48 protein-coding genes and 1 pseudogene are annotated in these 57,671 nt (G+C 46.4%); 19 read left to right on the top strand and 30 right to left on the bottom strand.

Annotation, left to right across the window (positions count from 1 at the left end):
- From ABDW16_RS18385 to ABDW16_RS18485, 21 genes and pseudogenes are all read right to left on the bottom strand, one after another.
- A pseudogene (locus tag ABDW16_RS18385) lies at positions 1 to 493 on the bottom strand (hypothetical protein); the annotation flags it as partial.
- A gap of 3 nt (positions 494 to 496) precedes the next feature.
- The gene (locus tag ABDW16_RS18390; RefSeq protein WP_343671745.1) at positions 497 to 772 is read right to left on the bottom strand and encodes a hypothetical protein; all 276 of its coding nucleotides are present in this window, start codon (positions 770 to 772) and stop codon (positions 497 to 499) included.
- Between the two features lie 16 nt (positions 773 to 788).
- Positions 789 to 1,559, bottom strand: coding sequence for a ParA family protein (locus ABDW16_RS18395; RefSeq protein ID WP_343671747.1), 771 nt, complete (start codon positions 1,557 to 1,559; stop codon positions 789 to 791).
- Entirely contained in the window at positions 1,559 to 1,993 is a 435-nt protein-coding gene (locus ABDW16_RS18400) for an SMI1/KNR4 family protein (protein WP_343671748.1), read from the bottom strand. The genes ABDW16_RS18395 and ABDW16_RS18400 overlap by 1 nt, the downstream gene beginning before the upstream one ends.
- A gap of 10 nt (positions 1,994 to 2,003) precedes the next feature.
- A complete protein-coding gene (locus tag ABDW16_RS18405) occupies positions 2,004 to 6,047 on the bottom strand; it encodes a DUF4157 domain-containing protein (RefSeq protein ID WP_343671749.1) in 4,044 nt (1,347 codons plus the stop codon).
- Positions 6,047 to 7,228: a hypothetical protein gene (locus tag ABDW16_RS18410; protein WP_343671750.1), complete on the bottom strand. Its 1,182-nt coding sequence runs from the start codon at positions 7,226 to 7,228 to the stop codon at positions 6,047 to 6,049. The genes ABDW16_RS18405 and ABDW16_RS18410 overlap by 1 nt, the downstream gene beginning before the upstream one ends.
- Complete coding sequence (locus tag ABDW16_RS18415; protein WP_343671751.1) at positions 7,225 to 8,679, bottom strand: contractile injection system tape measure protein; 1,455 nt, start codon at positions 8,677 to 8,679, stop codon at positions 7,225 to 7,227. Before ABDW16_RS18415 ends, ABDW16_RS18410 begins: the two co-directional genes overlap by 4 nt.
- A gap of 3 nt (positions 8,680 to 8,682) precedes the next feature.
- Complete coding sequence (locus tag ABDW16_RS18420; protein ID WP_343671753.1) at positions 8,683 to 14,508, bottom strand: hypothetical protein; 5,826 nt, start codon at positions 14,506 to 14,508, stop codon at positions 8,683 to 8,685.
- Positions 14,509 to 14,518: 10 nt separating this feature from the next.
- Positions 14,519 to 18,838, bottom strand: coding sequence for a hypothetical protein (locus tag ABDW16_RS18425; protein WP_343671755.1), 4,320 nt, complete (start codon positions 18,836 to 18,838; stop codon positions 14,519 to 14,521).
- Positions 18,839 to 18,851: 13 nt separating this feature from the next.
- Positions 18,852 to 19,277 carry a GPW/gp25 family protein gene (locus ABDW16_RS18430; protein WP_343671757.1) on the bottom strand — a complete coding sequence of 142 codons (426 nt, stop codon included), beginning with the start codon at positions 19,275 to 19,277 and terminating at the stop codon, positions 18,852 to 18,854.
- A gap of 16 nt (positions 19,278 to 19,293) precedes the next feature.
- Positions 19,294 to 19,587, bottom strand: a complete 294-nt coding sequence (locus tag ABDW16_RS18435) for a PAAR domain-containing protein (protein ID WP_343671758.1) — start codon at positions 19,585 to 19,587, stop codon at positions 19,294 to 19,296.
- Between the two features lies 1 nt (position 19,588).
- On the bottom strand, positions 19,589 to 21,358 hold the full coding sequence (gene vgrG, locus ABDW16_RS18440; RefSeq protein ID WP_343671759.1) for a type VI secretion system tip protein VgrG: 1,770 nt from the start codon (positions 21,356 to 21,358) through the stop codon (positions 19,589 to 19,591).
- On the bottom strand, positions 21,358 to 22,053 hold the full coding sequence (locus ABDW16_RS18445) for a hypothetical protein (RefSeq protein ID WP_343671761.1): 696 nt from the start codon (positions 22,051 to 22,053) through the stop codon (positions 21,358 to 21,360). The genes vgrG and ABDW16_RS18445 overlap by 1 nt, the downstream gene beginning before the upstream one ends.
- Entirely contained in the window at positions 22,043 to 22,225 is a 183-nt protein-coding gene (locus ABDW16_RS18450; protein ID WP_343671763.1) for a DUF5908 family protein, read from the bottom strand. The genes ABDW16_RS18445 and ABDW16_RS18450 overlap by 11 nt, the downstream gene beginning before the upstream one ends.
- A gap of 1 nt (position 22,226) precedes the next feature.
- Positions 22,227 to 22,691 carry a phage tail protein gene (locus ABDW16_RS18455; RefSeq protein WP_343671764.1) on the bottom strand — a complete coding sequence of 155 codons (465 nt, stop codon included), beginning with the start codon at positions 22,689 to 22,691 and terminating at the stop codon, positions 22,227 to 22,229.
- Positions 22,692 to 22,693: 2 nt separating this feature from the next.
- Positions 22,694 to 23,164, bottom strand: a complete 471-nt coding sequence (locus ABDW16_RS18460; RefSeq protein WP_343671765.1) for a phage tail protein — start codon at positions 23,162 to 23,164, stop codon at positions 22,694 to 22,696.
- Positions 23,165 to 23,198: 34 nt separating this feature from the next.
- A complete protein-coding gene (locus ABDW16_RS18465; RefSeq protein WP_343671767.1) occupies positions 23,199 to 24,242 on the bottom strand; it encodes a hypothetical protein in 1,044 nt (347 codons plus the stop codon).
- A gap of 17 nt (positions 24,243 to 24,259) precedes the next feature.
- Positions 24,260 to 25,258, bottom strand: a complete 999-nt coding sequence (locus ABDW16_RS18470) for a hypothetical protein (RefSeq protein ID WP_343671769.1) — start codon at positions 25,256 to 25,258, stop codon at positions 24,260 to 24,262.
- A gap of 25 nt (positions 25,259 to 25,283) precedes the next feature.
- Positions 25,284 to 26,690 (bottom strand): phage tail sheath C-terminal domain-containing protein, encoded by a 1,407-nt coding sequence (locus ABDW16_RS18475; RefSeq protein WP_343671771.1) that lies wholly within the window; start codon positions 26,688 to 26,690, stop codon positions 25,284 to 25,286.
- 35 nt (positions 26,691 to 26,725) lie between these two features.
- A complete protein-coding gene (locus ABDW16_RS18480) occupies positions 26,726 to 28,003 on the bottom strand; it encodes a hypothetical protein (protein WP_343671773.1) in 1,278 nt (425 codons plus the stop codon).
- A gap of 7 nt (positions 28,004 to 28,010) precedes the next feature.
- Complete coding sequence (locus ABDW16_RS18485; protein ID WP_343671774.1) at positions 28,011 to 28,601, bottom strand: DUF4255 domain-containing protein; 591 nt, start codon at positions 28,599 to 28,601, stop codon at positions 28,011 to 28,013.
- 633 nt (positions 28,602 to 29,234) lie between these two features.
- Between ABDW16_RS18485 and ABDW16_RS18490 the strand changes: the two genes are divergently transcribed.
- From ABDW16_RS18490 to ABDW16_RS18525, 8 genes are all read left to right on the top strand, one after another.
- Positions 29,235 to 30,227, top strand: coding sequence for a sensor histidine kinase (locus ABDW16_RS18490; protein ID WP_343671776.1), 993 nt, complete (start codon positions 29,235 to 29,237; stop codon positions 30,225 to 30,227).
- Positions 30,224 to 30,604, top strand: coding sequence for a response regulator (locus ABDW16_RS18495; RefSeq protein ID WP_343671777.1), 381 nt, complete (start codon positions 30,224 to 30,226; stop codon positions 30,602 to 30,604). The genes ABDW16_RS18490 and ABDW16_RS18495 overlap by 4 nt, the downstream gene beginning before the upstream one ends.
- A 7-nt stretch (positions 30,605 to 30,611) precedes the next feature.
- The gene (locus tag ABDW16_RS18500) at positions 30,612 to 30,920 is read left to right on the top strand and encodes a hypothetical protein (protein ID WP_343671778.1); all 309 of its coding nucleotides are present in this window, start codon (positions 30,612 to 30,614) and stop codon (positions 30,918 to 30,920) included.
- Between the two features lie 56 nt (positions 30,921 to 30,976).
- Positions 30,977 to 33,124, top strand: coding sequence for a multicopper oxidase domain-containing protein (locus ABDW16_RS18505; RefSeq protein WP_343671779.1), 2,148 nt, complete (start codon positions 30,977 to 30,979; stop codon positions 33,122 to 33,124).
- A 221-nt stretch (positions 33,125 to 33,345) separates the two neighbouring features.
- A complete protein-coding gene (galA, locus tag ABDW16_RS18510; protein WP_343671780.1) occupies positions 33,346 to 35,757 on the top strand; it encodes a beta-galactosidase GalA in 2,412 nt (803 codons plus the stop codon).
- A 33-nt stretch (positions 35,758 to 35,790) separates the two neighbouring features.
- Positions 35,791 to 36,417 (top strand): hypothetical protein, encoded by a 627-nt coding sequence (locus tag ABDW16_RS18515; RefSeq protein WP_343671782.1) that lies wholly within the window; start codon positions 35,791 to 35,793, stop codon positions 36,415 to 36,417.
- A gap of 257 nt (positions 36,418 to 36,674) precedes the next feature.
- Complete coding sequence (locus ABDW16_RS18520; protein ID WP_343671784.1) at positions 36,675 to 37,208, top strand: YceI family protein; 534 nt, start codon at positions 36,675 to 36,677, stop codon at positions 37,206 to 37,208.
- A gap of 37 nt (positions 37,209 to 37,245) precedes the next feature.
- A complete protein-coding gene (locus ABDW16_RS18525; protein WP_343671785.1) occupies positions 37,246 to 37,824 on the top strand; it encodes a hypothetical protein in 579 nt (192 codons plus the stop codon).
- A 65-nt stretch (positions 37,825 to 37,889) separates the two neighbouring features.
- Here ABDW16_RS18525 and ABDW16_RS18530 read toward each other — a convergent pair whose 3' ends face one another.
- The 3 genes from ABDW16_RS18530 to ABDW16_RS18540 all read right to left on the bottom strand — a co-directional run bounded on the left by ABDW16_RS18530 (position 37,890) and on the right by ABDW16_RS18540 (position 39,954).
- On the bottom strand, positions 37,890 to 38,822 hold the full coding sequence (locus tag ABDW16_RS18530; RefSeq protein ID WP_343671786.1) for a helix-turn-helix domain-containing protein: 933 nt from the start codon (positions 38,820 to 38,822) through the stop codon (positions 37,890 to 37,892).
- Between the two features lie 88 nt (positions 38,823 to 38,910).
- Positions 38,911 to 39,126 (bottom strand): hypothetical protein, encoded by a 216-nt coding sequence (locus tag ABDW16_RS18535; protein WP_343671787.1) that lies wholly within the window; start codon positions 39,124 to 39,126, stop codon positions 38,911 to 38,913.
- A gap of 18 nt (positions 39,127 to 39,144) precedes the next feature.
- Positions 39,145 to 39,954, bottom strand: a complete 810-nt coding sequence (locus ABDW16_RS18540; RefSeq protein ID WP_343671789.1) for a hypothetical protein — start codon at positions 39,952 to 39,954, stop codon at positions 39,145 to 39,147.
- Between the two features lie 194 nt (positions 39,955 to 40,148).
- Between ABDW16_RS18540 and ABDW16_RS18545 the strand changes: the two genes are divergently transcribed.
- The 7 genes from ABDW16_RS18545 (at position 40,149) to ABDW16_RS18575 (ending at position 45,653) form a co-directional block, all read left to right on the top strand.
- Entirely contained in the window at positions 40,149 to 40,691 is a 543-nt protein-coding gene (locus ABDW16_RS18545) for a sigma-70 family RNA polymerase sigma factor (protein ID WP_343671791.1), read from the top strand.
- Positions 40,679 to 41,917, top strand: a complete 1,239-nt coding sequence (locus ABDW16_RS18550; protein WP_343671792.1) for a hypothetical protein — start codon at positions 40,679 to 40,681, stop codon at positions 41,915 to 41,917. The genes ABDW16_RS18545 and ABDW16_RS18550 overlap by 13 nt, the downstream gene beginning before the upstream one ends.
- A gap of 34 nt (positions 41,918 to 41,951) precedes the next feature.
- Positions 41,952 to 42,371 carry a hypothetical protein gene (locus ABDW16_RS18555; protein WP_343671793.1) on the top strand — a complete coding sequence of 140 codons (420 nt, stop codon included), beginning with the start codon at positions 41,952 to 41,954 and terminating at the stop codon, positions 42,369 to 42,371.
- A gap of 11 nt (positions 42,372 to 42,382) precedes the next feature.
- On the top strand, positions 42,383 to 42,790 hold the full coding sequence (locus ABDW16_RS18560; RefSeq protein WP_343671794.1) for a cytochrome c: 408 nt from the start codon (positions 42,383 to 42,385) through the stop codon (positions 42,788 to 42,790).
- Between the two features lie 11 nt (positions 42,791 to 42,801).
- Positions 42,802 to 43,344 carry a YceI family protein gene (locus tag ABDW16_RS18565; RefSeq protein ID WP_343671795.1) on the top strand — a complete coding sequence of 181 codons (543 nt, stop codon included), beginning with the start codon at positions 42,802 to 42,804 and terminating at the stop codon, positions 43,342 to 43,344.
- A 5-nt stretch (positions 43,345 to 43,349) separates the two neighbouring features.
- The gene (locus tag ABDW16_RS18570; protein ID WP_343671796.1) at positions 43,350 to 44,231 is read left to right on the top strand and encodes a DUF5777 family beta-barrel protein; all 882 of its coding nucleotides are present in this window, start codon (positions 43,350 to 43,352) and stop codon (positions 44,229 to 44,231) included.
- 126 nt (positions 44,232 to 44,357) lie between these two features.
- On the top strand, positions 44,358 to 45,653 hold the full coding sequence (locus ABDW16_RS18575) for an HTTM domain-containing protein (protein WP_343671797.1): 1,296 nt from the start codon (positions 44,358 to 44,360) through the stop codon (positions 45,651 to 45,653).
- Between the two features lies 1 nt (position 45,654).
- Here ABDW16_RS18575 and ABDW16_RS18580 read toward each other — a convergent pair whose 3' ends face one another.
- The 5 genes from ABDW16_RS18580 to ABDW16_RS18600 form a co-directional block, all read right to left on the bottom strand.
- The gene (locus ABDW16_RS18580) at positions 45,655 to 46,089 is read right to left on the bottom strand and encodes a DUF2147 domain-containing protein (protein ID WP_343671798.1); all 435 of its coding nucleotides are present in this window, start codon (positions 46,087 to 46,089) and stop codon (positions 45,655 to 45,657) included.
- A gap of 12 nt (positions 46,090 to 46,101) precedes the next feature.
- Positions 46,102 to 47,424, bottom strand: coding sequence for a TolC family protein (locus tag ABDW16_RS18585; protein WP_343671800.1), 1,323 nt, complete (start codon positions 47,422 to 47,424; stop codon positions 46,102 to 46,104).
- The gene (locus ABDW16_RS18590; protein WP_343671801.1) at positions 47,414 to 50,473 is read right to left on the bottom strand and encodes an efflux RND transporter permease subunit; all 3,060 of its coding nucleotides are present in this window, start codon (positions 50,471 to 50,473) and stop codon (positions 47,414 to 47,416) included. Before ABDW16_RS18590 ends, ABDW16_RS18585 begins: the two co-directional genes overlap by 11 nt.
- Positions 50,474 to 50,481: 8 nt before the next feature.
- Positions 50,482 to 51,516, bottom strand: coding sequence for an efflux RND transporter periplasmic adaptor subunit (locus ABDW16_RS18595; protein ID WP_343671802.1), 1,035 nt, complete (start codon positions 51,514 to 51,516; stop codon positions 50,482 to 50,484).
- 95 nt (positions 51,517 to 51,611) lie between these two features.
- Positions 51,612 to 52,172: a Crp/Fnr family transcriptional regulator gene (locus tag ABDW16_RS18600; RefSeq protein WP_343671803.1), complete on the bottom strand. Its 561-nt coding sequence runs from the start codon at positions 52,170 to 52,172 to the stop codon at positions 51,612 to 51,614.
- 228 nt (positions 52,173 to 52,400) lie between these two features.
- On the opposite strand from ABDW16_RS18600, the gene ABDW16_RS18605 reads away from it, so the two are divergent.
- The 3 genes from ABDW16_RS18605 to ABDW16_RS18615 all read left to right on the top strand — a co-directional run bounded on the left by ABDW16_RS18605 (position 52,401) and on the right by ABDW16_RS18615 (position 56,501).
- Complete coding sequence (locus ABDW16_RS18605) at positions 52,401 to 54,992, top strand: gliding motility-associated C-terminal domain-containing protein (protein WP_343671805.1); 2,592 nt, start codon at positions 52,401 to 52,403, stop codon at positions 54,990 to 54,992.
- Between the two features lie 4 nt (positions 54,993 to 54,996).
- A complete protein-coding gene (locus tag ABDW16_RS18610) occupies positions 54,997 to 55,998 on the top strand; it encodes a type IX secretion system membrane protein PorP/SprF (protein ID WP_343671806.1) in 1,002 nt (333 codons plus the stop codon).
- Positions 55,999 to 56,189: 191 nt separating this feature from the next.
- Positions 56,190 to 56,501, top strand: coding sequence for a hypothetical protein (locus ABDW16_RS18615; protein ID WP_343671807.1), 312 nt, complete (start codon positions 56,190 to 56,192; stop codon positions 56,499 to 56,501).
- 125 nt (positions 56,502 to 56,626) lie between these two features.
- Here the strand turns inward: ABDW16_RS18615 and ABDW16_RS18620 are convergent, their stop codons facing one another.
- The gene (locus ABDW16_RS18620) at positions 56,627 to 57,112 is read right to left on the bottom strand and encodes a hypothetical protein (protein ID WP_343671808.1); all 486 of its coding nucleotides are present in this window, start codon (positions 57,110 to 57,112) and stop codon (positions 56,627 to 56,629) included.
- Between the two features lie 234 nt (positions 57,113 to 57,346).
- Here ABDW16_RS18620 and ABDW16_RS18625 point away from each other — a divergent pair, with 234 nt between their 5' ends.
- Positions 57,347 to 57,589 carry a hypothetical protein gene (locus ABDW16_RS18625; protein WP_343671809.1) on the top strand — a complete coding sequence of 81 codons (243 nt, stop codon included), beginning with the start codon at positions 57,347 to 57,349 and terminating at the stop codon, positions 57,587 to 57,589.
- The last annotated feature ends 82 nt before the right edge of the window (positions 57,590 to 57,671 follow it).

The following is a 57,671-nucleotide window of genomic DNA, read 5'->3' on the forward strand; positions in this document are numbered from 1 at the left end:
GTGTAAAGATGTTGATGTGATCCTGTGAGAGCAGCAACCGCCCGCTCATCATAGGTTCACCGGCGGCCATCTCTTCCAGCCACAATACTTTTGTGCGGCAGAAAAAATGATCCGGCCAGAAGATCTGCTGTATTGCCATACGTGCGGCCCAGTCATTGCCGCCCAGTAGAAACAGGGCCGTTTCACCTGTGGGCAGAAAACCCCTGCTTTGTTTACTGCGGGTACCACCTATTTGCGGAAAGTCACCTTTGCCGGGAAGGTATTTTTGTATTTCAGTATCGAAATAGTCTGGTTGTAAATGTGGAATGAGCGCCATGAAGAGTAATAGCTGTTCATGGGTGGTCAGCGAATGTTCTTCAACAAAGTGTAGGAATGGATCATCCTGGTCCATATCCGTAGGAACGTTTATCACATAGTCGGTCTCAGTCGGGTGCTGCATGCGATGACTGATCAATCCGGACAAAACTTTGGCGTAAGCCTGTAATACCTGCATGTTTTATGGGGTGTTTGGTGTCGAAGCCTCTTTTTCATCTTCACAGGGGCAACGTTGAATTTGTTTATCCAGTTCCATACGTGCATCATTGGTAGCCGGCTCCCGTTTATCTTCAGGAGTAGCGAGCCGCTGGATGGTATGATCCGCTACAGTATCTGCTTCTTTTTCCTGTTTATCATCTGGCTCATTGACTTTAAAAAAAGCCGGCTCCTGCTTTTTCTGAAAGAAACCAGATTGCGTTGCCTGTTCCTGGGGGCGTAGGCGAATGAAACTGGGCATATGGAGTTAATTTTTATTAATACAATTTACTAAGCAATTCCGTGGCCAGCCTGGTGTAATCTTTTGCACCATTGGCCTGCGGATCATAACTGAATATATCTTTACCCGCTTCCTGTGCTTTGGCCAGTTGCATATTGGTACGGATCACTGTACCGAATACACTGCCTTTGTATTGCTCTGTCAGTTCCTGTCTGACCTTTTGATTCATTGTTTTTCTCTCGTCAAATCGGGTGAGCACCATACCCAGCAGGTTTAGTTTGGGGTTCAGCTTTTTCCGGATCGTCTGAAAGTGCTGCATAAAGCTGTATACACCCTTCAATGGCAAAAACTCTGCCGGTAGCGGAATGAATACATAGTCGCTACATACCAGTGCATTCACGGTGAGCATGCCCACAGCATGCGGGCAATCAATCAAAATAAAATCATAATCAGTACTTACCGGTTGTAAGAGCCAGGAAAATACCTGTTCCCTGCCATATACGCTGACCAGTTCCAGTTCAGCACCCGCCAGCTCAATAGAAGATGGAACGATGTCTAATCCTTCTTTGACATTGATGATGGCTTCCCTGATCTGGCTCCCTTCTCCTGACATCTCTTTTTTCAATTCAGTATACAGGTTCTGTGCAGGCTCTGGCGGTACACCCAATGACTGTGAGAGATTGGCCTGTGGGTCGGCATCCACCAGCAGTACTTTCTTCCCGGTATTAGCCAGTGCCGTACCGAGATTAATGCAGGTCGTAGTCTTGCCCGCGCCTCCCTTTTGGATGGCTATGGAAATGATAGGCATTAGTTAAGCTTTTCATTGTTGACAATGCGCTGAATAGTGTCAGTAAGCGTGCTACCATTAAACACCACGTAATTGTAGGCATTGGGCGCATAGCCGGCATCTTCTTCCCTGATGAAAAATACGGCCTGTCCCTTGCCTGCGCGCAGGTCGAAACAATAAATAGTGCCACCGCCATCACCACCAAATACGAGCGATTGTGGAATGAATTTGTACAGGTCTTTCTCCCTGAATAATGCCAGTACTTCGGTAACAGAATAGATAATGAACGGGGTCTTTTTGCCATACAGACTACCACCGTTGGAATACAACAGCAAGGCTTTGTAGTCTTCCGGTATTGGTCCGAAAGCAGCTTCCAGTGATTGTATATCCTGCGCTGTAGCAGGATATTGTTTATCCCAGTCGGGCGTATTGATCAGGTCAATAATAATACTCATAAGGTCTTTTTTATGGGGTCCAGGTGCCAAAGATGGCAGTCAGCTGATCATTGGTTAAAGTAGCACGGAGTGTAGTGTAGAGTCTTCCGAAATAGGCATCCACTTCTGCGAGGTAAGGTCCCTGCACACCAGCCGGAACGCCTATTGTATTCATATCGCTCACCAGGAAGGCTCTTTCTTCTGCAAAGGTGCGGGTAGCGACCGTTGCTCGTCTGGCACCCTGCAGGTCATTGATCAATCCATGTGGGGTACCACGACTACCTCCTGCGAAGTTACGTGTTCTCAGTAACAAAGCAGGGGCATCGTCTCTGCCATATACGCCCAGCCCTGCAAACCGTTCCCTGGCCCAGGCATCCTGTATACCGTGGTGCGACTGGAAGAAGCTGTTCGTACCCCTGTTTTCAGTGAGGAAACCGTGGGTGTTGAATTCAAATTCACGGATCACGATGCCATCGCTCCTGGTATATTCCCACAATCCACCGGCACCCCTGCGCAAGGTAACGCCTGCTCTTGCCTGTATGGCCGAAATGAGGCGGTTATCCATGAACTGTTGCAGCTCTGCACCGTTGGTAACACCATTGAGTGCGTCGATTGCATTGGAAAGGTCTGCCTGGTTATCTCTGAACATGTGCAGGTATTCCCTCAGGGTACGGTCATCAGCGGGTAGTCTGAGCCTGTTGATGAGGTCATGTACCTTGGTCAGGTTCTCTGGCGAGATATTGACAGGAATACAGGGCGAATTACAGAACGTGAGTGCACGACGTACATCGGGGTCCATGTTGTGCCACATCCTGCGGAGTTCAGGATCGGCATCGAGCATGGCACGGGTTTCAGGGCTCAGGGTCTGTTCCCAGGCAAGTGCTTCAGGATTGGGTGCCTCAGGGGTGAGTGGCCTGTTAGGTTCATTGGTAGGTTGCCCTGTTCTTACTTCTGTTTCGGTCGCATTGGCAGCAGTCCTGGCTGCATTGGCCTCAGTTTCCGCTTCTGCTATCTGTGCTTCGGCAGCCTGCCTGTTGGTATCAGCAGTGGCAATGGCATCATCCGTAGCATTTTCAACACCTCCCAGGCGGGTTTCCTGGGCATCAGCGGCGCCCCGCCAGATCTCACGGCGTCTGCGCCAAAAATCCCTTTCTGCGGCAAGTCTTTCCCTGGCTAGTTCTGTACCTGCTGCACGCAGGTTCGTAAAGAAGTTTTCATCAGCCACTGCAAGTCTGATAAAGCCTATCGTAGTCCGCACAGCCGAAATGATTTCATCAATATTACGGATGATGGTCACGATCCTTGCCGCACCCGAAGCCAGGCTGGCAGGCAACTGGCGCATACTGCGCAGTAAGCGGATAGGTACCTGCCCTACTTTGGTCAGGAACTCGCCGAATGTGCTGATGGTCTTGATGGTTTCAATCGCTTCAATCGCAGCTTTGACCGCACCATAACCAGCTACAAAGAGTAAGATAATGTTCACCACAAAATTTGTTACCCTTCTCATCCAGAAGATGGCCAGCTGACATTCTTCAAAAGGCCCTTCGATAAGGGAGGCTTCCAGTGTGGTTTCTGCCCACATATGAGAAATCATTTCTCCCGGTGCACCAAAGGCCTGACCAATAGAAGTCACAAAGTCATGCACCTTATCTGCAGATTCCCTGCATATAGCCCCGCCACTGGCTTTATAGAGTAACCAGCCACAAAAGTGCATGATACCTGCTGCGAGGTCAACTATGCCGCTTACAATGCTTGCAATGGCATCAAAGATCCCTGCTACGATGCCCACTAACCCACAAACTGCATATTCTACGAACCCGATCAGGTAATCACCCACGTCGGTAATAAAATCCCAGGCCTGGCGAAGGAAGTTTCTTTCAATATTATATACGGGTAACTCTGGCAACAGCTCACTGCGCAGGGTATTGTAGTCGCCCTGTTGCATATCGTCCATGAGGGAGAAGGAAGCCGTTTCATTCCATTCGGCCTGTGTCAGTTCCCCGAGTTTGGTGTATACTGCCAGGCATGCCATATGATTGGGCAGCCGGCGGAAGTTGAGTAAAATAGAATTACTGTCGCGGATGCTGGTAAAGCCGGAAATAAGGTTCTTGATCTTATAAGCATACCAGTAAGTGGCGTATTGCAATGCTTTTACACTGCCACTACCAAAAAAGCCGAGTGATAGATTGTGCGCATCCAGGTCCTGCAGGTCGCCAAAGAGGAAACCCGCCATATCATCAGGCAGGGAGTCTCCCTGTGTTTCCATCTCTGAGAGAATATTGTCCAGCGCACCACCGGTAGGACCGGTGAGCAGTTCCCTGATTTCTTTGCTGTCATTGTCTGAAGTATAACCATTCAGCCGATCCAGCACCTCTTTGGCAATGAGCTCACTGATCTGGGTACTTTGTACCTGTATGAAGATGCGGAGCAATGCTTTCCAGTCAGAAGTCACGCAGTCAGAACTGAGCCAGTCGTAAACATACATCACGTTTTCTTCCGCTTTGGCAGCGACCCCATTCAGGATAGCATCTACATCATTCTGGCTCAGCCCCTGGAATTTAGACAGGATGATGGCGCTGTCATTGCTGGACGTCCAGCCGTCCAGGGCATCGTACACATCATTAATATGAGAAGTTTGTTCTTCGGCCGTAAGCAGGTTGATAGCTTTGCCTGCGGCCCCCTGTTGAATAGTATGTGTGAGCTCATGTGCCAGCAGGTGCTGACCACTGCTGTGAGCAGGGTTGTATTTGCCACTGTTGAAGTAAATGTGATTACCGTGGGTAAAGGCCTGTGCATGCAGGTCTTTGTTCATCTGAACGGCCCTGCTATCCGTATGAATCCTGATGCCACTAAAGTCTGCACCCATGGCCTTGCCCATACTTGATTGTATATGAGACGGGAGCGGACTGCCGCTGCCCTTGCTGCTTTGCAGGGACGTTTCTACAGAAGGTGGTGCTGCGGAAGGCCCTCCTTTCTTTTGCAGCAACTTTTCTTTTTGTTCGCAGGCGGCACATTTTCTTTGCAGGTATTCAGGGTTGTTGCTTTCAAAGATGGGCTTGCGCTGAATCTTTACCGGGGCAATGGAGCGCTGTATGACAGGGGTGGCCATACGCTGGATCACCTGGGTAGCCACACTGTCTGCTTCTTTTTCGTAAACATCGTCGGGTTGGCCTACAGTGAGTTTGGTCTGAACGGTGCTGCTGGTGCTTGCAGCAAAAGCAGTAAAGAAACCGGTATAGTTAGATAACGGTTTAGCATTTTCTTTTACTTCACTGAAAAGGCCACTGTTGCCATCAATGCTGTAGACGGTATCACCTTCTATTTTTACGACAATGCAATGGTGCTGGTAGGGTTGGTCGATGTAACCGATATCACCGGGTTGCGGAGCGGTTGTCTGGGTGAGGGTATGGAAGGCCGAAACGCCTTTGCCCATTTGCCAGTTGCCAATGTTTTTACCTGCTTTTTTATGTGCCCATACGGCGAAGATGCCACACCAGGAGGGGAGCTGACCGCTGATGTTTTCGATGGTAGCATCATCCCATACACCCGGTGCGGCAAGGTGAAATATTTCCAGCAGGTATTGGGCGCCGACTCTTTTGCCGCTGCCGTCGTTGTTTTTAGCCTGTATTTTATCCAGCATGGTTCTGGCGGCGGCAATGATGGATTCACGGCTGCCGTCAGGTTTTACATCATCGAGTAGTTGAAGATTGGCGGTAGGCTGGCGATATACTACCCCGGCTTCTTCACATTCCCGGCAGCTGCGTTGTATATCGTCAGTGCCTTCAGTTTCGAAGATGGGTTTCTTTTGAATTTCTTCCTCTGGTTCCGGTTCTTCCTCCTCTTCTTCTGATTCTTTTACAGTCTCCGCAGGTGCTGCAGGTGGGGGGGGCTCGGGGGCTGGCTTTTGTTCTTCTGTTTTTGTATGAATCTCTTCCTCCTGTTCTTCGCATGCACACCGCTGCACATCGGCAAAAAAATCAGAACCCGAAAAAAAATCCGCCCCGCTTTCTTTTGCAAAAAAGGGGGTATTTTTCTTCGCAGGAGTAGCGACGGATGTAGGGGCTGCTTTTTCCATTATTTAGTTTCCTTAGGAGGCGCCAGGAATATATCATGCAGCACACTTGCCAATGATTCCAGTTCAGCCTTCCTGGTTTTGTCGCCTTTGCTGGTGGCGTTACCATAGGTCTCAATCAGTATCATATTCATAGCCGGGCGGGTAGGGGTGGCATGCGAGCCCCAGTTGCCAAAGGTGATGCCTTCGGTAGAGCGCTTGGCTGTCTTGTTGGGGTAGCGTACATGTTGATCCTTCTTACCCAGTTTATTAGCGGGTACTCTCACTTTCAGTTCATCGGCTTTCTTAGCCATTTCAAGTGCCAGCGCTTCGTCTGCTGCTTCATTGCCAGGTCTTGGATCGGTGGTGATACTCGGCCCGCCCAGTTCATTCATGGTCGATTCTACTGTGTTGCTATGACCATGTACACTGGCTAAGCGCTCTGGTTTAAAGCGGTCTACCAGGTCCATTAATACGAGGTTGTTGTCTTCAATACATCTTTTACCTGTACTGTCTACCGTACAGTTTTTATCTGCGTTGAATTCGGCATTACTACCCACTTTTGGAAATTGCCTGTTAGGGTCAACAGCGCCTTTCACCGGTGTCTCCCTGGCACCAATAGCCACATTGTCAGGGAAGAGACTCGGCACGATGATGACAGAATAATAAGGCATTTGTGCCATAGGCCCCCGCATTATTTCCAGCAGGTGATTCACCACTTCCACACCGCCACGTTCACTGCCGTGTACACCACCTATGATCATTGCCCTGCGATCGCTGGTGCCGGGAAAGTAATAAGCTTTGATCTTTCCTTCCTTGCCCATGCTGGCTTCAATATTGCCGGCTTCAGGCCCCCATTTGTTCTCTCTTGATCGTCTGTTGCGTTCTACCAGTAGTTCATACGGCCACAGGGGTTCAGGTCCATATTGCATGATGGTGGTAGCCAGCCACCAGTCGTCGCTGATGATGGGGAAGATGCTACCGATGTATTGATCCAGGTCAGGGTCCTTACAGGGGCATTTTGTTCTGAGTATGTTGAAGATGTTTCCTTTATTACCATCCAATCCCCAGCTGTTTTTAACACTTTCACTGAGCGGGCTGCGCTGAATAGCAGGCGTGAAGAAACTGCTTCCGGATGGTGATCCGAAAAAAGGAGTTTCCTCTGTAACAGGGGATGGTTTCTTATTGTGGTTAAATTTTTTCATCGCCATTCAACTCTTAAAATAGTTTTCATCCATGGCAGCCGGATGTGACTGATATTCCATGGTAAATAATCTAATAGTATATCGAGGGGCTGTTGTTCAACCTGTATATACGTTTGCTCATTGAGCGTAAAAACTTTTCCGTTGCGCTGCAGAAAACTGCCTCTCAAAGCATCGATGGATGTATGTTGTAGCTTTTCCCAGTGTTCAATCATTACTTCAAGCAGCGCATCTGCTTCTTCACATTCCTCTGATGTGAGTATGATTTCCTGGGCAAGGTTCTTACCTAATGGCCATGCGCAGAGTAATTTGGGTACTACTAATGCATGTTCAGGTGTTTCGGTTTCACCAGTAGCAAGATAGTGCAGCAGGTATAATGCCTTTTCGTGTGACCCGATATCTTTGAAGGCGTTGTTTTTTAACAGGCCGAGTTTTTTGAAGAAGGTGGCAAGGAAAGGATTGAGAAGAACAAGCCCGGCATTGATGAGGAAGATACCATCGGCGGGGATGGTGTCGTCTTCATGTTCAATCGTAATTGCGTTATTACTAAAATCAGGCTCAATAGGATTAGCTACAGGCTGTGGTTTTATTTCCTTTATTAACGGAAAACAAACAGGCAGTGCTTTTATGATCTCTTCGTTGAATGCCATAATAGAAAAATCCGTTGCAACTTGCTCCTGCTGTATGTAAGCCACTGCAATCCGGGAGGCGGACAGGTTTTTTCCTTCCTTTCCGGCTGCCATCTTAAATGCCAGTTTCCATAACCGATGACTAATGGCAAGGGGAATGGAATAAGATGACGATGGGACAAAAACGGATGGGTCTTCACTTTTTGAAAAAGCGGTGAGGATCGCCAGTTCATGAAATAGAGGTAATAAATCTGCCTGATTGCAGGCAGTTAATATTTCCATTATTTGAATCAGGAAACTGGCCGGATGATCGGTAATTATTCTTTGCAATACAACCTGGTCATGCAGCAATTGTTCTCTAAGCAAAGTGACCATATGAAAGTCAGTAGCAAATGCTTCAAGAACCTGGTTGTACCATACCTGGTCTGCTTTCAGTGTGTTCCATGGCAGATGACCTTTCTGCATGTAAAAAAGCCACTGCCGGGCTACAGACAGGCGAATTGTATTGCCAGCTGAGTTTGATATACGCAGTGCGGCGGGAATATGCTGACGCAGTTGTTCCAGCAGGAGTGCATAAATCAATTCCTCACCTTTACCGGCCTTCATGTCTTTGATACGAAGTATACCCAGATCAATAGTGACACTATCCAGTTGTATCACTTCGCCTTCCCCACAGAGTTCATTGCATGCTTTTTCTAACAGCGGTACGAGGTAATGATGGTAATACCTGCTCATTTCGTGCTGCCATTCGAAGGCCGGTGCTGACTTTGGGAATTTCAAAGCCAGCACCTGTCTGCGGATCATATGGTGTTGTTCCGCTGCCATGTATTATTTAAAGAGATTTTCAATCTGGGTCATATCCAACGATGGTTCATATTTTTTTACTGTGGCAGCATTCCATTCTTTATAGATGTCTGCCAGTGGCATTTTGGTTTTGATCTGGTCCAGCACCGGTTTCGTAGCGGTGATCTCACCGATGTCTTTCCCACCAAAACTGTTTTTATCCAGGTAGTTGCCGGTGACCAGGCTGATGAGAGCAGTGGCCTGTTTTTTATTCAAAATCTTTTTTCCGCCACCGGGCCAGTTGGTTAATATTTTTTCAACTACCTGCTGGTATTGAGTGAAAGAAGGGGCCGCCGCATCGGAGAAGGTATTGATCATATCAGCCAGCTGTTTGTCTTTAATATCAGCGGCCAGCTCCTTGATGGCCTTCTTACGTGCATTAAGACGGCCATTTATAATTCTGGCTTTACTGCCTGCATCGATATTGGTTTCAGTTACAGTCATAGTCTTAACCTCAGTCTTAGCCTTAGGCGCCACTGTAATCACCGGACCCTGATCCTCGCAGGAAGTTTTCCAGTCAAATAGTTCATTCACCTGCTCCTGAAAATCCTGCGTCTCCACATTCTCCGTCAGCAACTGTAAAAACGCATCAAAGTCAAACGGCCCATTACATACAGTCTTCTTCGCCATCCACCTGGTCCACTGCTTATAATAGCTTTCAAACCGGCAGAATTCTTTCGGCATCAGCCATATAATCCGTAGCAATACATGGGCGGGAGCTTCCCTTTGCAACATATTCTCAATTACCTGCCTGTTGCCATCCTTTCGGAACCTTTCCGGCCATGCCGGCAATACAACCGTAGCAATAAATGAATAAGGATCATACCCTGCTACCAGGTCAGGGAAATCACACTGACTGAACAGCGCTGCCTGATGCGGCAACAAATAGCACCCACAGTTATATTCACAATGAGGGCGTAGCAGAATATGTTCTACCACATGCAACCCCTCGCTATTGATAAGTCTTTGCGCTCTCTTTACCGCCTCGCAGGCCATTTCGGGAGTGGTATACTTTTGTGGATTCCAGGCAAGCATTTCCCCGGCTGATGGCAGACCGGCAGCCGGTTGATTAGGCTGTCCATCCGGTGTACTACAACCGCAGCTATAACGAGGTGCATAGAACATCACACCGTAAGGCCCACAGCTACAATCAAAACTGCCGCGATAGTTTTCATAATCACCCAGCATCGCCAGCAGGTTCAGTAACTGCTGTACCGCATCTCTGTAGGTGGCAAAACCATTATTGATTATCCAGCGATCACAGGCGGTACTGCTCAGCGAATTGACAGCATTATTATTATCCTGTAAGAAAGGAATGTTGATATAGTATTGTTTATCCTCACCTAACCTGATCAGGCTATTATAATATTGGAATACAGACAGCAATTGCTGTTTCCATGTATCAAACGGAATAGCCTTAACAGCAGCGTAAGCCGTAACGAGTCTTTGCTGGTTCGCATTGGTGACGTAATAGTCATTTTGTTTAGTTCCGGCAATAATATTCTTTTCATTCTGCAGGGCAACAATCACATCTACCCAGTTGCAGACACGTACCTGTGGAACAGTGGCAAAAGGAACCCCACTATTATCTTTAAGAATACTGCTGCCATTTTCATCGCTGGTGGTAAACGGTCTCTTTGCCGCCAGTGCCTTGTATTGATTATATAAAGCAATCCTGGCCGCATCTCTTTTGGCAACGTCATCATATTCGCATGGGTGTATGATCAGCTGGTCCTTACTTCCCATAAAGAAGCTGTAAGCACACGAATGACTATACCGCCGGAATTCTCCTGTATTAATAAACAATTGTACCCCCTGTGGGCCCCATGCGTCATCAGGAGTCAGGAACCGGGTATTACTTTCTGCCAGTACCTCTCTCAAGTAAGTACGTGTTACCCCATTACAATCGCAGGTATTGGTATAATTACCTGCGTACTGCAACAGGATCAGGAAGAAACGGAATGCCTGCATAGCAGCTGCCGGATCATTGTAGTACTCAACACTTTGCCATTCACCTAATGAAAAATAGTATACTGCCTCATCCGGATCAGTAAAACAACATTGGGATTTAATATCGGCACATGGACTGGGTTCGCAAGGGTAGAAGCGTCGGTAGAACTCATCACAATCTGCCCTTTTGAATAATTGTTTGATAGGGTAGGTGGCTGCTAATTTAGCAGCTGCTTCCGCATCCATAAGGGGCAAAGCAGCAAGACGGCCTTGTAAAATCTGAAGATAATCAGAATTAAATGCCTTCAAAGCTTCCTCCTGGCTACTGTAACCAGTCACACTTCTATACAATACTACCTCTTTGTCAGGTGCATTGCGGTTCACAGACTTTAACTGATAATAGTACAATTTCCCGTCCTGCACCACAATATCTCCACCCAGGTATATTTCAAGGTAATCCGGAATCACCTGTTTCCGGGCATCAATAATCCCATTATACACAGCTACAGGATGATCTTTATCCACCAGTCTGTACACATATTGTCCACACTGACTGATTTCGTCTACCTGTACATACGCATCGTAGGCTTTGGTATCCGTAGCACTGCGCAGGCGCTCAATGTTCTTCCGGATATTCAACAGGGTATTGATACTGGCATCGGCTGGTTCCGCTGTAGACAGCCGGCTGCTGATTTTATTGGCGGTTAAGTCTGCCCCATTGAGTTTAAATTGAGGCAATGCAGCACTAAACTTTTGCGCAGCTTCCAATGCTGCAGGCTGTGAATTATAAGCCTGCTGACTGGTAAAAGTATATCGCTGCGCAGGCAGGTATCCGATGGAATAATTGAATTTCCAGGTATCAGGTGCCTGATTGATACTCATATCATACCTGAACTCATTCACAATTCGCCACACCTTGTCCTGCAATGCCTGTGCTGCCGCTGCTGAGGTTGTTTCCATTGCACATACTGCCATGGGTGTTTCGCCGTCCTTTACAGACAGCAGGTATTTATCCCCATCAGTTTCTTTTGCAATAGAATAGTTAGCAGTATCCAGCATCAGTACCAGCAATCTGAAAGCATGCGCAGTGACCTGCTCTTTGTTGTCAAACTCTGCAAGTGGTGTGAATTTGAAGCGATTCCCTTTCTTCTCCACCAGCGTATAAGACATTTTATCCGGCTTATCAATGATGTCATTATCCCCAATCTTAAATGCATCTGTATCAATAAAAGTCATCGCCTGCTTTTCATCGAATGCCAGTATGCCGATAGGTGTGGGCGCGGCTGCCGTATCCTCCCATACCTTGTTGTCATTGATTTTAGTGATCGCCTGCACCGCTGCGGTATGTGCCTGGTCTTCTGCAGGAGAAGGAGATATGAACATCCTGACCTTGTTACCTGCATTATCTTTTAATACCGCGTTGTAGCGATATGTATGGATATACACATCGTCGGGAGCGATGTCTGTAGTATATAATCTTTGCAGCCCGTCAATAACTGAATTAGCAGTATCTGCCGAAGGCTGTTTTACAGAAAAAGTAGCATTGTTCGTTCTGATCACATATGCCTGTTCGTGGGCCAGGTATTCGGTAACATAATTTTTCTGATCTCCCAGTTGTGCCAATAAAGCTTTTGCGGCTTCCTGCGCTTCTGCTCTTGTATCATATTTCAGTGTGCTACGGAAATAGTCATTTTCCCCCACGGGCAGTGTGAACAGGTATTGTTCTGCATATTGTACCACCTCGAAATTACACAGGCTATGCTGTGTAGTATCAGTTATACCTGCTAAAGCAAGGAAGCGTTTTTCAAAACCAGAGATGTCATTGATCTTACTATAGTCATAACCAGTTCCTCTATCGGCACTAAGTTCGCTATAGTTACCTAAGAAGTTTTCCTTTGCTTTGATCTGGTTTTGCCCGTAAGATAAAACTGCATAGTCCGTAAACTGTTCAGCAAATCTTGACAATAAATGATCCAGGAAACCCTGCCTGCGTGCTGCATACAGATTTTCATCTTCAGCTATCTGTTGCAGGTACGCTGAGTAATTACTCAGGTTAAAACTGATTTCAAACGAATACCGGGTATTGGCCGCATACAGGAATGCATTGTAGTTACTATCAAAGGTGCCCATGTACAACAAGGCAGTCGCCGCATTATTAGCAGTTGTTATATCCGGATAATAACGCTTACTGATCAATACAAAATCTGGTGCGGTACTGGTGATGTAATAAAAACAGCACCCATCCTTTTGTGTAATGACATTAATAGTAGCATTGTTATTCCGTAAATCATCTTCCAGTTGCGCAATGGCAATGGCATTATCAGCCGTTGTTTCAAAAGTAGCCGGTGTGAGCTGACTGATATCGATCGTCAGCAGATCGACAGTATCTATAATAGATCTGTCGATTGGATAGCATAAGGTATCACCCGTGTTCCCCAGCGAACCATCACTGAATCGCTGTAATTTATCGAGGTCAGGTACACTATCCAGCCCGTTAATAAAATAACTATGTTGCTCTCCTGTTGCAGACATTGAAAAGAGTGACCGTATATGTTGCAGCTGCGTCAGGTAGTTTGCCAGCAACTGATCAAAGAATAACAGGTACCCTTTCAGTTGCAATGCCTGTGCTTTACGCATGGCCGGTGCACTGGTAGAGAGCCCTCCTTTTGCAATGCCATATACACGGGGAAAATCATTTTGAATAGAATAATAGTCTGCCAGGTCTTTTCTGTAAACCCCTGTAGGCACTGCCGAATCCAAATTCGGGAATTGCTCGTTGTAAGTGATTTTCCCGGTATATCTGAAATTGACCGATAATAAATCATTGTACTTCGAAAAGTCAAATGGTACCGGTATTCCATTCCTTGTAAACCTGAAATCACAGCAGGCAGGATTTAATAAGGGTATATGATTTTCAGGCAGGGATATCTTCCAGCGTTCATCTGCATCGCGGTCACAGAATTTTATTCTCAGGGATTGTAACCTGCTGACACCATTTGTTGACAACAGCACATTGTATACATCCGAAGTATGAATCTCTTTTCTCAGTATGATTTGTTCAAATTCTGCCGTATCCACAAAACCATGACTGCTGGTTACATTATAAGGTCTGCCTGCAAAGGCTTCATCCATAGACACCCCTTTGTCCAGCAACTGGGGTAAAGTATAAAACTGCGGGGCCGGAGAAAAGAAATGCTGCAATCGTTGCATCAGGTCCAGGTACGTTTTTTCAGGATCCGCACCATTTCCAAGTTCTATATCCGCAGTCACACCAAGTGGTTGCCGACATAGAATATAAATATTCAGGAAGTCTTCGCAAAAGTTACGGTGCGCCAGCAGGCTCTTTTTTACCTGAAAAAGCACGTCAGCTTCCACAGCCTCATCTTCCAGTTCTATCAGTACATTGTAGAGGCCATTAAGCGATACCCTGGAATTGCGCTCATCGTTGTAATTACCACAAAACTGCTGTACATTGAAGTCGTCCACTACTTCCAGCCACGCATTTCTCACGCCATCAATATCTATCAGCATTTTTCTATAATCCAGTATCGTTACAGGATTACAACCTAAAATCTGTGCAGGGGTAAAGAAGTTATTGTCCGTAACCGCACTCCCTGGCGCAGGTGTAAACAGATCCACAGCAGGCAGATTGGTACGATAACCCAGGTCCAGCAGTGCATAGCAAAGGGTTTCCAGTATAGTAATACCGGGGTCATGTACGTTGTGATCCGTCCAGATCTTACCGGATAATTGTGCGAGGTAACCGATCCCTTCAGATCTTAACCTTGTAAAATCCAGGTAGTCCGGGAAGCCGGCATTTTGCTTACTGATGACTGTCGTTTCGTTTAAGATATCTGCCATGGTGGCTTACTTATTTGGGGGTTACGGAATCTTCACAATATTGCATAACAGGCGTAGGCTGATTACCACAGGTAAATTCGCGGTCCCAGTTCTCATCTTCATCATCCGGGATGTTCACTTCCACATCACCGGCTATGAGGATACTACGGGGAGTAATGGGGCATACATTCGTCACATCAATGCCATTGGGATCGCCTGCATGCCATAGCCGCAGGTCCTGTACATAGTCTACATAATCTCTCGTCTCCAGGAAATAGACAATGTCTGATCTGTATATACACTGTCCAAAACTGAGTTTATCATACACACCTACTGCCCATGGCGCGAGGTATTCCCGCAGGTCAGCAGCCAGTTTATCTTTGTAATAGCCTTTGTCTTTACCCGGATAGAGCTTCACCTGTATGCAGCAGTTCACCTTTTCATATCTTGGGTTCATCACCCGTAGTTTTACGAAAGGAGAAGACACTTTTTGCAGGCTTTCCTGTATTTTCTCCAGCAGGCTCAATGGCGCTTTAGGTTCAAAAGCCTGGGATGCTTTCAGCTTGTTCAGATCAGGAATCACTGCTATCAGCACATGACCGGGCGCCATGGGGAAGTCGTTTGTAAATGCTGCAGCATCCAGTGCATGACTATGGTTGATGCATTTCACTTTGAAAACCTGTGGGAAGGCATCAAGCACAATCCGTTCGTAATCGAATTTCTGAATCGCTCTTCCTTTGTGGCGCAGCAACTCACTCACTCTTACATAATACTGGCCCTGTTCTTCAGGTACATTACCTCCAAAAGAAGGATAAGGCTGCGAGATCTTCTTCACCTTCGCATCCGCTTCCTTCAGTTTGGAGATCTGGTTGGCATCCAGTGGTGTGGCTAGTCGCATCTTGTCATTGGTGGCGTCGTTTGTAAACGTCACGCTGACTGCCTGCGTATGAATACCAATTGTTTCTGCTACTGACCTGCTGTTAAATGGAATAGCAGCTTTGATCCAGTGCAGTCCTTTAGGCAGAATGGTGTTTTCGTTCGTCATATTAGCCGGCAGGGAGAACTGGATGATGCCGGATGTGGTCAGTCCGTCAGTTGCATCATCCAGCACTTCAAACCCGGTACGCAAAGGTTTCCACTGGTTATTGTCCAGGTAATACCATAGTACGGTCTGCCGTTCGGCTTCAGAATCGGCGGTAGCTTCTGCCAGCTGGAATAATACACTCAGGTTATTGCCCGGCCGCAGATCTTTCAGGCCGATGAACAAATTTCCTTCATCAGTGAATAACGGGAACAGTGTAGGACTGGATGTGTTACTCACCGGCTGATACGTGCCTGTATAAGGATGCAGGTGTATCAGGTCAATATCTTTGATGCCTGCAGTAGCAGTATAATCCAGCGAAATGCCTTTGATCTGTGGTGTATACGGCTCGTTCGGAATCACCACCCGTATGTTCTGAAGCTTTACAATCTTATCATAAGTAGGCTTTAATACCTGGTCCTCTTCATAATCGATCATGCGCTTTAGGTTGTACCCATCCCACAAAGGTGCATTGTCAGGCACACCGTTCGGATACAAGGGGAACGAAGCCGGTGGAAAAGGTTGCTTTCCTGCCGGTGGTGGATCGCCCAGTACCAGTTTATATTCCCCGTCAGAGAAGTCAACAGGTGTATTCGGACTAGCCGGGTATTTTGTCCAGAGTTTATCAATCAGTTGATCAGCCCTGTTACGGATATTCGTTGTCAGCTCATAAGAGTGCTTTACAGCGTCAAAAATCTCATCAAAGGTCAGTACCTGTGCTGTAGAGGTGCCACTGGGCGAAATGCCGTCATAAACAGGGCCTACATATATTTCAGGGTATTTACCTAATGCCAGCATCTGCCTGGTCAATACATAAGAATACCGGGAATGCTGGAAATCCAGGTTTTTTGCCGATGCTAATGTCAGACGCAGAAACCCATCCTGTGCTGCATTGGTATAAACTGCATCGGTATAGCTAAGGTTATCAATCCTTTTGTAGGCATTAATGCCAGTAAAGTTGCTCCTTTTGAAATTGAAGAAGTAAACCGGTCCATCATTGCCACAGAACTTATCGCCCGGCGTATCGCTGGTAAAAAGTTTTTTGGAAGCATTATACGCCCGCCAGCTACCATGATCCAGGAAGTCTGCAGAAAATAGAAAGTTGTCTTCCTTAAAATCTGTCGTGGTAATAACTGGTGTAGTCGTCAGATCTTCATACCCATGATAATAGGTTTCCAGGCTGGGTGGTTTATCTTTCCAGTTCAGTCTTAAGTTAATAGCCGTCCAGTTCTTATTGAAAATCTCCCTGGAGCTGAGTATAAAATGCGAACCCAACCGGGGGCGTGAACTAAATGGATAGATAATGCCATTGATGTCCATCGGACTGTCATCATTCTGTACAATGAAATTTTTAAGTCCGCATACGGTAACGTCAATGTTGTTATCTTTTAAAATTACATGCTTGAAGAAATAATAGAGTGATACCTCTACATCATCCGTAGTAGGTGGTACTGACAGACAGCAGTTATTTTCAGACTGTTTATTCCCCGGCAGCCGCATGGCAATCAGGTCATTCAGCAAAACCTTGACTACTGGCTGTGTGGTATTGAAGTCTTCTTTTAATTTGTCTTTGTCGTAAAATGCAATGGCCGGACTGGCAGGTTGCAGTATCGCATTGATGGTAATAGAAAACTGGTTGCCATTCAATGCCGGATCGAGTGTTATACTCAGATCATCTGCATCCAGCCATTTGTCTTTCCCGCTGAAAGAAACATTCAGCGCCTTCTGCGGTGGGAAAATATCTTTCAGTGTGTCGCCGGTATTCAGGCTGTTGAATTCAGCTTCGGTGATCAGGGCATCGTAATTGTATTTCAGCTGTGGGTTATAACACAGCGTTTGGGTGGGTTTTTCCAGCAGGAAGGTATAAAGGCTCGCTTCCAGCGCGGAACTGATGCCTTTCTTAACCGCCTGCGCAATAAGTGGCTTGCTGATATAATAGTAGGTCTGTTGAATCAACCCTGCTACAGTGCTATATAAATCTGTAGCATCTGTTAATGAACAAACTAATTTTATCGTAATTGTGCGTTTCCCTTCATTCAACAGCAATACAGGAGAAGCTAATATAAACCCTAACCTTGCATGTGGATAAGGGTAAGTAAATTTCTGTTCGGGATCAATGTATTTACTATAATGACTACCCATGGTCGGCCAGCTATCTGGCGTGCCCTGCGATACACCATCTGCGAAAAGTGCATTCGGCGCCATATACACCCCGTTGCTCACAAAAAGGGTACGTACATCTGCTACCTGCGTTTTATTGGCTACAAGCTCGTTGTCCAGCGAAAAGAGTACTTCCGCTTTGTTGTTGTCTTTCCCGTCTTTTACCAGCAATCCGGCTTTCAGTCTATACTGTTCCAGCTGTTGCTGGATGTCTACAATGATATGTGCCTGGTCAGGTTGTGCTGGTCGTGGTTTCAGTTGCAATACCTGCTGGTAAAAGAAGTCCAGGTGCTTTTTTGCAAATCCATTCAGGTCGTCCTGTAAATAGCGGAACAACTTTAAGAAAGCAAACAGCAACCCAAGATGTGGTGTATGCTGTTGCTGCAACTCAGCCTTCAGTGGTAATAAACTATTTTCAATGTCAGCAGCAGCTGCTGTACTGATGCTATCTATCACCTGCTGACTGCTATTGAATACATTTATAACAGCCGCCGCAATATCAGTGATATTGGTCAATGATGATACTGCATACAGATCTTCTATTTCCAGGTCCCAATAGTCACGTTCATAATAAGGACGAAAATCAACTCTTTTAATGGCAAACAGGGAAGCAGCCGCATTATCCAGTGCAATGAATTCTACCAGGCTATTGTGCAGTTTATCTTTGATCACATGCAGCAACAGGGGCTCCAATGCAAGCCCGCTATCTTTTACCTGCTGGTACCAGGCATCTACACGACTGATGGTATAATACCAGGTGTATTGCAGCAGTAGTTGTAGCCCCCTGGCAGAAGGCTTCTTACCAAAAAGATAATAATACCCGTCCAGCTTTTCTTTTTTAGCGGGCAGGTTGTATTTATTGATCGCACTCAGCGTAAAGGGCGTACTATTCCGGAAAAAAGCCTGCCAGTCGCCGGCATTGATCAGTACATCGCCGCTGGCATCGTAATAGTTCACATGCCTGGACAACTGTACGAAATAATCCAGCAGATCGGACAACTGCCTGCCATCAATCTGTGTAGTGCTGGAGAGCAGGTCGTCCAGTACACGCTGACGTTGGCTGGTGCCGGGATCATGTTGAAATGGATGTAGCAGATTAGTGCATTCCATAGTTATTGATTCTTTATACTGGCTTTAATGCCTCGTTCTTATAGTAATCGTACACATAGTTGAAACGGGAGTTGGTTCCAGGTACGGTGTATTCAATCGAAATAGTGAACCGGCCTTCTATCAGGTCAAAAGAGCTGTCTGCCGTCACGTCTATTTTCCCGGCAATGATGCGGGGTTCGTAGAGCAGGATGGCTGTCTGTACCCTGTCTTTGATATAGCCGATCATCGAGCTGCTCAGTGGTTCAAACAAATAGTCGTTGAGGTTACAGCCATACTTGGGTTGCATCACTCTTTCTCCCAGGCTGGTACTCAGCAGGATGTTGAGGCTTTCCTGAATATCCTCATAGTCGCTTACCAGTTCCACCGCACCTGTTTGCTGGTTGAAGGTGGGCGGGAACGACCATCCACGGCCAAGAAATGAGTTTACTATTGTGCTCATGTTTTCTTTTTTATAATTATCCTCCTATCATCACAGTAGGCAGACCCGCTACTATCACGCCCCCATGGGCTGTATTATCGCCCATACGGGCAGCAGGGCGGCCACCTATAAATACGGTAACCGAGCCTTTTACAATGGTATCAGGTGGCCCTGTACATACCAGTATATCGCCTACTACCGCAGCTGGCATACCCCCTATCAATACAGTAGGTACTCCCGGCCCTGTCACCGGACCACCTACATGTGGCACCGGACCCGGGTTTACCATCGGGCATGTATGCATATCTGCTATTCTTGCTGCTGGTGGCATATCAGTTTATTTTGACTAATGATCCTGTTATTTCAGTAATACCGGAGGATGCCAGTTTGGTGGTTGCTCCGGAGATCTGCGCATCTGCACTGGCCTGCATGGAGAGCGAGGCCGCTTTTATACTTAAAGAAGCGCCTGCTTCCAGGCTCAGGTTAGCGCCGGCTTTGAGCTTAATGTCAACCGGACTCTCCATGCTCACTCCGTTGGAATCCATTGTTACCTTATTGCTGTTCTGATCCGTGATGGTGATTTGCTGGCCTGCTTCATCCAGTACAATCTTATTGCCGGCTGGTGTATCGATGCTAATGGTTTTGGTATCATCGTTAAATGAGATGTGCATTTTACTACGGGTAGTAAATCCTTTTTCATTATTTGCATCCTGTGCTTTTATAGGTGCAGGTTTGAAACTGCTGTGCAGCATGCCCAGTACTACAGCATCGCGGGGATCATCGTTGATAAAACCTACAATCACTTCGTCACCTATTTCAGGACGAAAGAAAGCGCCTCTGTCTTTGCCGGCATCCAGGCTGGCAACACGTGTCCATATACCCTGTGCGTCATTGTCTATGACAGGTATGCGTACCAGGATGCGATCCTGGCCGTCAGGGTCATTTTCCAGCTGTACGACCACGCCGATCTGTAAACCGCTGATGCCGCCTGCCAGCCCGGCAGCCGGTGCATCGTTCATATCATTATGCAGGAAAGCATAAGGGGTAGGATCGAGGCCAAACTGGATATGTGTATCCCATATTCCTTTGCCCAGTTCCTGTCTTACAGCTGTTACAAATGCATTGCCCTTAAAGCGGTTGCCTACACCATCCAGTTTTACCATATCGCCGGGTTTGATAGTGGAAAACCCACTGAAGCGCGCCCGGCCCCTGATCTTGCTCATACGGCTTTTCAGCATGGTCCCATTCACCCAGTCCTGCAACTCCTGTTCCAGGCGGTGACCACTATGATGCAGTTCAAAAGGCAATTGCTTCATGGCGGCAGAAAGGTCTTGTCCGCTCAGGTTTCCATGTTCGGAAAAGGAAACATTGTCTGTATCTGCCTGAAACAATTGCTGGTTGCTGTAATCCCATGAGCGTGCAGCGACGTTTTTCCATTGCCTGCGGGCATCGATGTCTGCTTCAAATTCCAGTATAGAAGAGCCGTAACTTATCTGTAATACAGGGGCAGCACTGGTATCCGGTTTTTTAATGATCACCTTTCCATCATCTACATTTACCAGCATGCTATTGGCTTCTGCCCGCAGCAGCATAAAATCCCAGTCACTCAGATGGTGCTGAACCAGTTCTTTGTGTGTAAGGGTCGTAGCCTGCGTATCACTACTGAGACCGTATTTACCAATAAGGTCATCGTATACCTCGCTATCCTTCACCTGCTCAAAATAGCGGCTATGCCTGCCCAGTGTCATGCGCATGGCATCGTCCCTGCATTCTATGTGTAGTTCGCCATTACCATTTTCTTTGACCTTGATGGCATGGCGGGTAATGATACCTTTAAATACCTGTTGATTGTTGCCATCTCTTCCAATCCGGATCACAATACTTTTGCCTGGAATAAACAGGTCTTCGTCACTGAGTGCAAATGTTTTATCAGGTGCTTCCCCATCGCGCAGTATAATACGTGCCATGGGAATACGGTTAATTTCTTTGGTGACAGTAATGGAAAGGATCTGGTAGTCCGGCGGTATTGCCAGATCATTCACGAGTAGCGTAAATGTGGCTACATCATGCTGTGAGTCGTTTGGTATCAGTATTTCTTCCATTACTTTTCAGTTTGGTCAAAGGGTGGAAAATAAAGTTCGGTACCTGCTTTGACGCGCCGGATCGTGCTCAGGCCATTGACCTTGGCTACCTGCATCACATAAACGGGATCGTTATAGATGGTGTTGGTCAGGTTGTCCAGCCGGTCGCCCTGTACTACCTTCCTATAATGTGTCAGGTCTGGGGAGCTTTGCCTGTCCTGTGCCAGTCGTTCCTGTCTGGCTACGTAGTTCAGGAAGGTGGCATTCAGCTTTACGCGTAGTGGATTACCTTCCGGTGTAAAGAGGGTATGATTGATATCGAGATTGGAGAGTACACAGCGAAACCTGATCTCTGAACCCCAGATGATAAGCAGGAAACGCGGGCGGTGAATGTTACCATCCATATTGTACACACAGTTCAGAAATGACTGTAGCTGGTCATGTACCGGCACGGTTTTCAGGGCATCGAGGTAACCTTCCATAGTACCTGTGCCATCGAGAATAAATTCAAGCCGTAGCTCTTCAGGTGCGGTCGATTTGAAGCGTACATCCGTACCATTGTTGCCATGTCCTCTTCTTTCGTCCAGGTCTACTTTGTAGTTCTTGGTGAACGACTCCGGGTTTACAGGCACAGTAAATACCGTCTCTGCACCCGTAAAGTCGCGGTTGGGGAAAGAGTGGATCTTCAGCTTTACCAGGTGATTATTATCGCTCATTTCTATCTTTTATAGCATCCATGATCTTGTCCAGGGTATCTTTTATCATTTCTTCGCCCGGCGATACACTGTTGTTATCACCACTGCCCGATTTGCCGGCATTGCCTCCGCCGCCAGCGGCATCGTCGGTTACGGTGGCTTTGATTACCAGTTCTCTGATCTCTATAGGCATGTTATTCGAAGATTAATCGGTTATAGTTGAGTTCCAGTGTCTCTATCAACACCTCTCCCCGTTCTGCATTCAGCTCGCCTATCTTCCAGCTGCGGGGCCATACATTGCTGAGTTTCCACAACATGAGTGTTTCATGATCTTCATTCAGCAGCGATACCTGAAGCAGCTGAATAGGGTTTACCTGCTCATGATCAAAGGCGTCCTTCAGCCATTGCGTCAGCATCGCGCTTTGCGAGGGGGATAACAGCCCCCTCTTCAATACGAGGGGGCCGTACTTTCTTCTCACCGGAATTACGTGCTCAAAACGGTTTTCACCGCCTTCCTTTATCGTCTCCGTATCCAGCGTGGCATCGAGTCCGCTCACCGACTGAAAGCGTACATCAATGTTCTCCTTGTCGGTAACGAACTCCACCCGAAAGTGGAAGTTCACGGTCTGATAAAAGGAATTTGCTACATTTTCTGCCATGATTAGTTGTTAGCTTCCATGATTTCAAGTCCCTCATGTACCAGTTCCATTGTCTCGATGGCCACTTCATTGGCATCGGCTTTCAGGTCGGTAGACTGCACTTTGGAAGGCCATGCATTGAGCAGTTTCCAGGTGATGATGGCTTCATGGTTTTCGTTAAGCAGTTTGATGGTAACAGTTCTGCGGTATTTGGAACCCGTTTTGTTACCTTCCTGGAAGTAATAGGTCTTGGACCATTCATTATAGAAGTCAAAGTCCCCTTCAAAGGTGCCCCGCTTCAGCGTTACGTTGCTGAACTTGCGCAGACCTGCCTGTTTGGATTTATTGTATTTCTTGCTGTTGCCTTCGCGGTATTCTATCACTTCGGTTTCGAAATCAAGACCGCTTACTTCAGTAAAGCCCATCCTGAAATCTGTGCCCCATTCCACCTGAAAATGGAATTTAGGAATTGGGTAATCGCCTTTAGCTGCCATATGCATTTATATTTTTGAGCGTGATAAAATTTGATTAATTACACCTTGATTTTGGATCCACTACTGCAATCGCGTTGGTGAGACTACTCTTGCAGGCGTCCAGTGCTTCCTTGTCTTTATTGGCTTCTTTCAGCTTTTTAGACAGGGTCACCAGGGACTTGTCGTCTTTATCGAAAAGGGCTTGTACAGTCGTGCGGTAACTATCCGCACAGATGGGGAAGGAGAGGATGGGGGTCAGTTCGCAGGTATCGCTACCATTGTCAGGGCCACAATCGTCGTCGGATGAAGGGCCGTTGTTCTTCTTTGCGGGGGTAGCTGAAGGAGTCGGACCCTCGCCAGGACAACCAGTGGCGCAACCCAATACATTGTACCAGGTGGTAATGATGGTTTTTAAACCATAGTAGTTTTTACCGTCATTCGGTGCTTTGAATGGTTGGTAATTATTATCACATGGTTTGAAGTCGCAGGTGCAGTCCTTGCTGGTGATGGCGTCGATGATAAGGTTGGCGAGTCTTACAGCTTCGACTGCCTGTGCAATCAGGGCGTCGCGGGTAGCGATGATGGCATTCAGTTTGGTGCCATAGTCATCGAGTGCTTTCAGGATACCTTTTCCTTTTTCGAGGGCAGGATCATCATTCTTCTGGATGCAGATCTGCAGGTCATCGTATCTTTTCTTGATATAATCTACCTGGCTGTAGAAATCCCTGATCATGCAGAAGAGGGTTTCAATCGCTTTGCAGGCTTTGCTGGCATTGTACCAGATCTTGTCTGCCTGGGTAGCGATGATTTCCAGCTGGTGGCAGATGTTGCGCGCCAGGGTCTCTGCTTTATCCAGTTCATCGAGCCATACTTTATAGCGGCTGCGCCTGTCTGAAATAAAAGCAATTTTATTCTGGAGCTGTGTGGTCTTTTCTGTGACGGTCGCAGAGCGTTGCGTTACGTCTTTCAGCTGGTCCTGCCAGGTATCGTAGCAACAGTCAGTGCAGCCGCCATCACTGGTGGGAGTGGTGTTGCAGCAATCGGCAATCTTTGCGTCCCAGCCAGCTGCCAATGCATCGTAATTATAGGTAGTAGACATTTGCGGGGTTTTAGAATTTAACAATTAGCTTCTTCTTCCTGTTGCACAGGTTTACAGCAGAAGGCATCTTTTACTTCATCACAGATGTTGCAGATGACATCACTGCATCCTTTCAAACGCGGTGAATAGTTGCTTTCGCCTACCTGTACACAGTCGCATGGAGGGCAGCACAGATGCCTTGCCGCATCGTAATAACCTTCCAGTACGCTGCGTTGATAATGGCGATCGGTCACAGCCCTGGTCACTTCCTGTACCTGTTTGATTACATCATCCTGCAGTTTGTCCAGGTCTGTCTTACGTGTTTTCATCACAGCGCTGATGTGTGCTTCAAACAGTTTAGACTGGTCTGACAAGGTTTTTTCCAGTGGCTCTAATGTTTCGAGATTAGAGAAAAGCTGGATGCCTGCTACATCAGCAGCGCTCTGAAAGATGGTATCAATATCGGCAGCCAGTGCCTTCGGCATATTCACAAGATCATTCAGGATCTCTTCTGATTGTGCGCAGGCAGCAATCACCTGTTTGCCACCTTCTCCGCAGTTGCAGTTTTCACGGCTTTTGCCGGTGAGCGCTTTGTACTGGGAGCAGTTGCAGCTGTCGTTGATGGCGCTGTCCAGTTTGCCGGCAGCATCTTTCAGATCAGCGAATTTTGTTTTTACTTCTTTTGCTTTCTTCGCAATGTCTTTCAGGGCAGCACCCAAAGCGGTATTCCACTTTTTGTAGGTGTCCATGTTAGATTTCAGTGTTTCGTTGGTAATGAGCAGCTCAGTGGCAGTGGTCATTTCCAGGTTGCGATAGCGGCGGTAGTTGTCTTCTGTTTTTACGAAGAGACATTTCTTATCATTCAGCAGTTCGCTGGCGCCGTCATATCTTTTTTCGGCCTTACCCAGCAAGGCAGCAGTATCGTAAAGATTGCTGCACACAATACTCCGTTGGGTATTGATGCTCTTCTGGGTGGCGTTATCCTTGTCCTTACATTTATCTGTATTGGGGGATTGTTGTTTTTGCGGTATGTCCATAACAAATCGTTTGAAAGGTTAAATTTTACGCTTCCGTCAGCATTTTATGCATGAACCGGAGTATGATAAACTCGGCAGGTCTTACTACCGCCAATCCTATTTCCACGATCATACGGCCTTCCCAGATGTCCTGTTCAGTCATGGTTTCGCCGAGACCAATCCTTACATAAAAGGCTTCGCGGGTGGTGGTACCCATCAGTGCACCGGCCTTCCATTGCTGGGTGAGGTAGTTCTCGATCATAGACCTTACCCTGATCCAGGTGTTACGGTCATTTGGCTCAAACACGAATTGCTGGGCGGCATTCTTGGTCGATTCTTCCACCATGTTGAAGAACCTTCTCACAGGAATGTAGCGCCATTCGTTGTCGTTGCCGGCCAGGGTACGTGCACCCCATATGATGGCAGGGCCTCTGCCCGGGAAGGAACGGATCACGTTGATAGACTTACCGGCAGTAGTATCCACATTCAGGCTTTCCTGCTCTTCCTGTGTAATGAGCAGCTCTGGTGCTACAGCATACTCGATGTTCACATTGGCAGGTGCTTTCCACACCCCACGATTGTTATCGACAGTGGCATATACCCCCACTATAGCTGAGGAGGCAGGCAGCAGCATCTGGATATCGTTGATAGCGCCGCGGGCCATATTGTAGTAAGCGTTGTTATTGGATTTGAGTTCGGTGAGGGTAGCGCCGATGTCGCCAGCGCCCTTGCTGATGATCTTTACATCGCCTTCGTTATAAGAGAAATCTGTTCTCGTATAGATGCGGGGAAAATAGACAGCAGCATACTTCAGGTCATCTGTAGTACCTGAGAGTGTATTGCGGAGGAACTCCACATCCAGGCGCCAGTTGCCGGCGTTTGCAGGATCAGAATATACATCCAGTACAGTAAAGCGATCTTTCAGTTTTACGCACTGTGCAATAGCGAGAGAATACAGTGCATAATAGTTACCTGCACTGGCCAGGTTGATGGCGTCAGGGAACAGGAGCAAAGTTACTTCGTCTATCTTTTCCACTTCTGCAAGACCCGCCTGCAGGTCAGCATCGAGTATCACATCCCCATCGGAATAGCCGCCTACAGAAGTAATATAACAAGGTCCGCCGCCATTGATAAAAAACATTTGCAGGGAATAATACATCAGGTATTTGGAACGGAGTTCTGCATTGATGGCCCCCTGAATGTCTACTTTGCCCTGTGTGGTATCGACGGTGACTTCAATACCTGCGTCAGGTCTGGCGCCGCCGAAATACAATTCGTATTCCAGCATGGATTCAATGCGCCATGGTTTGTTCGTGAGGTCGCCGGCCACTTTCCACTGGGCCTTTTCCGTATAGCCGATAAAGGCAGGAATAGCTGTTTCTACGGAAGCGATGGAAGGGGGCAATTTGGGAATCTCTTCTATGTAGACGCCCGGGGTTTTATATTCTGCCATATGTTCTTGTTTATAAAATTTTAAGGATTAAATGTTTATGGTGCTACCGGAAAGAGTTTTGAAGCAGGTAACATAATTTCGGTGAATAGCTGTTTATTTTCACTACGGAGCATTGCATAGTCTTCCGGGTTAGGCAGGAAGAAAAATGAATTGTCCGGTTTCTGAAAATAAGTGGATTGATAAGTGGAATTCCTGGGGCTTTTGCTAATGAGTAATCCGTTCTGGTAATTCAATAATTCGTCGGGGTAATTGGTCTGATCAAATGGTAACCTGTTTGCATGCACATATCGCCAGTAGGTAAGTCTGCTGGGTATCCTCAGCTCGAATATGGGGGGATCGTTGATATTGCCCACTGGCGGTTTGCGGGTAAAGAGATACCCCTGGTCATCCAGCAGGTTAAATGCAGCATTGGTCACCCGCGGTTTGAATTGCAGGGTGGCCCAGCTGCCCGTATTGGAAAAGATCACGGGATGTAGCCAGGCAAACCCGTTGTCACCAGCTACTTCAAGCGAATATTTAATATAGTTAACCAGGGAGAGGTTACGGTAGTCGAGCGCTACTTTTTGTAAGCCACCGGCATTTTGCGCTACAATGGTATTGACTACATTGCCTCCACTATCTTTCAGTGTAAAGGTGGCCTGTGTCACATTAGCACCGGCGGGAAATGTAAAGTTAAATTTCAGTGGCAACAAACAACGATCGCCCTCATTCACGTAGTCATTGCCATGCAGCGGCAACCACTTTTCTACATTATTATCAATATAATATGCCTTCACGCTGTTGGGGGCAATCGTTGCAAGTTCTCCCTGTTCATATGTATAGCCGGCAGTATAGTCTGCAATACGGCTGCTGAGCGCAGGGTAGTTAAGCGCACTGAGCACACTGTCATTACTGAAGTAATATGTGGCTGGCACGGGATTAGTAATGCGGGTGTTACTAATGGTATGAAAGACAGGATTCTTCACCCTGATGAGAAGCGTAATCGGTAAATCCGCTGGCAGCGGTATTTTGGGCGTATACACCCGTGTACCGTCAGGCAGAAAAGAAGCCGTGACTTCAATACCTACTTTGCAACCGGAGTAGGAGGTGAGCAGGCGCAGATGATGATCTTTAAATAGTTGATGCAGTTCCGGCGGCACATCAAAGCTGATGTCGTTATTGATAGATACGGCATCTTTATCCAGCCTGTCGGTAAGGAACAGCAGGCGGTCTGCCTGGTTGTCCAGGGCAAAGATCGAATCACCTTTTGGATTGGTGAGATAGAATTCATGCAGCACCTTTACCTCAAACAATATCTTATATATAGTTTGCATGGTTGGATCACCTGTTTATGGGGGCGTTATTATTTTCTATTTCTTCAATGAGTGGAACTTCCCGCAGCCTGTTGTTCGACGTGAGTGCAATGAGCCGGAGTTTATACATGGCAAAAGGCATTTGTCTGCCACCCAGAGATCCCCACAGGTGGTTGATCTGCTCGAAGGTCATGGTATAAAGCTCCAGGGTAAACTTCATATCCAGTACATCTTCGCCGGGAGGCAGACTGCCCGTATCAGAAGCATAGTGAAAAGAACTCTTTCCTTGTATGAACTGGATCACATAGCTCAATCGCTTCAGGGCATCTATGTACTTGCTGCCACCGTAGTTACATACAAACAGTACATACAGGTTCAGGAACACAGGTGGATTCTGGTATACAGCGCTGCTATAACCTTTTTTCAGGGGGGTATTATTCTTCAGTGTACTTTCTTCCTCAAGGTTGACAAGGGTCAGTACAATGTTGTCCGGCAGTTGTGTACCGGCAGCTGTTTCAAACAGGCCAATGTTGTCAATGACAACGGTTGCTGCAGCATCAGTAATGCTCAGGTATGATTCCAGCTCTTCTTTTAACAACAATAGTGCACGATCAATCATTGCTAATTGATTAAATTAACTACATGGAATTACCAAACACTATATCATGCAGGATGATATGCGTAAAGTATAGTAATAGACGTGTGATTCCCTCTCAGGTAGGGAACTCTCTGTTCACAGACGCGCTACAGTTCGATAAAAAATCAGTGATGCTTCATTACTGAAGTTGAGTTTTGGGGTAAATAAATCAAATGAAATTTCCAGGTTCTTCCAAATAATGAATGTTGTGATCCACTTACCTTTAGGTTTATCAATATGCTATCTATCGTATTTGGGGCAAAAAGGTAAATGATGTCGTGAAATTAAAACTAAATCTTGAAATTCGAACAAATCCTTTGCTATAATTTTTTTACCATGTTCGATTAGTTTCCATGCAAGTTACAATTGGTATACGAAAATATAGCCAGTATTTCTCCGGAACCTTGTGCGTAGAAATACGGAAAATCAGACTTTATACCTACAAAAAATGCCGGTTTACCTCATTCCTCATCAGGGAGTCTGTAAAATTGCCAAATTGCAGGGTATCCTTAACTGCCTTCCGGGGGGAAGGTATGACCGGGAAGGATTGATTAAAAAGTATCAGCATTCATGTCCGGGGACCGCAGGTATATATGGTATCACATATTGGGGAGTATGGCGTTTTTGTTCGTACCCCTGTTGCTATCTCCCAGGCCACCTGAGGAAACGGGATACTTTTCCCGCCCGGATGTCAGGGACCTGGTTGGCAATGCCCTCATGTTGCTGGTCTTTTATCTCAATTATTACTGGCTGATCCCGGTCATGTATTTTAAGCGGAAGTATGCCTTATATTTGTCCTGTATCGTGCTGGCATTCATGATGATATGTGTGCTGCCTTCCCTGCTTACAGGGTATATACCCTGGCAGCCAGCGCCTGTACCACCATCGATGCCGGATGCACATGGGATGGGACCTATGCCGAACGGGGGGAGTTTTCCTGAGCAGATCAGGCATCATATATTTCTCTTTGCCATCGTCATACTTACATCAGTATTACTGCGTATCAGGAGCCGCTGGTTTCAGGCGGAGACAGCCCGGTACAACGATGAGCTGACACATCTGAAAGGACAAATCAGCCCGCACTTTTTATTCAATACCCTGAATAGTATTTATTCACTGGTATTGAGCAAAGACGATACCGCACCGGACGCCATCATAGAGTTGTCAGAACTGATGCGCTACGTGCTCAGAGATGCAAACCAACACAAGGTGCCACTGGAACGGGAAATCAAGTATATCACCAGTTATATCGCCCTGCAGCAGGCCAGATTGGGAAATACAGCACCCATTCACAGCCAGGTGCAGGTAGGAGCAAATGATCTGCAGATAGCACCACTGATCCTGATTTCCTTTATAGAAAATGCATTTAAGCATGGCGTAAATCCGGATGCACCATCAGAAATACTAATCAATATACAGTTGACAGGACAACAACTCGCCCTGCACGTGGCCAATAAAAAAGTGAGCAAAAGACAGGTAGACGGAGAGGGGATCGGAATGGAGAATACTATCAAACGGTTACAGTTACTTTATCCCTCACAACATCAGTTAAACATAGCAGAGAGCGAAGACGATTTTTCAGTGCAACTATCAATGGACCTGGCATGATGAAAGCAATAGCGATAGACGATGAACCACCTGCACTGCAGGTTATCGAAACATATTGTAGTAAAACAGATCTGATCAGCCTGGAACAAGTGTTTACCAGCACGGCAGCAGCATTGAAATATCTGGAAGAGCACGTGATAGACGTATTGTTCATTGATATCAGAATGCCAAACGTATCAGGATTGGACTTTTATAAATCATTACCCCGCAAAATGGTAGTTGTGTTTACAACTGCTTACAGCGAATATGCGATCGAAGGATTCAATGCCCGGGCAGCCGATTTTCTCTTAAAACCATTTCAGTATGACCGTTTCCTGCAGGCAGTGGACAAGGCAGCCATGCAGGTAGCTATTTTGCAGCAAACAGGGATACTTTAGTTTTTTTATGGACAGTAACTTGACGAAGGAATTATTTTTCCTTCTGCCGGTTGTAGCCATCGCCGTGTCGATGGCGTTAGTTAGAAAAAGAAAAAAAGGGGGGCCTTTTATAGTTGCGGACACCCCGGCATCCACGCCGAAAGTGATACAAAAGAGTATTGTCTCGACCGGGATCATACTGGAATACAAGCATCACCGCCGTGTGGCACCGGAACAGCCTCTGGCCAGCCAGCACTTCAAGGTGGACGAGATGTATAAGCATGACATTGAACAATGGGAATCTCACTTTATCAGGATACCCTTTAGTAAGAACTAATAATTTTATACAACTCCCCCGAAATTCTATACCTTTTCCTGATTTACCTTTATCAGGTGAGGAAACTATTATTTATACTTTTACTGTCGCTGTTTTACACAGCTACCTTTGCACAGCGAACTGTGCGATATGACCTGTATATTGCCCATGGCGGCATGCACCATGCAATGACCATTAATGGTGGTAGTCCCGGCCCCGTACTGGAATTCACAGAAGGCGATACCGCCCTCATTTACGTGCATAACCAGATGGGAATGGAAACTTCTATTCACTGGCATGGTATTCTCCTGCCAAACAGGTACGACGGAGTTTCTTACCTTACTACAGCCCCCATAAAAGCAGGGGAGACCCACGAATATAAATTTCCAATCATCCAAAATGGTACTTACTGGTATCATTCGCATACCATGTTCCAGGAGCAGAGTGGACTATATGGGGCTATTGTCATTCATAAGAAGAATGAAAAGCCACAAAAAGAATATACCATGGTGTTGAGCGACTATACCTACATGAACCCACATACGGTGAACAGGTATCTGCATAATGCGTCAGACTGGTTTGCTGTTAAGAAGAATAGTGTACAGAGTTATGGAGAGGCCATCAAAGCAGGTAAATTTGGTACCAAAGTGACGAACGAATGGAAGCGGATGCTGGCAATGGATGTAAGTGATGTGTATTACGACCATTTCATGACGAATGGAAAACTCACAGACACGCTGCCCCAATACAAAGCTGGAGATAAGGTCAGATTACGTGTAGTAAACGGAAGTTCTTCTACATACTTCTGGCTCACTTATTCAGGTGGGAAAATTACAGTAGTTGCAAATGATGGAAAAGATGTGGAACCGGTGGTGGTAGATAGGTTAATTATAGGTGTGGCTGAAACATACGATGTAGTCGTTACCATTCCCGAAGATATGCAATACGAGTTCCTGGCTACTTCAGAAGATAGAACAAATAGTACGGCTGTCCTGCTGGGAAGTGGTATGGCGATGCCGGCAGATCGTTTACCACGACTGAGATATTTTGAAGGAATGAAGATGATGAATGGTATGATGAAGATGAATGGAGATATGGATGATATGGGGATGGATATGTCGTTGCAGCAGATGGATATGAATACAGTGATGTATCCTGAACTGGATAGAAAAAAGCCCTCGGAAAATATGGAACATATGCATATGGGTAATAGTGACGACCTTGTCACACTCAATTACAGCATGCTCCGCTCTACTGAAAAAACAACCCTGCCCGCCGGTCCTGTAAAAGAACTCCACTTCGACCTTACCGGCAATATGAACCGGTACGTATGGACCATCAACAACAAAACCGTTTCCGAATCAGATAAAATTCTTATCAAAAAAGGAGAAAATGTCCGCATCATTCTATACAACAATACCATGATGCGTCATCCCATGCACCTACATGGTCATTTCTTTCGTGTGCTGAATGGGCAGGGCGATTATGCACCACTCAAGCATACCCTGGATATCCTGCCAATGGAAAAGGATACCATTGAATTTGCAGCTACAGAAAGCGGGGACTGGTTCTTCCATTGCCATATTTTATACCACATGATGAGTGGCATGGGACGGGTATTCAGTTATGAAAATTCTCCCGCCAATCCTGAACTTCCGGAACCTGAAAAGGCATTCAGGAAAATAAAAGCTGATGACAGGCAAATTCACACCATGGCAGAAATAGGGCTGGAGAGCAATGGGAGTGATGGTACCTTACAATTTGCCAATACCCGCTACCGGTTGCAAACAGAATGGAGGGTAGGGCTGAATGCAGAAAACGGGTATGAAACAGAAAGCCATTTAGGAAGATATATTGGTCGTATGCAATGGTTATTCCCATATATAGGATGGGACTTTCGCTACCGTCGTGAAAAACAACCTGAAAAGAACTTGTTCGGCCAGATCAATACCCGCAATAAACGGGGAGTACTGCATGCCGGTCTGGAATATACCTTACCCATGCTACTAGTAGCAGATGCCTCCATCGACACAGACGGCAAACTAAGATTACAACTCAGCCGCGAAGACATCCCGCTTACCCGCCGCTTACGATTCCAGTTCATGGCAAATACTGATCGTGAATATATGGCCGGCTTCCGGTACATCTGGACGAATTATCTTTCTTTATCTACACATTATGATAGTGATATGGGTTTTGGCGCAGGTATTACGCTTCGATATTAACAAAATATAGTCATATTTTAACTGGCTTAGTGGCCTGCGGCAGGCAGGCCACTAAGCCTCACAGTCCACTCTTTTCCTCCTCACAGGCGTCAGCCTGAAATAAAAACCTCTTCCATGCTGCCGCAGGCCACACAGCCTTCAAATACCTGATAAAAACTGTCTTTTTTACAATTATTAATTCCTATATTGCTACCTCTACCCACGCAAGGAAAATCAACATCATGACTAAAAAAGATTTGCTGCTTTTATTCACAGCATTAACCATCGGCATCACCGCCGCCGCGCAGTCACCACTACGCAGACACATTAACTTCGACTCAAACTGGAAATTCTCCCTCGGCCATGCAGGCAACGCCGAAAGAGATTTCAACTATGGCGTGGAAACTTCCTTCTCAAAATCGGGATATGCAAGCAACACCTGCATCGAACTCAAATTCAACGACAACAGCTGGCAGGATGTCCAACTCCCACACGACTGGGCAGTAACCCTTCCATTCCAATATTCAAAAAAAGGTGACCTCGAAGGCCACGGCTACAAACCAATAGGCGGCCTTTTCCCTGAAAACAGCATCGGCTGGTACCGCAAAACTTTCAACGTAGCCCGGGCCGATTCCGGCAACCGCTTCGTCATCCAGCTCGATGGCGTGTACCGCGACAGCAAGGTATGGGTAAACGGTTACTACCTGGGCGGTAACTTCAGCGGTTACACCGGCGCCTCCTACGACATCACCGATGTATTACAATTTGACAAACCCAATATACTCGTAGTCCGTGCCGACGCTACTCAAAACGAAGGCTGGTTCTATGAAGGCGCAGGCATCTACCGCCATGTATGGCTCAATGTTTTCAATAACCTCCACATCGCTGCTGACGGTGGCGTATTCGTTCACACCACACAAAAAGGAAACGATGCCCTGGTCACCATCGAAACAACTGTAAAGAATGAAAACATTGCCCCTGCCAATGCCACTGTCTACACTGTGGTCACCAACCGGGAAGGCAAAACACTGGCACAAAGCAAACCACAACCACTGGCCCTCGCTGTCAATGAAAGCAAAAAGCTCTCTCAGGCTTTAACGATCACACAACCACAGCTCTGGTCACTGGAAAATCCTTACCTCTATCGTGCAGTCGCTATCGTGCAATCAAATGGTAAAACCATCGATAGTGTGAAAGTGCGTTTTGGTGTCCGCACCATCGTGATGGACAAGGACAAAGGTTTTTTCCTCAATGGTAAAAATATCAAAGTACAGGGCGTATGCTGTCACCAGGACCATGCCGGTGTAGGCGTTGCTTTGCCTGACTACCTGCAATACTACCGGATCGCCCTGCTGAAAGAAATGGGTACCAACGCTTATCGCACCAGCCACAATCCGCCCACACCTGAGTTACTGGATGCCTGCGACAGCCTTGGCATGATCGTGATGGACGAAACAAGATTGCTGAACAGCGGCCCCGAATACGAAGGGCAACTACGTAGCCTGATCCTCAGAGACAGAAACCATCCCAGCATCTTCATCTGGTCTATCGGCAACGAAGAATTCCATACCCAATATACTGACATCGGCAAGCGCATTGCGCAGCATAACCTGTTCGTACAGCAGGAGCTGGATCCTTCCCGCACCAGCACTTACGCTGCCAACATGCCGAATGTATTCCATGGCGTGAACGAAGTAATTCCCGTACGCGGTTTCAACTATAACCTTGGTGGTGTAGATGGCTATCACAAAGATCACCCTGAACAACCAGTGATTGGTACCGAAGTGGCAAGCACCGTAACCACCCGCGGTATTTACATAAAAGATACCGTAAACGGCTACGTACCCGATTATGACAGTACATATCCATCCTGGGCATCTACTGCCGAAATCTGGTGGAAACTGGCTGCAGCACGCCCCTGGTTTATGGGTGGCTTTGCCTGGACTGGTTTTGACTATCGTGGGGAACCTACACCTTACAGCTGGCCAAATATCAACTCTCACTTTGGCATCATGGACATGTGCGGCTTCCCTAAAAATGTATATTACTATTATCAGTCCTGGTGGACGGACAAAGATGTGCTGAACATCGCCCCACACTGGAACTGGCCCGGCAAAGAAGGGCAGCCCGTGCTGGTATGGATCAATACCAATGCAGAAAATGTAGAATTGTTCCTCAATGGCAGGAGCCTTGGAAAAAAAGATATGCCGGTAAATGGACACCTCCGCTGGAGTGTGAACTATGAACCCGGTACCCTCGAAGCGGTAGCTTATAAGAAAGGAAAAAAGATCACCAGCAAGGTAGAAACCACCGGTGCTCCTAAGCGGATTGTATTAACCCCCTCAAAGACAACTTTGCAGGCAGATGGCGAAGACGCTGTCGTAGTCAACGTGAGTGCAGTGGATGATAAGGGCAGAACAGTGCCCGTAGCCGGCGATATGATCCACTTCTCACTGGATGGCCAGGCAGACATCATTGGTGTCGGCAATGGTGATCCCAGCAGCCATGAACCTGATCAATGCATACCAGGTGCATGGCAGCGCAGCCTCTTCAACGGGCATGCCCAGTTGATCATCAAAGCAGGAAACAAACCCGGAGCAGTGGTACTAAAAGCTACAGGAAATGGATTGGAGTCAGCTACCGTTACATTTTAATCTGTAATTTTTAAAACCCTCAAATCTAACACAATGGAAAGAAAACCCCGGTTGCTCGTAGCAATCAGCCTTGTTATGCTCCTAATGGCTGCCTGTAAGAAAACAGAAGACCTGCCCGATCTCAAATCAGATAACGTTGCCAGTACCAGTAGCGCAGCTGCTGTCACAGGCAACGTGACTTATACCCTGGTCAGGTCCAGCAACCCTACGTCTACAGAACAGGCCGCGTACACCCTCATCACTGCTGCTATGGATAGCGCCGTATGGTATATGAATCATTATACCACCTATACCAAAACAATTACTGTCACCTATGTGCCTTCTGTATCCACTGCCGATGGCAATATCAATGGCAGTATCCGTTTTGGTTCCAACACCTATTATATGAACCTGGCCACCGCCCTGCACGAAATAGCACATACCGTAGGCGTAGGCACTACAAGTGTATGGTGGAATACCCTGATTGTAAGCGGAACTTATACCGGCGCTAATGCTACGCAAACACTGCGTACGCTCACCGGCAATTCAACTGCTGTATTGTATGGAGATAGTCAGCACTTCTGGCCATTTGGTCTTAATTACCCTACAGAAGTGACTTCTGTGTATGATTACATTTATCATTGCCAGATCCTCGAAGCGATGCAGCTGGATGGCTTGTAATAAAAAAAAGCCATGACGCAGAGGCGAAACGGCTATTACTTAAACCTACAACTTGTTAAAACTGCAATTTTCATTGCGATGCAAAGGTAGAAGGTAATGGCTCTCTGAATGATACCAATAAATCGGAATACATGACCAATTTTTCCTGCCTCGCCGGCGACAGGGAAAATTGGTCTTTTTTTGTGCCTTTTTGGAATTGATGCGACGTGCCGGACGTCCTACTTTTGTGTGGAATTAATGACAAATCGCGCAAGTTTATGAATCAACAGAAATGGATCATTGACCCTGATCACTCCGGTGTTCAGTTTAAAATCAAACACCTTGTTATCTCGAATGTAACCGGTGCATTCAACAACTTCAATGGTGGTGCCTCCTTCTCTAACCCACACCACATCGACGATGCAGAAGTACATTTCTCCCTGGATGTACACAGTATAGATACCAACCAGGAACAAAGAGATACACACTTAAAGTCCGCCGATTTCTTTGATGCGGAACACTTTCCACAAATTACATTTCAATCAGCTTACTTCAGGAAAATGAAGGGCAATAAATATAGCCTGGCAGGTACCCTGACCATGAAAGGTGTGAGCCGCCCGGTAGAACTGGAAGCAGAATATGGTGGTGTGGCCGTGGATACCTATGGCAAAAAGAAAATAGGTTTTGAAGTGAAGGGCAACATCAGCAGATGGGAGTTCGGACTGACATATAATGCTGTACTGGAAGGTGGTGGATTACTGCTGGGCGAGGACGTACAGCTGGAAGCGAATATACAGTTGATACAAGATTGATACAATATATATTAGACAAAGATTAAAACGAAAGACGATGAAAAAGAAAGTAATGAAAGGACTTGTTACATTAGGTTTATTTTTAGCAGTAGCAGCAGGTGTAAAGGCACAAAGCAAGGATGATAAGGTAACAACAGACAGACCCGCATTTCTCTTAAGCGTAGGCCCCGAAGCCGGTATTCCCTTAGGTAATCTCAAAGATCATTACAACTGGACCCTGGGTGGTTCCGTACAGGCAGATTATGCATTGGTAAAACGTACATTGTACGTGAACCTGAATGCAGGATACACCAACATATTTGCCGACAATACACCCGGCCTGGATGATCTGCAGTTAATTCCGGTAAAATTAGGTTTGAAGTATTATCCGTTCAGCAATAACAATGTATACGTACAGGGGCAGGCGGGCGTGAGCTTCATTACCAATAGCACCGGGTTGTACAACGATAAGTCAGCAGCTTTCGTATACACACCAGCGATAGGTTACCTCATTCCATTGGGCAAAGGCAATTACCTGGATGCAGCTGTGAAGTTTGATGGCAACTCTAAGTTTGTCGATGGTGGCTCATCCAACAATGTAATAGGTATCAGAGTAGCATACGCATTTAAGCTTTAGTTTGTAATAGGGTTTATGGTTAAGTGAAAATAGTCGTCCGCAGCATGTCGGACGACTATTTCGTTTTATGACGTAGTCACTTTTTTATAAGCAGAAGGGTTCTCGTCTGCAAACTTCTTAAAGAACCGGCTGAAGTGAGAACTGGTATCAAAATTCAACTGGTCCGAAATTTCCTTTACACTTAATGAAGAAGTCGTGAGCAATAGCCTGGCTTCCAGGAATACTCTCGAGTGAATAATATGCAATGCATTTTTCCCCGTTTCCTGTTTCACCACCTCACTCAGATGCTTGGCAGAAACATGTAGCAGGTCTGCATATTCCTGCACTGTTCTCTTCGTAAGAAAATGTTCTTCCACAAGATCCCTGAAGTTCATGAAAAGCGTATACTGCCTGGTCAGCTGGTAGTGCGTGCGGCTATCCGTACATTTCTCAAAAGTCCTGTTTACTTCATAAAGTAATTCCACCAGTTGTAACCGGATAATCTGCAGAAAGAATGGGTTTTCTTCCTTGTACTCCCGGTCTATCTTCTCATAGAGTGATTTTATCTTTTGAAAATTGCTGTCAGAAAGGCTGTAGATAGGAGGGCATTCCGGGTGCAGGTCCATCAAAGGGTCAAGTACGCTTTGCTTGATAAACATATCGGCAATAAACTCTTTTTTAAACATGACCATGTAGAGCAACAGGTCCTCAGATGCATTGTCGAAAGAATTAATATAGCGTGGCGAGACAATATGCAAAGACTGCGGGGTCACCTGGAAGGTGAAAGGGCCGACCGTCTTTGTGCAATGGCCCCTGATACAAAGAATCAGGGCGTAATGGTCTGTTTTAATGGGGGCTCCGTTTTTAACACTGCCTTCGTTGCTCAGTATGGCGAAGTTATCGGGGTGCAGGAGCTCGTCATATTTATCCATTCCAAAACTTTGCGCGACCTTTTTGTCCAGAGACAGATAATATTTTATGGTGGATGGTATATCCAGTATTGGCGTCTGCGTGTTCATAAAGGGGGTAAAATTACGGGAATATTTCCCTATAAAGTAAAACGCTTTTGCCGAAGGCAAAAGCGTTTTACTTTATAGCAGAGTTCGATTATTGAGATAGTTTTTCCTTCAGCAGTACCAGCCTGTCATAAAATCCTTCAAAAACTGGTACACCCTGTCGCAACTTTGCAATCTGCAGATGGCTGTGTACAAAAGCCTTCACATCGGTAATAACGGTACTATGATGTAACTCTATAGAATCGGGTAAGGTCGCTGTTTTAAAGAATTCTTCCAGCTCCTGGATCTCTTTGTCGGCATATTTCATGTCACAAAGATGGGAATTTTATTTTTTTTCTTCAGCCGAAAACCGGAAAGTGTTCCAGGTCACATCTTCCTGTACCTGCTGTGCACCTCCACGGCCACCACCCATTCCGCCACGCATGCCTCCCATGCCCATTCCTACACCCATACCAATGCCACTACCCATGCCGCCCATACCCATACCTCCGCCAAATGACACTCTTGGGGAACCCCCACCACCGCCACGGCGCTGACCCTGTCCTTCTCCGGGACCACCCCGTTTACCTGGCAGCTGGTTCACCATAATCCCCACACTAAAGTTCTTTCTAAGGGCTTTTTCCGTCAATCCATTTACGAGCACCCTGTTTAAAGGGATAGCCGCCTCGTATACCAGGGCGCTATCTGCCATTGGATTTAACCCTATTTTAATCCCGGTCATCTTGTCAGACAGGTTATGCTGGCCGTTTTCCATGTTCAGGAAGCCATCCGTATTGTAAACAGTGGGGACTTTAATGCCGTCCATATTCCTTTCGGGGTATACCAGCGCCATCTTTTTCCTCTCTTTACCCCTTGGATCAAAGTAAACACTCATGCCAGCCTTCATAATCCGGTGCTTCATCTCCGCATCTGTGGTCATGACACATATATAAATATTCCGGGAGTCATTGGTAATACTATAAGACAGCGTATATTGGCTGTTGGCATAGCGCAAGGGCATCGCCCACTCGGAGGCATTGCCGTCTGGCTCAACGGGGCTGGATTGGAAACGCTCCTGCGGAGCTATATTTCTGTTACAACTAGTGCCCAGTGCCAGCAACAGGGAGCAGTAGCCGATAGCATGTGATAATTTCATATTAGCTTAGATCAGTATTTCATCTCTTAGGTTTAATAGCCCTTTATATTACATAAGTACTTGATAATTAAATGTTAAAAAAATATTTCTATTTACAGGCAACCTTTAGATCACAGGTTCCGTATTATAAGGGTATAGATTAAATACAGACGGCTACTCATTTGGAACAAATTAAGACCATAATAGAAGGGTGTATGCATGCACAGCCCAGGTGCCAGCGGCTTCTGTACGAACGGTATTATGCATATGCCCTGAAAATTGTGTTCAGGTATATATATAGGTATGAGAAAGCGACTGAGGTGGTGAACGACGGATTTGTTAAATTATTCAACCGGTTTGACAGATTTACCTATGAAGAAGGAGACGACCTGGAAAGAATGCTCCTGGGGTGGATGCGCAAGATCATGGTAAACACCGCCATCGATGAACTGCGCCGGAAAAATATGATCCCGGAAATAGGGGGAATCCCGGAATACGTATGGGAACAGCCCGATATGGGGCAATCCGCAGAACAAAAGTTATATTACAAAGAACTGATCATCCTGATCAAAGAATTGCCGCCTTCCTATCAGGTTGTGTTCAACATGTATGTAATAGATGGGTTTTCCCATCAGGAAATTGCAGACAAGCTGAATATTAGTTTAGGTACATCAAAATCAAATCTGTCAAAAGCAAGGGAACATTTAAGAAAAAAATTAAATAACGGCATACGGGAATTTGATATATGCAGCTTTTAGATGACGATATGGACGAATTATTCCGCAATGCGGCGTCGCAGTATCCCTTAAAAACGGATGGTGCGGACTGGGATGCACTCAGTAGCCGGTTGCAGTCTGCTCAGCCGCAGGGTACTGCGGTGGAAGGCGTGCGGAGTAATAAGTGGGTATGGCTGGGTATAAGCATCCTGCTGACAGTACTTTTTTTTATATCCTACGCGCCGCCGCTAAAAAATGGTAAGCTGCCGCGTACAGGAACAGGAATAGCAACAACGAAAACAGGAATAGCAACAGGAATAGCAACAACAAAGACAAATGCAAATACAGGCACAGGCACTATCACAAGTTCAGGCCCGGACACACTGACGAATAAACAGACTACCACTATTTCTGTTGCTACTTTTGCTTCGCCTGTTCCCGGGTTAACCATTAACAGATTCAATGTTGATAAAACAACAATTACAGACAATAAACATATATCCGATTCCGTTATTGGCGATGTAACAACTCATTCAGATAATACTTTTGCAGCAGTGCCAACAACACTTCCTGCAGACAGCACTACAGCGCCAGCTATTGCCACACCAGTACAGGGTATTCCTTTACAAAAGGAAAAAGAACCGGTAGTGAAAAAACAGGAACCTGCCAAAGTTCAAAAAGGCCTCTACTTTGGCGTCATCGCCAGTCCTGACATCAGCACTGTGAAAATGCAACGTGTGAACAAAGTAGGCTACGGCGCCGGTATCATAGTCGGCTACCGCATCTCCCGCAGCTTCGCTGTGGAAACCGGTCTCCTCTATGATCGCAAAAACTATTATTCAGAAGGAAGCAGCTTCAGCACAAAAAAGATTCCTTATATACAAAACTGGAAAATTATTAACGTAGACGGGTATTGTAATATGTATGAGATACCAGTGAATGTCCGCTACTTTATTAAAAATGGTCAGCACACAAGCTGGTACGCCAATGCCGGTGTATCATCTTACCTGATGAAGAAGGAAGATTATAATTATAATTATTACAACGACTACGGAGATCTGAAAAACAGCTCCTGGGCTTATAAGAATGCAACTCAAAACTGGTTTTCTATTATACACGTGGGAGTAGGATTGGAGCATAACCTGGGCGCAATAGGTAAGCTCCGTGTAGAACCATATTTGAAAATACCCGCCAAAGGACTCGGTATCGGAGACCTGCCCATTACCAGTATGGGTATCAATATTGGCATTACGAAATCTATCCGTTAATCGTGTAGGCTTCCAACTTTAAAATTCAAATTGTATGACGCGAAAAAAGACAATCCTTTTCGCAGCGGTACTCCTATGCCTTGTGGCAGGGGGAACAGGCTATTACCTGTACAACAAACCAAGAACTACCGCTGCCGAAGCACACACAGACGATAGTGTGACTGCCCAGGAACTGTACAGCATTTATGCGAAAGATGAAAAGACTGCCGGTAAACTGTATGAAAACAAAGTACTGGAAGTAACAGGCACCGTCATGCAGGTAGAACAAAGCGGGAATGAAGTTTCCGTACTACTCTCCGCAGGTGATGCAAACCCCGGTGGGGTAAACTGTAGCCTGGCTGAAAATACAAACCCACTGCCTAAAAGCGGTGAAACCGTTCGGGTAAAAGGCAAGTGCACCGGCTTTCTTATGGACGTAAGCCTTGTAGATGCAACCATTCTCCCATCTAAATAAAATTACAAATTATGAAACGTGTATTCTTCTTTCTGTCAGCAATCGCAATCGTATACTGCCTGACCATGGTAACATCCTGCTCCAAAGACAATGAAAAGGACCTGAACACAGGCACAGATACAACCGGAACCGGTGGTGGTGGCTCCACCTGCGACACTGTAAACATGAAATATGCTGCCAATGTACAACCTATTATTTCAGCTAATTGCTATAGCTGTCATGGTAACGGTAGCGCCAGCGGTGGTATCTCCCTGGATTCATACGCCAAATTAGTAGTACAGGTAAACAACGGTAACCTGATTGGTGTCATCACCCATGCCACCGGTTATCCTGCTATGCCACAGGGTGGAGCTAAACTCTCTGATTGTAATATCAATATCATCAAAGACTGGATCGCCCGCGGAGCTCAAAATAATTAAAACAGGAACATATGAAACCAATGTATGTAATGGCGCTGGCCAGTTTGTTATACCTGCCAGCCAAAGCGCAGACATTCATGACGCGTAATGGGAAGGTGAACTTCTATTCAAAAACACCGCTGGAAGATATCAAAGCGGAAAACAGACAGGTAGTGGCTGCCATCGATCTGGGCAAAAAGACCGTGGCCCTGACCCTGTTGCAAAAAAACTTCCTGTTTGAAAAGCAACTGATGCAGGACCATTACAACGAAAACTATGCAGAAAGCGATAAGTTTCCAAAAGCGCAGTTCACAGGTACCATCACCGGCAATGTAGGCACCACTCCCGGTACTTACAAAGTACAGATCAATGGTAACCTCACCCTGCACGGTGTAACCAAACCTATCAGCACACCTGCCGAACTGGAAGTGGCCGATGGCAAAGTGACCGGCAAAACTGAGTTCAAGGTAAAGCCTTCCGATTTCGATATTAAAATTCCTTCGCTGGTAAAAGACAAAATAGCTTCAGAAATAACAGTACAGGTACTCGCTGCCTGCACTGCGTTATCAAAATAATGGATATGCAAAGAAGAATCATTCAAATCATATTTTTATTGCTCGTATGCGGCCACATCATGGCGCAGGACAGCAGTCTGATGAAAATGATGGACGAGGCTGTAGCCGAATCAGGGAAAGGACAGGTTGTAACCGGCACCTTCAAGGCTACGCAGATTGTAAACCTGCCTACCGTAGAGTCGCCAGGAAAGAAAAACCTGCAATTCATGATCATGCACCGTTTCGGCAAACTGAACGGGGGGGCTTATGAATTCTTCGGACTGGATAACGCGTCTATTCGTTTTGCACTGGATTACGGTATCACTGACCGCTTTTCGGTAGGATTGGGCCGTAGCTCCGTAGACAAAACTTTCGATGGCTCCCTGAAATATAAACTGCTGCAACAGAAAGAAACAGGTATGCCCATCTCTGTAAGCCTGTATGGCCTGATTACCAACTACACACAGCGGTATACGGACAAGCCTTACCTGGATGCCCGTTATCGTACCGCTTATACAACACAGGTAATCATCGCCAAAAAGTTTACGTCTGCTTTTTCATTTGAAGTCGTGCCATCCTGGATTCATTATAACCTAACGCCAACGCCCGAAGATAAGAACGATCTCTTCGCGGTATCTGCAGGTGGCCGTCTGAAATTCACCAAAAGAATGAGCATCAATGCAGAGTACAATTACCTGCTGCGTAACCAGGTAGTAAGTACCAAAGTATATGATGCCATCTCCGGAGGTATTGATATTGAAACCGGAGGTCACGTATTCCAGCTGGTATTTACCAATGCCTCAGGCATGGTAGGACCTTACTACCTGGCAAAAACAGAAGGTAGCTGGGGGAAAGGTGATATCTACTTTGGGTTCAACATCACAAGGAATTTCAATTTTAAAAAGTAGGACCCCATTTTTATCGTCGCCTGCTTAGCAGGCGACGATAAAAATGTTAATATTCGCCTACAAAAATTCCACTTTGGTCGTTATTTTCCCCCGGGAATGTAAGATAGCTGTTATTTTTCCGGTCTTATGACCAATTCCAACAGTCTACCTTCCCGCCTTTGGAAGCCGGTGGATAACACCCCACTGGTCCTTTTTCGTATCCTGCTGGGATTTCTCCTGTTTTTTCAATCTATCAACGATATTTTCTCTGGCAGGGTCCGTACCCTGTTTATAGAACCCGCCTTTACCTTCCCATTTATTGGATTTGAATGGTTGCAGCCATTGCCCGGAAATGGCATGTATGTCTATTTCCTTGTGATGGGCCTTTTGGCTATCATGGTCATGCTCGGGGCATTTTACCGGGTGGCGATAGTAGGCTATACACTACTCTGGACCAGTACCTACCTCATGCAAAAATGTGGCTACAATAATCATTATTATCTCATCGTACTCATATGTGCATTCATGTGCATCATGCCTGCACACCGCCGTCTTTCTGTAGATGTCTGGTTGCGCCCCCGTATCCGGTCTAATTATTGCCCACAATGGTGCAGCTGGTTGTTCATCGCGCAGTTTGGGATCGTGTATACTTACGCTGCCATTGCAAAGCTATATCCTGACTGGCTCTCAGGCCGTTATTTGGAGAGTACGCTGACCAGCAACCGGATCAGGTATTTCCTTTGCTACATAGGTATAATCTTCGATTTCCTGGTTACACCACTTATGTTATTCCGCCATACCCGTACCTACGGAATGATAGCAGCAGGGATCTTCCATCTTACCAATGCAATTGTTTTTACAATTGGCATCTTCCCTTTCCTGGCCCTATCCGCCATGTTATTCTTTTATCCGCCAAATGTGATCCGGCAGTTGCTGCACTGGCCCTCACTGAGTTCTTCAATAACCACACCGCCTGTAAAAAAATGGAAAAAATTAGCCGTATATGCCATGGGCATCTACCTCCTCATACAGGTACTACTCCCCGTACGGTATCTCTTGTTTGGTACACAACCTTACTGGTCAGAAGAAGGATTTCGCATGAGCTGGCGAATGATGTCGCGCAATAAAAGCGGGTGGGTCTACTTCAGGGTAGTGAATAATGACACACGTGAATCATGGATAGACGAGCCGGAAGCAAGGCTCAATTATGCAAGTCTGAACAGCCTGGCGGGCTTCCCTGATATCATATGGCAGTACGCACAGCATATCAAAGAAATATGTGCAAAAGAGGGCATGCATCATATTTCTGTTTACGCAGTCAGTTCAGTCAGTTTGAATGGGCGGCACCCACAACCACTGGTAGATCCGAAAACAGACCTGGCCAATACGCCATGGGAACCGTACCGCCATGCAAACTGGATAGTACCGCTGGAACACGAGTAATTTATCCCCTGGTCCAGACAGTCGTTCTGCCAAACATGGAAAGGCCAACATAACCTCTTATGTCCAGTTTGTCTCCTTTAAGTTTCATTGTACAACTATATGTTTTCCCACTCTTGGGATCATAAATTTTCCCGCCGCTCCATTCACCATCGTCATAAGTAAAGTTGGTCAGAATAACCAGGCCAAGCAGTGGACGACTCTTTAATTTAGGATCACTGTTCTTTATATCCGTCCTGTCTTTACGGGGAGTCTTCCCGTCTGCTTCCATAAGGTCACGACCCCATACGATCTTGCCGAAATATTTGTTTCCGGTTTTATAAATTTCAATACGGCCGTCTTTTTCTTCATTCAGCCAGTTACCAAGTATTTTGTCCTGCGCCAGCAATGCATGCGTGGAAAGCAATAAAGTGATTAATAAAAATGCGATACTTTTCATGTGAATACTTTTTTAATAAGCGCCTGTCAAAATGCGCAGATCAGATAGGGCGATCCTGTAATTGAGCCGGGCACTCAGCAGGTCTGCCTGCGCTTTGGCCAGCATCGATTTTGTGTTCAGCAGATCAGCTTCAATATTCAGGCCAGCATCCTGTTTATCCTGCTGTATTTTTAGCTCATCCTGCCGGAAATTTACTGCTTTTTGTGCTACGGCGATCAGGGCAATAGCCTGGTTAATACGCCTTTTAGCTTTTGCAATATCATGGGTCACTGTTTCCTGTGTATTTGCTACATTTTCGGCAGACTGTTGCAATTGGAAATTGCGCTGATGCAGTACCTGCTTATTGGAAAAGATATCCTGGATATTCCACTTAAAAGCAGCGCCTATATAAGGATTGCTGTTGGGATAAAGTACGTTCCCGGTCTGGTAAGTATAGCCCGCCATTACCCCAAAGTCAGGCAGGTAACTGCGTTGCGCCGCTTTAATGGCCTGTTCGGTCTTTATTTTTGTGAGATAAGCCAGCCGGATATCTACATTGTTATCACCCGAAATGCTATCACTGAGGGGTTGAGGATTGTAATCCACTTCTGCCAGTACCACACTATCCGCAGTGATGCCGGTAAGCTGTTGCAGGTCGGCCATGTAATCATCTGCCTGTATCTGTAGCTTTAGCAGGTTTTGTTCTTCATCGGCTACATTGGCCTGTAGACCCGCTTTGCTGGCGTCCACAGTTTTGCCTGCCATTAGGGCGCTTTCCACATCGAACTGTTTCATTTGTGCGAGCTTCAAATTAGCATTGGCCGTAATCTGTTGCTGCTGGTTGATCAGTAAACCATAGTAGAGTTTTTCTACCGCCTGCCTTATTTGCAGCGCGGCTTTCCTGCTTTCCTGTTCAGCAATCAATACATCTGTCTTACTCACTTCCATCCCCGCTTTTATTTTACCCAGCTGGGTAATGGGCTGGTATACAGTCACCCCTGCATTGAAGTTGTTGTGTTTGCCCAGGTCAAAGGAGGCATCTTTATTTGGCAGATCGATAGTGGTTCCGCCAAGTGGGAGGGAGCCAAAATAACCGGCAGGAATATTCAATGCACCCAGGTTCTGGTTATATTGATAGGCAGAGCTGACGGTAACTACAGGATATTGCCTGATAGCGTCTTCGTGCAGCTTAGCTGTTTTTTCTGACTGTTGTAATTGCCTGATGTGCAGTGCCCTGTTATGTTGCAGAGCGAGATCAATGGCCTGATCCAGGCCCAGCGGCATCGGTTGTTGCGCATGCAGCAACGGTGCCGTGAGCAGGAATATAATGAGTGTGATGAGGCATCTACTTTTCATCGGAAGTCTGTTTGGTCCATACGATAAATAAAACGGGTACAGTGAGCAGGGCTACGATCATGGACCATACTACCCCTACAGCAATCACACTGGCCAGCGGACTCCACATCGGGGAGCCGGAGATGATCATGGGCAATACCCCGATCGCTGCCGCCATGGCCGTGAGGAAAATAGGTCTTAACCTGCGCTTGCCTGATTCAATGGCTGCCGTACGTATGTCCATACCATGCTTCATTAGTTCATTGGTATGATCTACCAGGATGATGGCATTTCGCACTACGATACCAGACAAACTGATTAAGCCTACAAAAGCCGTAAACCCGAAATTGTTATGCGTCATGTACAAGCCAGCCATGGCGCCGAATAAACTGAGCGGAATGGTAAGCATGATAATGGCGGCTTCCTTCAGGTTACGGAACTGGAAGAGCAGTATGAAGAAGATGAGCACAAGACTGATTACCAGTACGACCATCATCTGGCTGAAGGTCTCCTTCTTATTCGCATCTTCACCACCATACACGATCTGGTAACCCGGTGGCAGCGCGAGTTTGCTGATAGCAGGTTGAATCGCTTTCAGCAGGTCAGCAGGCAATACATTGTCTGCAGTTTCGCTCAGCACAGTCAAAGTTCTTACACCATTTCGGTGCATAATCTTGCCTGTCTGCCATTCAGGAATAAGGGAAGCTATCTGGCGCAGGGGGACGCTGGCACCTGTAACCGGAGACTCCAGGTACATGTTTTCCAGGTCACTAAAGCTGCGACGGCTTTTTTCATCCAGCCTCAATACAATGTCAATCGGGTTGTTGCCCTCATACATTGTAGATACAGGGTAACCACTAAAACCTGTATAAACCGATTGCGCTATGCTGGCTGTCGCAAAACCCAGCCTGTTGGCTTCATCTTTCAGCTGAATGCCCACGCCATAATAGTCTTCCCTAAAATCACTTCTTACGAGATAACTGCCTTTGGTTTGTTGAACGATTTTCTGCACCTCTGCGCCAATCTGTTTCAACCTGTTGATGTCATCTCCTATAATGCGCACTTCAACCGGAGATTTGAGTACAGAGCCCTGTTGCATCAGTTTTACCTGTGGCAAACCTTCCGGTACAGCAGCAGCTACCTTTTGCTCCAGCTCCATAGAGAGTGCATTGGTAGTTGCTTCTGTAGTTGTGTTAATTAAAATCTGTCCGTAGTTACTCACCGGTACTTCCGGTGAATAGTTGTAGTAGAAACGCGGTGCGCTCGTACCTGAGAACGTAGCATATGATGTAACGCGGGGATCGTTTTTGATCAGGGCAGTGAGCCTGTGCACAGCATCATCCGTTTTCTCCAGCCGGGTACCGGTAGGCATCCACAGCTCTATTACAAACTGGTTCCTTTCCGCAGCAGGGAAGAACTTCTGCCGGATGCCTTTTGTATACAGCAACCCCGCAAGAGGGATCGTAAGCAGACTACCAATAATCGTTGTTTTCGGGTGCACCACACACCAGTCAAGCGCACTGTTGTAGGCATCCTGCATCCTGTCCAGCAGTGACTTTCTCTTCTTTGTCTTCTCCGGGTTGTGCAGCCCTTTTTTGATGAAGGTCAGGCACAACAACGGCGTCAATACCATTGCTACGATAAAGGAAGAAGCCAATGCCACAGCCACCGTAATCGGCAATGCTACGATGAATTCACCTACCGCGCCTGTGATTAAAACCATCGGCATAAAGGAGGCAATAATCGTTACAGTTGCTGCCAGCACTGGTACCACCAGGTCAGTTGCACTCTTCCAGGCCGCCGTCCATCTGTCTTTCCCCTCGTCCAGTAGTTCCACATAGTTATCTGCAATCACAATCGCATCGTCGACGACCATACCCAGTACCACTATGAGCGCTGCAAGAGATACCTGGTGCAGCTCTATGCCAAGGAGGTGCATGATGGCAAAAGTTACCGCAATGGTCATCGGAATGGCCATGGCAGCTACTGCCGCAATACGCAATGGCAGTAATAAGATCACGACGATCACCACTGATATAATCGCAAGGAAAAACTCCCTGATAAAATGAGAAACGTTTTCATCCACCAGCGCAGGCTGATTTACAATCGTCGTAATATGTACATTGGAGGGTAAAAGCTTTGATACCTCATCCAGCTTCTGCTGCACAGCCTCACCAAACTTTACAATGTTGTTACCTTCCAGCATCTGCACGGTCAGCATCATTGCTTTATGCCCATTCACAGTAATCAGGGAAGAAGGATCCGCATATGTACGGTTAATGGAAGCCACATCGCCTAAGCGCACAGTCGCACCTGTTCTGGTCGTACCTACAATCTGGTTGGCAATCTGGTTCTCAGTATTATAATAACCAGTGGTATACAGCGGTGCTTTGGTCACATCAGTCTTTACATCACCAGTGGCTGAGATGGTATTCTGTGATTGCAACACACGTGTCACCTGTGTTACATTGATACCATACTGTGCCAGCTTTTCGGAGTTGGAGGTAACAGTGATCTGTTCTTTCTGTTCACCAATACGTTTTATCTTGGAAGTTGCCTTGATAGTCCGGATAGCATCTTCCAGTTTCTGTGCATATTCTTTCAGCTGGGTATAAGTAGCAGCATCACTTTCAATCCCAATCACCAGTGCTTCCGTATCGCCAAAGTCAGAGTTCACAATTGGTCCCCGTACACCTTGCGGAAAGTCGATAGACTTACCTACCAATAGCTGGTGCCGCAGTTTACTCCAGAACACGTCCGGGTTCTTTACTTTTTCTCCCAGCTCCACATTCACGATGACCATGCCATCCTGTGAGGTGGAGTAGGTTTTATCTTTTCTTACTTCTTCAAATTGAAAAAGGTATTGTTCCAGTTTTTTAGTCACCTGGTCTTCTACCTGTGCAGCGTTGGCACCGGGGAAGTAAGCAATCACCAGCCCCTGCCTGATCGTAATTTTCGGATCTTCCCTTCTGGGCATGGTGAGCAGGGAGTTCACGCCTACTGCAAATACGAGCAGTAGTACGGACAATGTCACCTGTTTATATTTTAAAGCAGATTGTACAAGATTCATGATGAAGATCATTTAGAGAGAGAAACAACAGCACCGTCATTGAGTTTTTGCTGACCGCCGGTCACAATCTGTTCGCCGGCATTGAGGCCAGAGGTGATCTCCATCAGGTTGCCACTGAGCTGGCCGATGCTTACTTTTCTTTTGAAAGCCTGGTGACGTTGAGTATCCACTACATAAACGTAGGTTTGTCCGTCAATGTCGTGCATCACTGCTTCCACAGGAATAGCGAGTATGTTGCTCACAGTGCCGGCCGCCAGCTTGATTTCAGCAATCATACCCGGTCTGATCAGGAGGTGTGGATTATCCAGGGTGATCTTTACCGTAAAGGCCCTGGCAGCAGCATCGGCGGCGGCACCTACTTCGGTTACCTTGCCCTGGAAGGTTTCGTTTACAGCGCCTATCAGTACGGCGGCTTCCTGGCCCAGTTTCACGTTATTCAGTTCACTCTCCGGTATATAGGCATTCACCTTTACGGTACGGATATCTGATACGGTGAAGAGTGGCATCCCTGCGCTGGTGATTTCACCGGTTTCGGCGCTCTTTTTTAGTAATACCCCACTGATAGGGCTAAAGAGTTTTGTATCGGAAAGGTTCTTGGCTTGTAGTTTTTGCTGTGCACGTGCCTGTGCAAGGGTGTTGGTGATCTTGCTAAAGTCGCTCTCACTGATACTCTTGCGATCAAACATGATCTTCAGGCGGTTGTATTCGTCCTGGGCCTGGTTGGTACTGGCATCTGCCATTTCTTTGGCAATGGCATAGTTCTGCGGATCCAGGCTGGCAAGCAGTTGGCCATTGTTGATGGTTTGCCCTTCATCGGCAGCGATATAATTGATTTTCCCGGCCACCATAAAACCGAGATGTACGGTCTTACTACCTTCTATATTCCCGCTGATGTTGATAGCATGACTGGCGGTGGTGGTCTGAACGGTATGGGTGATCACGGGGATGGCAGTATCCTGGGTGGAGGATGGTTTACCTCCTGTATGACAACTGCTGGCAAAGATGGCGATGGCAGCGAGCCAGCAGGTACATTTCTGGAACATAAGCACTACATTAATTATATTGCAATATTTCAATAAGATTCCGGGGTAATTTTTAATCTATATTAAAAAACATTCCAATAAAGGAATTGTTGTGCTTATTTCTGACTCCTGATCACACTCAGTCTTTGCTGTGTAATGCCGATGTAAGATGCGATATGGCCCAATGGTGCTCTCAGTAATATATCCGGGTGTTTTTCCAGCATGGTCTTATACCTTTCCTGGGCCGACTGAAACTGGAACATATACATCCTTTCCGACAATTTTTTCATGACGTCAATCAGGAGTACCCGCATCAGTTTTTCCAGTTGATTGTACCTGTTGATGTATATTTCCAGGTCATTGAAGTAAATCCAGCGGAGGGTACAGGGTTCTAACAGTTCAAAACCATGGGGCGAGGGGGTGTTGTAAAAAACGCTCTCAATCGAAAGGCTAAACGAATTCTCAGCGAAGAAGGAATGAGTGATGTCTTTATCGTCTTTGATATAGTAAGCCCGCACCAGGCCCGATTCAATGAAGTATACCTTTTTCGACATCGCATCCGGCAGCAGGAGCTTATGGTGTTTAGGCAGGGTCTCACAGGTGAATGCCAGTTCAAGTTCTGAGCAGATGTTGGCAGGCAGATCAAATTCCTGACGCAGAAAACCTATTAAATCCATGGTGCAATTTACCAAAAAATCTGCAGGTAAAATTCCCCTTTATAACTATGTGTCAATAATTTAATATTATTATTTAGTCATATTGTATAATTGTTTCAAATAATATATCTTTGTTCAGAGAACTGTGTATTTGAAAGGGGGTGCTGTCCCATCATCCCGCTTATTTCCCGTATAGTTATGCCTCGACCTGCCTGGAGTACATTATGGTCACTTATATTCTTACTTTTCGTGCAAGCAGCATACCCACAACAAGGTTACATCTACTTACACGTTAACAGCCAGGATGATACCATATCGCCCGATTTCCATTTCTCAATAGATGGAAGCACGGACTTCATTCTCAATGACATGCCTTCTGTTTCAAATCCCATCGGCGACATTGGTGCCGGTGAGAAAGGGGAATTATGGGCCACTCTTCAATCCACTAATACCATTTATCGTCGGCCTTCGGGGAGTAGTCTGTGGATCAGCACCGCCTGGCAGGCAGTGGCTATCGATGGCGCCGGCCCCGGGCAATTTGTAAGTGTAGATGCCACGGGTACCGCCTATTTCTTTGACGGCACTACGCTCAATACCATCTATCGTCCTTCTTTTCACGCAGGTACTGTAGCTGTAGATATCGCCTACGGTGGTGGGCGCATTGCTATCACCCGCGGCGATGGCAGTATCCTGACCAATATCAGTACTTCCGCACCTTACGGCGATAGCTGGGCGCAACTATTAGGGATCAGCGCCGGCGCCACCCGCTTGGACCTGCAACCCTATACCGGTACAGTCGTTTACGTGGCAAACGGTGTTTATACCATTCCTTTTACCGGTGGCACCCCTGCCAATATAGGTACCACTGCATATACCGATATTGCCATTGATGGCCAAAGCTTCATCTATGCAAATGGGGCTTTTTACAACGGCACTACCTGGACCACAGATGCCACCGCCCAAACAGACCTGAACCGTACTACCGCCTATGATGGTGCTGTATGGAGTAGTAACAATACCGCCATCTATAGTCGTACCTCCACCAGCTGGCTGGATGGCGAGAGAATCCGTACTGCGCAGAAAGATAATAGTGTGATCGTTCCTGTTACTGCAGGTACTTACAACCTCACCGCTACAGCCGTTTGTGGCTGGAAGTTAAGTAGTTACTCCATTTACGACCCGGATGGTGCTACTGTCACCGCAGATGCCATTTCTGTGGCTGCCGGCGAAATCGTTCACATCGTTGCTAACGAAGATAAGGAGGTGGTGACCGCCATCACCATCACCGGAGACAGCACGCTGTGTGCAAATAACAGGATCTCACTAAATGTATCAGTAGCCGGTGGAACCTGGAGCAGTAATAATACACCCGTTGCCGTTGTAGATGGCAGCGGCACCGTCAATGGTATCTCCGGGGGCACCGCCACTATCAAATACCGGGTGGTGACAGGTAGCTGCACAGACTCTGCAATGAAGAAAATCTATGTCACCGCCGGTCCTGCCTTCACCCTTACGCCTGTGAACGTTACATGCAACGGACTGAATGATGGCATCATCAAAATATCTACTACCAGTACCGGCAACCAATATGCGATGAATGGCGGTGCGTGGCAGACAGACTCCGTATTCAAAGGACTGGCCCCCGGTACTTACAGCATAGCAGTAACAGGTGCCAATGGTTGTGTATCCAATGCACAACCGGCAGTCATCACAGAACCGGATGTGATCGGCATTACCGTATCTCAGATATCAGTTGGTTGCCCCGGCGATGCGACGGGGAGTCTGACCGCTGTAGCCACAGGTGGTGTTGCTCCCTATACACTGACATGGAGCACCGGTTCCACTGCCAGTACTATTGGAAGATTGCCCGAAGGAACCTATAGCATCACTGTAAAAGATGCAAATACCTGCTCTGCGGCTATCAGGGTAAAACTGGTATCCGTCATCTCTTTATTCGTGATCAATGCCCCTGTGAAACAGGTAGGCGGGCAGATTGTAATCACAGGCAATACATTGCCCAATGCATCCATCGTTGTGAGCTTCCCCGATGGCAGTACTGCCAGCACACATGCAGATGCCTACGGTAAATACAGTACGATTTCTACAGGCCCGCAACCCAGCGGCAGTGTATATGTAACTGTCACCGACGCGAGCACGAAAGCCACCTGTACCCGCTACGTGAACTACAACAATGTGCCAACGGCCGATGTGAGCATCGTCAAAACATTGGAAACAACCGGTAATATTGGCATTGGAGACGAAATCTCTTTCCAGCTTACCGTATACAACAAAGGCCTGGACAATGCTACCTCCCTGATCATCACAGATGATTTTCCTTACAACCTTTCTTCCGCAACAGCGCTAACGCCTTCAACCGGCTACGCCACTTACAATGCAGCAGTGAACGAAGTAGTATGGAACATCGATACCCTGCGTGTACTAAACTCAGCTACCTTATCATTCAAAGCCCGTGTGTCAGCAGCTGGTGTGATTCAGAATACGGCCATCGTTTCTTCAAACGAAACAGATCCCGACAATTCAAATAATTCCAGTACAGTGGCTACACCTGCAATCAGTGCAACTTTCTTTATACCAAATGTAATTACCCCCAATGGCGACGGAAAGAATGACCAGTTTGTGATCAAAGGACTGGACCTCTATCCCGGATCGCGACTGGAAATATATAACCGTTGGGGAAACCAGGTATACCGTAGTGATAATTACAGTAACAACTGGAAAGGAGAGGGGCTGAGTGCCGGCATTTATTATTATGTGCTCAGGATCAACATGGCCGGAGGACCACAGTTGTACAAAGGTTATCTTGAACTGATTACCAGATAGGAGCATGAAAAAAAGGAGTATCACCATATCAGTTTTCTTCCTGTTCTTCCTGCGGGCGCATGCGCAGCAGGAGGTGCAGTTCAGCCAGTACGTTTTCAACGGGCTGAGTGTAAATCCTGCCTATGCGGGATACAAGGAAGAACTGTACCTGCACAGTAGCTACAGGCAGCAATGGGCAGGGTTTCCGGGTGCACCGGTTACTGGTACAATCTCGCTGGATGGCCTTACAGATTATTCAGATAAAAGGGTAGGGTGGGGTGTTTTAACGGCTTTTGAAAAACTTGGTCCGCAATCTTCCACAGCACTGTTTGTTAACTATTCATATCGTATTCCCATGGGCTGGGAAGATGAAAAACGACTGGCGCTTGGAATGGGTGTAGGCGTCACGAATTACAGCGTAGATGGCAGCAATCGTAAGTACGTAGATGCAGATGATCCCGAAGTAATACTGGGCCGTCAATCTACATTGGTGCCCGATGCGCGGGTGGGTATTTATTACAACTCCGCCACATCATTTGTAGGTGTTTCCGTATTGAACTTATTTTCTGCATATACCAGCGGCAAGATCTTTTTGGGAAATGGTTTATTATATTCCACCCTGCGCAAATCCAGGCACCTGTACCTCTCTGCAGGTACTATCTTCCCGTTGAACCAGGGCGTGCAGTTAAAACCTTCCATCATGGTGAAAGGGGACTTTAAGGGACCTGTAAACGTAGATCTGAATGTCTTCGTTTTATTGCAGGAGACATTGTGGATAGGCGCTTCTTACCGTACCGGTTTCAATTACCCCGGAAATACTAATTTACAGCCCAATTTAGACCCTAACAATGCCTTTAGCCTGATGATGGAGGTATATGCGAATGACAACTTCAGAATAGGCTATTCTTACGACTTCTCAACCAGTGGAATTTCACGATATCAGCGAGGCTCGCATGAGCTCTCTATAGGCATTACCATCCCCAGCAGTGCCGGCATGAACAAGGTACAATGCCCTCGACATTTTTAGTGTGCAACTGATTGTTTTTCAATGGTTATTTGGCTCTGAAAATATGTGGATAACTTTATCCACATACCCCTCACTACGCAGAAAGTATAGTAAGTGACCTGCTAACTTTGATATTGAAGAACAAAATAACCTACTACCGGCATCCATGCAGCACGGCGGTTAATCAATCACAAACAAAGAATTTTAAACGTATGCGAGGACAACAAACCCTTTTCAATCATTTCATAGAGAACCCTGTATCCAAGACAGTGCGTAAAGGTCGCTCCGCCGATATGATCGCCCTGAGGGACGAATGCCTGCTGCACCGGTATTATTATTACATCAAGCTGCAGCATAAACGGTATGATGCCGCTGTGCAGGAATTATCCAAAGAGTTCTACATCAAGAACAGTAATATTATTTACCGAATGCAATGTAACAGCGAGCGACTGGAAGCCATTATGAAAAAAGAACAACCCGACCTGAAGCAACTACGGCTGCTCTATCCATGGTTGACGTGGTAATGTCAACGATTGTTAACCCTGAAAAAAAGGGGGGTGTATCATAAGTTTGATACACCCCCTTTTCATTTGGGTACCTGATAGAGACTTTTTTATTTTAAGCAATTATCAGTGATACATCTGGTATACTACTGAATTACTTCCAGCTGTGGCTGCGGTAAAGCCGTCGCACCCACAGGTAAATACTCCTCATAATCCAGGCTGTACGTCAGCACTCTCGCCCTGAATGCATCTGATCTTACCTCCGTACTTACTTTAATCCTGCTCAGCGGATTAATGCCATCACTACTCCATCCCTGCAATGCTTCATGCAATTTTCTTTCTGCTTCATAATACCCCATCACGGTAGCTGTGTCAATAAAAGTAACCCCATCAGCAGCGAGTACATAATATACTAACCGAACTTGCAGCTCACCATTTGCCCGTTGACCCTGGTTGAGTATTTCTGAAAAATTTACATTGTTGAAGTCGATAAATACACATGGCCATATAGCAGGCACACTGCTATATATTTCTGTTTGTCCCATCTCTGGCAAAATTCCCTGTATCTCTGGAACTGCTGTGGCAATACGGGTTTGCAGAGATGTAAAAAGTTGTGCAAATAAACTGTTCATTTCTTTTTTTAGTTTTTAAGAGTTAACAACAATGTAAATATCGATCTAATCTGCATCTTAAAAATTCATTTCATCAATGATTGTACAAACAGTGAAATCTAAAAACACAATAAAAGAATAAACATTATTTCACGATTTTTTCAACGTGTGCAAAAGCTGTTCCTTTGTATTGTAATCGCTTGCAGCACACATGAAAGAAGCAGTGATTCTTTAAACCTAAATTGTTAACCTCAGATGTTACTATTAAATGAAATTATTGATGTTAACCCCGGAAACGTCTTCTTCCAGCGGCTGGGAGACCAGGCCTTCTCTGTAGTTGTACTTATAGGTATTGCGTGGGTATTGTGGAAACGCCAGATCAAACTGGAAGATCGTCTTACACAATATCTGAACGATGACCGTGACAAAATGCAGGGAGTGATAGAAAACAATACAAAGGTCATAGAGCGCCTGGAAAGCGTACTGGAGAAACGTTAGAACTGTCCCCTATTTGAAAACAAAAGCGCCCTCTGTCAAGAGGGGGCTTTCTAAAAAGTTACACCAATTAAATAACATATAC

This window comes from Chitinophaga sp., from assembly GCF_039596135.1.
Taxonomy (GTDB): Bacteria; Bacteroidota; Bacteroidia; order Chitinophagales; family Chitinophagaceae; genus Chitinophaga.

Coding starts and splice junctions, on each gene's coding strand:
- ABDW16_RS18390 (WP_343671745.1), bottom strand. CDS start 772: ATGCCCAGTTTCATTCGCCTACGCCCCCAGGAACAGGCAACGCAATCT.
- ABDW16_RS18395 (WP_343671747.1), bottom strand. CDS start 1,559: ATGCCTATCATTTCCATAGCCATCCAAAAGGGAGGCGCGGGCAAGACT.
- ABDW16_RS18400 (WP_343671748.1), bottom strand. CDS start 1,993: ATGAGTATTATTATTGACCTGATCAATACGCCCGACTGGGATAAACAA.
- ABDW16_RS18405 (WP_343671749.1), bottom strand. CDS start 6,047: ATGGAAAAAGCAGCCCCTACATCCGTCGCTACTCCTGCGAAGAAAAAT.
- ABDW16_RS18410 (WP_343671750.1), bottom strand. CDS start 7,228: ATGAAAAAATTTAACCACAATAAGAAACCATCCCCTGTTACAGAGGAA.
- ABDW16_RS18415 (WP_343671751.1), bottom strand. CDS start 8,679: ATGGCAGCGGAACAACACCATATGATCCGCAGACAGGTGCTGGCTTTG.
- ABDW16_RS18420 (WP_343671753.1), bottom strand. CDS start 14,508: ATGGCAGATATCTTAAACGAAACGACAGTCATCAGTAAGCAAAATGCC.
- ABDW16_RS18425 (WP_343671755.1), bottom strand. CDS start 18,838: ATGGAATGCACTAATCTGCTACATCCATTTCAACATGATCCCGGCACC.
- ABDW16_RS18430 (WP_343671757.1), bottom strand. CDS start 19,277: ATGAGCACAATAGTAAACTCATTTCTTGGCCGTGGATGGTCGTTCCCG.
- ABDW16_RS18435 (WP_343671758.1), bottom strand. CDS start 19,587: ATGCCACCAGCAGCAAGAATAGCAGATATGCATACATGCCCGATGGTA.
- vgrG (WP_343671759.1), bottom strand. CDS start 21,358: ATGGAAGAAATACTGATACCAAACGACTCACAGCATGATGTAGCCACA.
- ABDW16_RS18445 (WP_343671761.1), bottom strand. CDS start 22,053: ATGAGCGATAATAATCACCTGGTAAAGCTGAAGATCCACTCTTTCCCC.
- ABDW16_RS18450 (WP_343671763.1), bottom strand. CDS start 22,225: ATGCCTATAGAGATCAGAGAACTGGTAATCAAAGCCACCGTAACCGAC.
- ABDW16_RS18455 (WP_343671764.1), bottom strand. CDS start 22,691: ATGGCAGAAAATGTAGCAAATTCCTTTTATCAGACCGTGAACTTCCAC.
- ABDW16_RS18460 (WP_343671765.1), bottom strand. CDS start 23,164: ATGGCAGCTAAAGGCGATTACCCAATTCCTAAATTCCATTTTCAGGTG.
- ABDW16_RS18465 (WP_343671767.1), bottom strand. CDS start 24,242: ATGTCTACTACCTATAATTACGATGCATTGGCAGCTGGCTGGGACGCA.
- ABDW16_RS18470 (WP_343671769.1), bottom strand. CDS start 25,258: ATGGACATACCGCAAAAACAACAATCCCCCAATACAGATAAATGTAAG.
- ABDW16_RS18475 (WP_343671771.1), bottom strand. CDS start 26,690: ATGGCAGAATATAAAACCCCGGGCGTCTACATAGAAGAGATTCCCAAA.
- ABDW16_RS18480 (WP_343671773.1), bottom strand. CDS start 28,003: ATGCAAACTATATATAAGATATTGTTTGAGGTAAAGGTGCTGCATGAA.
- ABDW16_RS18485 (WP_343671774.1), bottom strand. CDS start 28,601: ATGATTGATCGTGCACTATTGTTGTTAAAAGAAGAGCTGGAATCATAC.
- ABDW16_RS18490 (WP_343671776.1), top strand. CDS start 29,235: ATGGCGTTTTTGTTCGTACCCCTGTTGCTATCTCCCAGGCCACCTGAG.
- ABDW16_RS18495 (WP_343671777.1), top strand. CDS start 30,224: ATGATGAAAGCAATAGCGATAGACGATGAACCACCTGCACTGCAGGTT.
- ABDW16_RS18500 (WP_343671778.1), top strand. CDS start 30,612: ATGGACAGTAACTTGACGAAGGAATTATTTTTCCTTCTGCCGGTTGTA.
- galA (WP_343671780.1), top strand. CDS start 33,346: ATGACTAAAAAAGATTTGCTGCTTTTATTCACAGCATTAACCATCGGC.
- ABDW16_RS18515 (WP_343671782.1), top strand. CDS start 35,791: ATGGAAAGAAAACCCCGGTTGCTCGTAGCAATCAGCCTTGTTATGCTC.
- ABDW16_RS18520 (WP_343671784.1), top strand. CDS start 36,675: ATGAATCAACAGAAATGGATCATTGACCCTGATCACTCCGGTGTTCAG.
- ABDW16_RS18525 (WP_343671785.1), top strand. CDS start 37,246: ATGAAAAAGAAAGTAATGAAAGGACTTGTTACATTAGGTTTATTTTTA.
- ABDW16_RS18530 (WP_343671786.1), bottom strand. CDS start 38,822: ATGAACACGCAGACGCCAATACTGGATATACCATCCACCATAAAATAT.
- ABDW16_RS18535 (WP_343671787.1), bottom strand. CDS start 39,126: ATGAAATATGCCGACAAAGAGATCCAGGAGCTGGAAGAATTCTTTAAA.
- ABDW16_RS18540 (WP_343671789.1), bottom strand. CDS start 39,954: ATGAAATTATCACATGCTATCGGCTACTGCTCCCTGTTGCTGGCACTG.
- ABDW16_RS18545 (WP_343671791.1), top strand. CDS start 40,149: ATGCATGCACAGCCCAGGTGCCAGCGGCTTCTGTACGAACGGTATTAT.
- ABDW16_RS18550 (WP_343671792.1), top strand. CDS start 40,679: ATGCAGCTTTTAGATGACGATATGGACGAATTATTCCGCAATGCGGCG.
- ABDW16_RS18555 (WP_343671793.1), top strand. CDS start 41,952: ATGACGCGAAAAAAGACAATCCTTTTCGCAGCGGTACTCCTATGCCTT.
- ABDW16_RS18560 (WP_343671794.1), top strand. CDS start 42,383: ATGAAACGTGTATTCTTCTTTCTGTCAGCAATCGCAATCGTATACTGC.
- ABDW16_RS18565 (WP_343671795.1), top strand. CDS start 42,802: ATGAAACCAATGTATGTAATGGCGCTGGCCAGTTTGTTATACCTGCCA.
- ABDW16_RS18570 (WP_343671796.1), top strand. CDS start 43,350: ATGCAAAGAAGAATCATTCAAATCATATTTTTATTGCTCGTATGCGGC.
- ABDW16_RS18575 (WP_343671797.1), top strand. CDS start 44,358: ATGACCAATTCCAACAGTCTACCTTCCCGCCTTTGGAAGCCGGTGGAT.
- ABDW16_RS18580 (WP_343671798.1), bottom strand. CDS start 46,089: ATGAAAAGTATCGCATTTTTATTAATCACTTTATTGCTTTCCACGCAT.
- ABDW16_RS18585 (WP_343671800.1), bottom strand. CDS start 47,424: ATGAAAAGTAGATGCCTCATCACACTCATTATATTCCTGCTCACGGCA.
- ABDW16_RS18590 (WP_343671801.1), bottom strand. CDS start 50,473: ATGAATCTTGTACAATCTGCTTTAAAATATAAACAGGTGACATTGTCC.
- ABDW16_RS18595 (WP_343671802.1), bottom strand. CDS start 51,516: ATGTTCCAGAAATGTACCTGCTGGCTCGCTGCCATCGCCATCTTTGCC.
- ABDW16_RS18600 (WP_343671803.1), bottom strand. CDS start 52,172: ATGGATTTAATAGGTTTTCTGCGTCAGGAATTTGATCTGCCTGCCAAC.
- ABDW16_RS18610 (WP_343671806.1), top strand. CDS start 54,997: ATGAAAAAAAGGAGTATCACCATATCAGTTTTCTTCCTGTTCTTCCTG.
- ABDW16_RS18615 (WP_343671807.1), top strand. CDS start 56,190: ATGCGAGGACAACAAACCCTTTTCAATCATTTCATAGAGAACCCTGTA.
- ABDW16_RS18620 (WP_343671808.1), bottom strand. CDS start 57,112: ATGAACAGTTTATTTGCACAACTTTTTACATCTCTGCAAACCCGTATT.
- ABDW16_RS18625 (WP_343671809.1), top strand. CDS start 57,347: ATGTTACTATTAAATGAAATTATTGATGTTAACCCCGGAAACGTCTTC.